The 57,671-nt window shown below is 74.6% G+C and carries 51 protein-coding genes and 1 riboswitch (2 of these 52 only partly in view); of the genes, 39 read left to right on the top strand and 12 right to left on the bottom strand.

Going from position 1 to position 57,671, the window contains the following annotated elements:
* From ACQPYD_RS24400 to ACQPYD_RS24390, 3 genes are all read left to right on the top strand, one after another.
* Positions 1-279, top strand: the final stretch of a protein-coding gene (locus ACQPYD_RS24400) for an FtsX-like permease family protein (protein ID WP_433697856.1). 2,313 nt of this gene lie to the left of the window's left edge; only the last 279 of its 2,592 coding nucleotides appear in the window; its start codon lies off the left edge, out of view; it ends in the stop codon at positions 277-279.
* 300 nt (positions 280-579) lie between these two features.
* Positions 580-1,287: an SAM-dependent methyltransferase gene (locus ACQPYD_RS24395; RefSeq protein WP_433697855.1), complete on the top strand. Its 708-nt coding sequence runs from the start codon at positions 580-582 to the stop codon at positions 1,285-1,287.
* Positions 1,278-1,820 (top strand): DinB family protein, encoded by a 543-nt coding sequence (locus ACQPYD_RS24390; RefSeq protein WP_433697854.1) that lies wholly within the window; start codon positions 1,278-1,280, stop codon positions 1,818-1,820. Before ACQPYD_RS24395 ends, ACQPYD_RS24390 begins: the two co-directional genes overlap by 10 nt.
* Before the next feature lie 38 nt (positions 1,821-1,858).
* On the opposite strand, the gene ACQPYD_RS24385 is transcribed toward ACQPYD_RS24390, so the two are convergent.
* A complete protein-coding gene (locus ACQPYD_RS24385; protein ID WP_433697853.1) occupies positions 1,859-4,063 on the bottom strand; it encodes a primosomal protein N' in 2,205 nt (734 codons plus the stop codon).
* Between the two features lie 109 nt (positions 4,064-4,172).
* Between ACQPYD_RS24385 and fmt the strand changes: the two genes are divergently transcribed.
* Together fmt and ACQPYD_RS24375 are read left to right on the top strand one after the other, a co-directional pair.
* A complete protein-coding gene (gene fmt, locus ACQPYD_RS24380; protein WP_433697852.1) occupies positions 4,173-5,108 on the top strand; it encodes a methionyl-tRNA formyltransferase in 936 nt (311 codons plus the stop codon).
* 75 nt (positions 5,109-5,183) lie between these two features.
* Complete coding sequence (locus ACQPYD_RS24375; protein ID WP_433697851.1) at positions 5,184-6,653, top strand: RsmB/NOP family class I SAM-dependent RNA methyltransferase; 1,470 nt, start codon at positions 5,184-5,186, stop codon at positions 6,651-6,653.
* Positions 6,654-6,786: 133 nt separating this feature from the next.
* On the opposite strand, the gene ACQPYD_RS24370 is transcribed toward ACQPYD_RS24375, so the two are convergent.
* Positions 6,787-7,785 (bottom strand): hypothetical protein, encoded by a 999-nt coding sequence (locus ACQPYD_RS24370; protein WP_433697850.1) that lies wholly within the window; start codon positions 7,783-7,785, stop codon positions 6,787-6,789.
* A gap of 3 nt (positions 7,786-7,788) precedes the next feature.
* Positions 7,789-8,184, bottom strand: coding sequence for a hypothetical protein (locus tag ACQPYD_RS24365; protein ID WP_433697849.1), 396 nt, complete (start codon positions 8,182-8,184; stop codon positions 7,789-7,791).
* Between the two features lie 273 nt (positions 8,185-8,457).
* On the opposite strand from ACQPYD_RS24365, the gene rpe reads away from it, so the two are divergent.
* From rpe to ACQPYD_RS24325, 8 genes are all read left to right on the top strand, one after another.
* On the top strand, positions 8,458-9,129 hold the full coding sequence (rpe, locus tag ACQPYD_RS24360) for a ribulose-phosphate 3-epimerase (protein ID WP_433697848.1): 672 nt from the start codon (positions 8,458-8,460) through the stop codon (positions 9,127-9,129).
* 239 nt (positions 9,130-9,368) lie between these two features.
* The gene (locus ACQPYD_RS24355) at positions 9,369-10,448 is read left to right on the top strand and encodes a phosphatase PAP2 family protein (protein WP_433697847.1); all 1,080 of its coding nucleotides are present in this window, start codon (positions 9,369-9,371) and stop codon (positions 10,446-10,448) included.
* A gap of 70 nt (positions 10,449-10,518) precedes the next feature.
* Positions 10,519-10,647, top strand: a riboswitch (FMN riboswitch).
* Between the two features lie 118 nt (positions 10,648-10,765).
* Positions 10,766-11,398 (top strand): riboflavin synthase, encoded by a 633-nt coding sequence (locus ACQPYD_RS24350; protein ID WP_267945851.1) that lies wholly within the window; start codon positions 10,766-10,768, stop codon positions 11,396-11,398.
* 91 nt (positions 11,399-11,489) lie between these two features.
* Positions 11,490-12,779 (top strand): bifunctional 3,4-dihydroxy-2-butanone-4-phosphate synthase/GTP cyclohydrolase II, encoded by a 1,290-nt coding sequence (locus ACQPYD_RS24345; protein ID WP_433697846.1) that lies wholly within the window; start codon positions 11,490-11,492, stop codon positions 12,777-12,779.
* Positions 12,780-12,881: 102 nt separating this feature from the next.
* Complete coding sequence (ribH, locus tag ACQPYD_RS24340; RefSeq protein ID WP_330162413.1) at positions 12,882-13,355, top strand: 6,7-dimethyl-8-ribityllumazine synthase; 474 nt, start codon at positions 12,882-12,884, stop codon at positions 13,353-13,355.
* 84 nt (positions 13,356-13,439) lie between these two features.
* Positions 13,440-13,901 (top strand): PH domain-containing protein, encoded by a 462-nt coding sequence (locus ACQPYD_RS24335; protein ID WP_433702119.1) that lies wholly within the window; start codon positions 13,440-13,442, stop codon positions 13,899-13,901.
* Between the two features lie 111 nt (positions 13,902-14,012).
* Positions 14,013-15,179: an XdhC family protein gene (locus tag ACQPYD_RS24330; protein WP_433697845.1), complete on the top strand. Its 1,167-nt coding sequence runs from the start codon at positions 14,013-14,015 to the stop codon at positions 15,177-15,179.
* 125 nt (positions 15,180-15,304) lie between these two features.
* The gene (locus tag ACQPYD_RS24325; protein WP_330159646.1) at positions 15,305-15,940 is read left to right on the top strand and encodes a nucleotidyltransferase family protein; all 636 of its coding nucleotides are present in this window, start codon (positions 15,305-15,307) and stop codon (positions 15,938-15,940) included.
* Between the two features lie 78 nt (positions 15,941-16,018).
* Here the strand turns inward: ACQPYD_RS24325 and ACQPYD_RS24320 are convergent, their stop codons facing one another.
* On the bottom strand, positions 16,019-16,945 hold the full coding sequence (locus ACQPYD_RS24320) for an aldose 1-epimerase family protein (RefSeq protein WP_433697844.1): 927 nt from the start codon (positions 16,943-16,945) through the stop codon (positions 16,019-16,021).
* 318 nt (positions 16,946-17,263) lie between these two features.
* Positions 17,264-17,932: a DUF998 domain-containing protein gene (locus tag ACQPYD_RS24315; RefSeq protein ID WP_433697843.1), complete on the bottom strand. Its 669-nt coding sequence runs from the start codon at positions 17,930-17,932 to the stop codon at positions 17,264-17,266.
* Between the two features lie 144 nt (positions 17,933-18,076).
* On the opposite strand from ACQPYD_RS24315, the gene ACQPYD_RS24310 reads away from it, so the two are divergent.
* Both ACQPYD_RS24310 and ACQPYD_RS24305 read left to right on the top strand, forming a co-directional pair.
* Complete coding sequence (locus tag ACQPYD_RS24310) at positions 18,077-18,397, top strand: YciI family protein (RefSeq protein ID WP_433697842.1); 321 nt, start codon at positions 18,077-18,079, stop codon at positions 18,395-18,397.
* A 97-nt stretch (positions 18,398-18,494) separates the two neighbouring features.
* Positions 18,495-20,453, top strand: a complete 1,959-nt coding sequence (locus tag ACQPYD_RS24305; protein WP_433697841.1) for a DUF6596 domain-containing protein — start codon at positions 18,495-18,497, stop codon at positions 20,451-20,453.
* A 174-nt stretch (positions 20,454-20,627) separates the two neighbouring features.
* Here ACQPYD_RS24305 and ACQPYD_RS24300 read toward each other — a convergent pair whose 3' ends face one another.
* The 3 genes from ACQPYD_RS24300 to ACQPYD_RS24290 all read right to left on the bottom strand — a co-directional run bounded on the left by ACQPYD_RS24300 (position 20,628) and on the right by ACQPYD_RS24290 (position 24,608).
* Positions 20,628-23,333: a protein kinase domain-containing protein gene (locus ACQPYD_RS24300; RefSeq protein ID WP_433702118.1), complete on the bottom strand. Its 2,706-nt coding sequence runs from the start codon at positions 23,331-23,333 to the stop codon at positions 20,628-20,630.
* Between the two features lie 156 nt (positions 23,334-23,489).
* Positions 23,490-23,849, bottom strand: coding sequence for a DUF2470 domain-containing protein (locus tag ACQPYD_RS24295; protein WP_433697840.1), 360 nt, complete (start codon positions 23,847-23,849; stop codon positions 23,490-23,492).
* 216 nt (positions 23,850-24,065) lie between these two features.
* Positions 24,066-24,608, bottom strand: coding sequence for a YceI family protein (locus tag ACQPYD_RS24290; protein ID WP_433697839.1), 543 nt, complete (start codon positions 24,606-24,608; stop codon positions 24,066-24,068).
* Positions 24,609-24,766: 158 nt separating this feature from the next.
* On the opposite strand from ACQPYD_RS24290, the gene ACQPYD_RS24285 reads away from it, so the two are divergent.
* From ACQPYD_RS24285 to ACQPYD_RS24235, 11 genes are all read left to right on the top strand, one after another.
* Complete coding sequence (locus tag ACQPYD_RS24285) at positions 24,767-25,243, top strand: MarR family winged helix-turn-helix transcriptional regulator (protein WP_433697838.1); 477 nt, start codon at positions 24,767-24,769, stop codon at positions 25,241-25,243.
* 42 nt (positions 25,244-25,285) lie between these two features.
* A complete protein-coding gene (locus ACQPYD_RS24280; protein WP_267945839.1) occupies positions 25,286-25,987 on the top strand; it encodes an SseB family protein in 702 nt (233 codons plus the stop codon).
* A 150-nt stretch (positions 25,988-26,137) separates the two neighbouring features.
* Positions 26,138-27,100, top strand: coding sequence for a prepilin peptidase (locus ACQPYD_RS24275; protein ID WP_433697837.1), 963 nt, complete (start codon positions 26,138-26,140; stop codon positions 27,098-27,100).
* A gap of 110 nt (positions 27,101-27,210) precedes the next feature.
* Positions 27,211-28,392: a chorismate synthase gene (aroC, locus tag ACQPYD_RS24270; RefSeq protein ID WP_267945837.1), complete on the top strand. Its 1,182-nt coding sequence runs from the start codon at positions 27,211-27,213 to the stop codon at positions 28,390-28,392.
* 342 nt (positions 28,393-28,734) lie between these two features.
* Positions 28,735-29,247 carry a shikimate kinase gene (locus ACQPYD_RS24265; RefSeq protein ID WP_330159653.1) on the top strand — a complete coding sequence of 171 codons (513 nt, stop codon included), beginning with the start codon at positions 28,735-28,737 and terminating at the stop codon, positions 29,245-29,247.
* Positions 29,244-30,344 carry a 3-dehydroquinate synthase gene (gene aroB / locus ACQPYD_RS24260; protein ID WP_433697836.1) on the top strand — a complete coding sequence of 367 codons (1,101 nt, stop codon included), beginning with the start codon at positions 29,244-29,246 and terminating at the stop codon, positions 30,342-30,344. The genes ACQPYD_RS24265 and aroB overlap by 4 nt, the downstream gene beginning before the upstream one ends.
* A 130-nt stretch (positions 30,345-30,474) precedes the next feature.
* Positions 30,475-31,038 (top strand): elongation factor P, encoded by a 564-nt coding sequence (gene efp / locus ACQPYD_RS24255; RefSeq protein ID WP_267945833.1) that lies wholly within the window; start codon positions 30,475-30,477, stop codon positions 31,036-31,038.
* Positions 31,038-31,451 carry a transcription antitermination factor NusB gene (gene nusB, locus ACQPYD_RS24250; RefSeq protein WP_433697835.1) on the top strand — a complete coding sequence of 138 codons (414 nt, stop codon included), beginning with the start codon at positions 31,038-31,040 and terminating at the stop codon, positions 31,449-31,451. The genes efp and nusB overlap by 1 nt, the downstream gene beginning before the upstream one ends.
* A gap of 50 nt (positions 31,452-31,501) precedes the next feature.
* On the top strand, positions 31,502-32,299 hold the full coding sequence (locus tag ACQPYD_RS24245) for a methyltransferase domain-containing protein (RefSeq protein WP_433697834.1): 798 nt from the start codon (positions 31,502-31,504) through the stop codon (positions 32,297-32,299).
* Positions 32,300-32,511: 212 nt separating this feature from the next.
* Entirely contained in the window at positions 32,512-33,798 is a 1,287-nt protein-coding gene (dinB, locus tag ACQPYD_RS24240; RefSeq protein WP_433697833.1) for a DNA polymerase IV, read from the top strand.
* Between the two features lie 242 nt (positions 33,799-34,040).
* Positions 34,041-34,448: a DUF3040 domain-containing protein gene (locus tag ACQPYD_RS24235; protein WP_267945829.1), complete on the top strand. Its 408-nt coding sequence runs from the start codon at positions 34,041-34,043 to the stop codon at positions 34,446-34,448.
* A 498-nt stretch (positions 34,449-34,946) separates the two neighbouring features.
* Here ACQPYD_RS24235 and ACQPYD_RS24230 read toward each other — a convergent pair whose 3' ends face one another.
* The 3 genes from ACQPYD_RS24230 to ACQPYD_RS24220 all read right to left on the bottom strand — a co-directional run bounded on the left by ACQPYD_RS24230 (position 34,947) and on the right by ACQPYD_RS24220 (position 39,783).
* Positions 34,947-37,322 (bottom strand): transglutaminaseTgpA domain-containing protein, encoded by a 2,376-nt coding sequence (locus tag ACQPYD_RS24230; protein WP_433702117.1) that lies wholly within the window; start codon positions 37,320-37,322, stop codon positions 34,947-34,949.
* 8 nt (positions 37,323-37,330) lie between these two features.
* Positions 37,331-38,551: a DUF58 domain-containing protein gene (locus ACQPYD_RS24225; protein WP_433702116.1), complete on the bottom strand. Its 1,221-nt coding sequence runs from the start codon at positions 38,549-38,551 to the stop codon at positions 37,331-37,333.
* A 239-nt stretch (positions 38,552-38,790) separates the two neighbouring features.
* Entirely contained in the window at positions 38,791-39,783 is a 993-nt protein-coding gene (locus tag ACQPYD_RS24220; protein ID WP_330159630.1) for an AAA family ATPase, read from the bottom strand.
* Positions 39,784-40,217: 434 nt separating this feature from the next.
* Between ACQPYD_RS24220 and mraZ the strand changes: the two genes are divergently transcribed.
* The 4 genes from mraZ (at position 40,218) to ACQPYD_RS24200 (ending at position 44,421) form a co-directional block, all read left to right on the top strand.
* The gene (gene mraZ / locus ACQPYD_RS24215; RefSeq protein WP_267945827.1) at positions 40,218-40,649 is read left to right on the top strand and encodes a division/cell wall cluster transcriptional repressor MraZ; all 432 of its coding nucleotides are present in this window, start codon (positions 40,218-40,220) and stop codon (positions 40,647-40,649) included.
* A 281-nt stretch (positions 40,650-40,930) separates the two neighbouring features.
* On the top strand, positions 40,931-42,010 hold the full coding sequence (rsmH, locus tag ACQPYD_RS24210) for a 16S rRNA (cytosine(1402)-N(4))-methyltransferase RsmH (protein WP_433702115.1): 1,080 nt from the start codon (positions 40,931-40,933) through the stop codon (positions 42,008-42,010).
* 9 nt (positions 42,011-42,019) lie between these two features.
* Positions 42,020-42,445 (top strand): hypothetical protein, encoded by a 426-nt coding sequence (locus ACQPYD_RS24205; RefSeq protein ID WP_433697832.1) that lies wholly within the window; start codon positions 42,020-42,022, stop codon positions 42,443-42,445.
* The gene (locus ACQPYD_RS24200; protein WP_433697831.1) at positions 42,442-44,421 is read left to right on the top strand and encodes a peptidoglycan D,D-transpeptidase FtsI family protein; all 1,980 of its coding nucleotides are present in this window, start codon (positions 42,442-42,444) and stop codon (positions 44,419-44,421) included. The genes ACQPYD_RS24205 and ACQPYD_RS24200 overlap by 4 nt, the downstream gene beginning before the upstream one ends.
* A gap of 90 nt (positions 44,422-44,511) precedes the next feature.
* Here the strand turns inward: ACQPYD_RS24200 and mmuM are convergent, their stop codons facing one another.
* Positions 44,512-45,453 carry a homocysteine S-methyltransferase gene (gene mmuM, locus ACQPYD_RS24195; RefSeq protein WP_433697830.1) on the bottom strand — a complete coding sequence of 314 codons (942 nt, stop codon included), beginning with the start codon at positions 45,451-45,453 and terminating at the stop codon, positions 44,512-44,514.
* A 231-nt stretch (positions 45,454-45,684) separates the two neighbouring features.
* On the opposite strand from mmuM, the gene ACQPYD_RS24190 reads away from it, so the two are divergent.
* The 9 genes from ACQPYD_RS24190 to ftsZ form a co-directional block, all read left to right on the top strand.
* Positions 45,685-47,352, top strand: a complete 1,668-nt coding sequence (locus ACQPYD_RS24190) for a UDP-N-acetylmuramoyl-L-alanyl-D-glutamate--2,6-diaminopimelate ligase (RefSeq protein WP_267945823.1) — start codon at positions 45,685-45,687, stop codon at positions 47,350-47,352.
* A gap of 372 nt (positions 47,353-47,724) precedes the next feature.
* On the top strand, positions 47,725-49,173 hold the full coding sequence (locus ACQPYD_RS24185; RefSeq protein ID WP_433697829.1) for a UDP-N-acetylmuramoyl-tripeptide--D-alanyl-D-alanine ligase: 1,449 nt from the start codon (positions 47,725-47,727) through the stop codon (positions 49,171-49,173).
* Complete coding sequence (gene mraY, locus ACQPYD_RS24180; RefSeq protein WP_267945821.1) at positions 49,170-50,243, top strand: phospho-N-acetylmuramoyl-pentapeptide-transferase; 1,074 nt, start codon at positions 49,170-49,172, stop codon at positions 50,241-50,243. Before ACQPYD_RS24185 ends, mraY begins: the two co-directional genes overlap by 4 nt.
* A gap of 5 nt (positions 50,244-50,248) precedes the next feature.
* Positions 50,249-51,721, top strand: coding sequence for a UDP-N-acetylmuramoyl-L-alanine--D-glutamate ligase (gene murD, locus ACQPYD_RS24175; protein WP_330159623.1), 1,473 nt, complete (start codon positions 50,249-50,251; stop codon positions 51,719-51,721).
* Between the two features lie 164 nt (positions 51,722-51,885).
* A complete protein-coding gene (gene ftsW, locus ACQPYD_RS24170; RefSeq protein ID WP_433697828.1) occupies positions 51,886-53,310 on the top strand; it encodes a putative lipid II flippase FtsW in 1,425 nt (474 codons plus the stop codon).
* Entirely contained in the window at positions 53,307-54,467 is a 1,161-nt protein-coding gene (gene murG, locus ACQPYD_RS24165; RefSeq protein ID WP_433697827.1) for an undecaprenyldiphospho-muramoylpentapeptide beta-N-acetylglucosaminyltransferase, read from the top strand. Before ftsW ends, murG begins: the two co-directional genes overlap by 4 nt.
* A complete protein-coding gene (murC, locus tag ACQPYD_RS24160; RefSeq protein WP_433697826.1) occupies positions 54,464-55,930 on the top strand; it encodes a UDP-N-acetylmuramate--L-alanine ligase in 1,467 nt (488 codons plus the stop codon). The genes murG and murC overlap by 4 nt, the downstream gene beginning before the upstream one ends.
* A gap of 26 nt (positions 55,931-55,956) precedes the next feature.
* Positions 55,957-56,685 (top strand): cell division protein FtsQ/DivIB, encoded by a 729-nt coding sequence (locus ACQPYD_RS24155; RefSeq protein ID WP_433697825.1) that lies wholly within the window; start codon positions 55,957-55,959, stop codon positions 56,683-56,685.
* 505 nt (positions 56,686-57,190) lie between these two features.
* A protein-coding gene (gene ftsZ / locus ACQPYD_RS24150; RefSeq protein ID WP_433702114.1) for a cell division protein FtsZ crosses the window boundary here: on the top strand, positions 57,191-57,671 show its beginning. The gene runs 995 nt beyond the window's last position; the window shows 481 of its 1,476 coding nt (coding positions 1-481); the start codon lies at positions 57,191-57,193; its stop codon lies beyond the right edge, outside the window.

The following is a 57,671-nucleotide window of genomic DNA, read 5'->3' as shown; positions in this document are numbered from 1 at the left end:
GGCGAGGTGGACGCCCTGCGGGCGATCGGGACCACACCGGGGCAGACCCGGTCGGTACTGCGCAGGGAGGCCGCGATGATCGCCCTCGGCGCCAACGCAGCCGGGCTCCTGGCCGTGCTGTTCCCGCTCCTCTGCGTGGGCGTGGCCCTGCTCGGGAGGCCCTTCCCCGCAGGTCCGCTCTGGCCGGTGCCCGTGGCGGTCCTGGGCGTGTCGGCCGTGGCCTGGCTGTGCGTGGCGGTGCCCGCCAGGAGGCTGACCACCTCCCCGACGCGTCGTTGAGCGGAGGCGGACGGGCGGGGGAGGGGGCGCGGCGGTGCCGGAAGAGCCGTCGCGCCCCCGGCGTCCGGGGCCTCCGGCGGCGTCCGTCAGGGCTTCCGGCACGGATGTTCCGGAACCTTGCGTCGCACGAGGCAACAAACAGTACAACAGGGCATATTTCACTCCAGGGTGTGCCGGGGATCACTTTCCCAACCTGTAGCATCGGGCCCTGACGGCATGGCGCGACGCCGACGGGCCCGACCGGTCCGCTCCTCGGCGCGTCCTGCCTCCCACGAGCGAACCGGCTGGGGGAGCGTGACCGTGACGGACGTCCGAGGACCCGAGGCAGGCCCGCTCGCGGCCGCGTCCAGGCAGCGGCCACCCGCCCAGGTCCCCGGACGGCGGTCGCGCGTGGTCAGCCTCGACCCGCGCGGGGCCGAACCCCCCGCCTCCCGCCAGGGCGAGGCCACCCGCCTGCACCAGGCCTTCCTCGGCAGGGTCATCGACTACCTGCGCGTCGACGCCGGCGTCCGCCAGTTCGTCGACTGGGGGTGCCCCGTGCCCGGCACGGCCGAGCGCGTGCACGCCGGCGACCCCGGGGCCACCGTCGTCCACCTGGTCCCGCACGGGGCGGCCGGCATGCTCCCCACCGCGGGTGCGGCCGTGCTCTCCGGGGACGGTTCCGGACCCGACGGACTCCTGCGCCGCCTGGGCGCCTCCGGGCTCGTCGACTTCGACGAGCCCGTCGCCGTCCTGATGACCCGCCCCTTCACCGCCGACGACCCGCCCGGCGGCGTCGCGGACCTCCACGCCCTCATGCGCGGCGGCGGCTACCTCGCCCTCGCGTCCCCCGCGCCCCGGGCCGTGGTCGAACGCGCCTTCACCCCCTTCCGCCCTGTTGAACCCGGGGTGGCCGACCTGCGATGGTGGCCCTATCCGGACGAGGACGTCTCCGACAGGGGGACCGGAACCCTGGCGGGGCTCGGCCGCGCGCCGGGGAGCGGAAGGGGGGACCGCCGATGGCGGTGAACTGGACGGGCGAGGTCCTGGCACAGCTCCAGTTCTACTGGGAGTACTCGCTGTGGCCGCGGCTGGAGGGGCTGACCGACGCCGAGTACCACTGGCTCCCGGCGCCCGGGGCCTGGACCGTGCGGGAGGGGGAGGACGGGCGGTACCGGCCGGACTCCGCGGTCCCCGAGCCCGAGCCCCCGCCCGTGACCACCATCGCCTGGCGGCTCGGACACCTCGTCGTGGACGTCCTGGAGACCCGCGTCAACTGGCACTTCGGCGACCGCACCTACACCCGGGAGAGCGTCAACTGGCCCGGCGACGCGGCCGAGGCCAAGCAGCGTCTGCGCCACGCCTACGAGACCTGGTCCGAGAACATCCAGGGCCTCGACGAGGACGGCCTCGCCGCGCAGGTGGGGGGCACCGAGGCGCGGCAGTGGGAGGACTTCCCGATGGTCGCCCTCGTGCTGCACGTCAACCGGGAGATCATCCACCACGGGGCGGAGATCGCGCTGCTGCGCGACCTCTACCGCGCCGATCCCGCCCGGGGCTGAGCCGCGGGCGTGCGCCTCCCGGCTGCCCGTCGACGGGGTCAGAGCACCTGCAGCGGGTCCACCCGTACCTGGGCGAGGTGCTCGTCCCCGCGGGCGCTGCGCGCCGACGCCGCGGCCTTCAGCGAGCGGGCCAGCGCGCCCACCCCCTCGCGGGGCACCCGGAGCAGTGCGCGCTCCGTGGGCGGCGCGCCCTCGGCGACGGGGCCGCGCTCCGAGGCCACCGGCACGGGCCCGAGCACCTCGGCGCCCTCGGGCAGCTCCACCTGGGCGAGCAGTTCGCGCACGTGGTCCACGGCGCCGGTGATCGACGCCATCGTCACGGCGGGGGGGAACCCCAGCTCCCTGCGCTCGGCCAGTTCCCGTTCGGCGAAACCGCCCGGGTCCCAGCGCACCAGGGCCTGCACCACCGGCAGCGACGCCTCCGCGGACACCACCACGGTGCCGCCCGGCCGCACCAGCGCGGCGGCGTTGAACCAGCGGCGCAGCGTCTCCTCCGATGCGCGGAGGTCGGCCCTGTTCAGCAGGGCCCAGCCGTCCAGGAGCACCGCCGCCGCGTACCCGCCGCCCCTGACCACCGGTTCGGCCCCGGGGGTGGCCACCACCAGGGACGGCTTGTCCGGCACCTCCGGCAGCACCTCGTCGCGCCCGGACGTGCGCACGGTCAGGGAGGGGAAGGCCCGGCCCAGCTCCTCGGCGGTGCGGCGGGCCCCCACCACCACCGCGCGCATCCGGGAGGCCCCGCAGTCGGGGCACGTCCACTGCCCGGCCACCCGTCCGCACCAGCCGCAGGAGGGCAGGGCGTTCGCCTCGCGGATCGCGAGCGGCCCGCGGCAGCCGTCGCAGCGCGCGGGTTCGCGGCAGCCCGCGCAGGCCAGGGTGTTGAGGTAGCCCCGGCGCGGAACCTGGAACAGCACCGGCCCGGTCCTGGCCGCGTCCCGCGCCGACTTGAGGGCCAGGCTCGGCATGCGGGCGGTGCGGGCGGCCTCGTCCCGGGCGAGTTCGCGGTCGTCTCCCGCGGGCTTGACGAGCGGGGCCCGGCGGCGCAGCGTCGCGCGGTCCGCGACCAGCGGGTGCGCCCAGCCGGACTCGACCAGGAGCTGGGCGTCCGTGGTGCGGGTGTGCCCGCCGAACAGCGCCCCCGACCCCGTCTGGTGCGCCCGCATGGCCAGCACGGTGCGGGCGTGCGGATAGGGGGTGTGCGGGTCGGCGTGGACGTCGTCGCCGTCGTCCCAGAGCACGACCAGCCCGAGGTCGCGGACGGGGGCGAAGATCGCGGTGCGGGTCCCCACGACCACCCGGACCCCTCCGCGCAGGACCGACAGCCAGCGCCGGTAGCGCGGGGTCGGGCCGAGGTCGGCGGGCAGGGCGACGTGTCGCCCCTCGCCCAGGCGCCGGACCATCGCGGCGTCCACCGCCTCGACGTCGCGGCTGTTGGGGAGCACCACCACCGTGCCGCGCCCCGCGGCGAGGGCGGCCCCGGCGGCCACCGCGATCGCGTCCGGCCAGTCGTTCCCGGGGAGGGCGTTCCACACCGCGCGGGCCGCGCGCCCCTCGCGCAGCGCCGCGACGAAGGCGGGCCCCTCGGGGTAGTCCGCCCAGGGGCCGGTGTCGGCCCCCGGCGCCTCGGCGGAGGGCTCCGCGCCCCCGGGACCGGCCCCGGGCTCCGGCGCCCCGGTCCCGCCCGGGGCCTCGGCGGAGGGCTCCGCGGTCGGTTCCGCGGGGCCCGGCCCCCCGTCCTCAGCGTCCTCCTCCGCGTCCTCCGCCTCAGGGACGGCCTCGCGCTCGACCCGCGCCCGGCGCGGCGGCACGGCCAGCCTGACCACGTCGTGCAGGTTGCCCGCGTACCGTCCGGCCACGGCCCGGGCCAGTTCCAGGATCTCCGGCGTGAGGACCGGCTCCGGGGAGACCACCTCGGACAGGTAGGCGAGCCGGCCGTTGAACTCCGAGCGCTCCACCCGCTCCGCGATGAACCCGCCGAGCAGCCGGTGGCGGAAGGCGACCTTCACCCTGCAGCCGGGAACGGCGGCCTCGTCCAGGTCGGCGGGGACCCGGTAGTCGAAGAGCCGGTCCAGGTGGGGCAGGGGGGTGTCCACGATGACGCGCGCGACGGACAGCCGCCCGGCGGGTTTCCTCGGCGCCGGACGGGACGCCTCCTCGGCCCTGGCCCTGGCCGCGGCTCTGGGGTCCACCAGCTCCGACACGTCGAAGAGGGCGTCGCCGGGTGGATCGGACTGCGCTGTCATCACCACTGGTCTACCAGAACGGTCCGACACCGCCGCTCCTCTGCGGCGGGAGCCCCCTCCGTGACTGGTAGAACAGTGTCCCGTACGCGCAGCGGAGGGGGATCCGAACATGAAGCTCGTCTTTGCCGGAACACCGGAGGTGGCAGTGCCCTCGCTCCGGGCGCTGCTCGGGTCCGGGCACGAGGTCGCGGCCGTGGTCACCCGGCCCGACGCCCGCTCCGGCCGGGGCCGCCGGATCTCCGCGAGCCCGGTGGGCGAGGTGGCCGAGGCCGAGGGCATCGAGGTCCTCAAACCCGCCAAGGCCGGTGATCCCGAGTTCCTCGCGCGCCTGGAGGAGATCGCCCCCGACTGCTGCCCCGTGGTCGCCTACGGCGCGCTGCTGCCGCAGCCGGCCCTGGACATCCCCCGCCACGGCTGGGTCAACCTGCACTTCTCCCTGCTGCCCGCCTGGCGCGGCGCCGCCCCCGTCCAGCACGCGGTGCTGCACGGCGACGACATCACCGGGGCGTCCACCTTCCGGATCGTCAAGGAGCTCGACGCCGGGCCCGTCTACGGGACCCTGACCGAGGCCGTGCGCCCCACCGACACCAGCGGGGAGCTCCTCGGACGGCTGTCCGTCTCCGGGGCCGAACTCCTGAAGCGCACCGTCGACGGCATCGCGTCCGGACAGCTCGAACCGGTCGAGCAGCCCGCCGACGGGCTGTCCTACGCCGCCAAGCTCACCCCCTCGGACGCCGAACTCGACTTCACGCTCCCGGCGCTGCGCGTCGACAGGGTGGCCCGCGCCTGCACCCCCGCCCCCGGCGCATGGACGACCTTCCGAGGGACCCGCCTCAAGCTCGGCCCCGTCACCCCCGTGACCGACGCGGACACCCCCTACCTCGCCCCCGGCCGGATCCACGCCGGCAAGAAGCACGTCCTGGTCGGCACCAGCACCCACCCCGTCGCCCTCGGCGAGGTGCAGCCGCAGGGCAAGCGGTCCATGGCCGCCGTGGACTGGGCGCGTGGCGTGCGTCCCACCGAAGATGACCGCCTGGGCGCGTGAGCTGCCGTAGTCTCGACCTGGCGGACCGAACGGACGTCCGCCAGGCCCCGTCCCCGGTTTGTTGAGGCAGCACAGTTGAGCGAGCAGTCCCGATCCCCGTACCGCCGGCCCCGCAGGGGCTCGAAGCCCGTACAGGGCGGTGGACAGGGCGCGTCGGGGCCGCCCGCGCCCCGTGACCCCGCCCGCCGGGTCGCCTACGACGTGCTGTGCGCCGTCGAGCAGCGCGACGCCTACGCCAACCTCCTCCTGCCCGCGCTGCTCACCGAGCGCGGCATCAGCGGGCGCGACGCGGCCCTGGCCACGGAGCTGACCTACGGCACGCTGCGGCTCCAGGGCACCTACGACGCGATCCTGGAGGCGTGCGTGGACCGCACGCTCGCCTCCGTGGACGCCGACGCGCTGCCGGTCCTGCGGCTGGGGGCCCACCAGCTGCTGTCCACGAAGATCCCGCCGCACGCCGCCGTCAGCGCCACCGTGGACCTGGCCCGCCGTGTGGTGGGCCACCACCGGGGCCGTTTCGTCAACGCCGTCCTGCGCAAGGTGTCGGCCCGCGACCTGGACGCGTGGACCGCCGTGGTCGCCCCCGACCGGGACCGCGACCCCAGCGGGTACCTGGCGGTCGTACGGAGCCACCCGCGCTGGGTGGTCAAGGAGCTCGCCCGCGCACTGGGGGAGCACTCCTCCACCGGCCTGGTCCGCACCGAGCGCCTGCTGGCCGCCCACAACGAGCGGCCCAGGGTGACGCTCGTGGCCAAGCCCGGCCGCTCGACCGTCGAGGACCTGGTGGCCGCGGGCGCGGAGGAGGGGCGCTACTCGCCCTTCGCCGCCTACCTGCCCCAGGGGGACCCTGCGGGGATCCGCGAGGTCCGCCAGAACCGGGCCGCCGTGCAGGACGAGGCCAGCCAGCTGGTCGCCCTCGCCCTGAGCCGGGTCGACGCGCACGGCGACGACGCCCTGTGGCTGGACATGTGCGCGGGCCCCGGCGGCAAGGCCGGCCTGCTGGCCTCCCTCGCCGGGCAGCGCGGGGCCCGCCTGTTGGCGTCCGAGGTCCAGCCGGCCCGCGCGGGGCTGGTCGCCACGGCGGTGCGCCGGGCCCCCCGCGACGCCGGGCGCGTGATCGCGGCCGACGGCACCAGGCCCGCCTGGCGCCCGGGCGTGTTCGACCGGGTGCTGGTGGACGCGCCGTGCACGGGCCTGGGCGCGCTGAGGCGCCGCCCGGAGTCGCGCTGGCGCCGCACCGAGACCTCCGCTGCCGACCTGGCGCCCCTCCAGCACGGCCTCCTGGCCCGTGCCGCGGACGCCGTGCGCCCCGGCGGCGTGGTGGCGTACGTGACGTGCTCCCCGCACCTTGACGAGACCGACGGCATCGTCCGGCGGATCCTCGCGGAGCGGGACGACCTGGCGCTGCTGCGCGCGGCCGACTACCTGGACGAGGTGCCGGACCTGGCCGCGGGCCCGGACGGGGACTACGTCCAGTTCTGGCCGCACGTCCACGGCACGGACGCGATGTTCCTGGCCCTGTTCCGCAAGGCCGAACGGGACTGACCCCGGCCGGCCCGTGCCCCACGAGGGCGGCCCCGGCCCGCCGACGGGGGCGGGCCGGGGCGGCCTCCGGGCGGCAGGGCCGCGCCGTGCCGGGGAGCGCGCGGCCGCGCGGCCCGGCGGCACGCCGCGCGGGTCAGCGCGCCGGTCCCTCCGGCGCCGCGGCCGAGGAGCCGGGGGGTGCGGCGGGGGCCGCCGGTGCGGGGACGGGCGGCAGCGGGGGCATGCTGGCCCTGAGCCGCAGGGTGAGCCTTTCGCCCAGGTCGCGGTCGAAACGCCCCCCGTGCCCGACCCCCGCCCGGTCGGCCAGGTCGGTCGCGTACAGCCGGACGGAGCCCTCGACCAGTGCGGCGTAGGCCTCCGCCGCTGCCCTGGTCCGCACCCACGCGATCGCGGCCAGCACCGCGCAGACGAGCGCGGCGGGATACCACCATACGGCCATCGGCAGGTACAGCAGCGCCCACGCGGCCAGGCCCGTGGAGCGCGACAGCGCGTCCCGCGCCTCGGCGACCTCCGTGCGGGCCTCCTCGGGCAGGACCAGCCACAGGTGCGGCCACAGCACGGCGAGGTCGGCGTCGTGGTCGCGGTCCAGGCGCGTCCGCGCCGCCCCGATGCGGTCCCCGGCCCAGGTGGGGCGCTCGGGCCTCTCGGGGGAGAGCCGCGCCATGCGGTCGTAGGCGGCGGCGAAGGCGGCCTCCGCGCCCTGCCCGTCGCCCGAGCCGTCCCCGGCCGCACGGACCCGCTCCACCTCGCCGCGCAGGACGTCCCACCTGCGTCGGCGCGACTCCACCCACCGGCGGGTCCAGCCCCGGAGCGGGGGCGGCCACCGGTGCCAGTCGGCGGCCGTCCACAGGCGCTCGACGATGCGCCCGGTCCCCCGGGCGAGCAGCCCCGCGGCGGAGCTCCCGGCCAGGATCGCGGCGAACACCAGCGCCTGCCCGCCGAAGGTGTCCACCCGCGGGTCCTCGGCCAGGCGCGTGATCTCCGAGACCAGGTGGCCCACGTCCCAGGCCCGCCCCCAGCCCAGCGCGTAGGCGGCGGTGGCGACCGCCAGGTACAGGGCTCCGGGCAGGGCGAGCGCGGTCACCCACCGCTCGGCGAGCCTGGTGCCCAGTTCCGACAGGAAGGCGCCCACGGCCTATGCCCTCCTGGGGGAGCGGAGCGGGAGGCCGGCGACCAGGCAGGTCGGGGGGTCCTCGGCCGGGTTCGGCTCCCAGGCCCGGTCGCACAGGCCCCGCGGGCAGCGGTACACGGCGGACGCGGGCCTGGGCAGGCCGAGGCCCGAGGGCGCCGGGTCGCGGGCGCCCACGCGGTGGGCCGCGGCGGAGTAGCCGTGCAGCCCCGCCCCGTCGCCGAGGGCGACCAGGGCGCCGTGCAGCTCGTCCAGGGCGGCCGGCGTGCCGCGCCCCTCGGCCGCGGCCCGGAGCACGGCGTCCACGAGGGAGGGGCCTCCCTCCACCGCGGCGAGGCGGCCGCGGATCTCGGCTGCGTGCTCGCAGACGCTTCCCAGACGGGTCTCGGCGCCGTCGCCCATGGGGGTACCTCCGGTCGCTGGGGGGCCGACTGCGGTGAGCGTACCCCCGCGGGGCCCGGTGACGCCGGGCTTTCGCCGCTTCCCTCCCGGGCGTCCGCCACCGGCGATGGCGAGACGGTGAATCTACGTCGTAAAGCCAGGAGGGGTGAGGCGCGGCTCCCGCGTGAGGAGAGGACACGGGAGAGGGGGCCGGCCCGGCGGGGACCGCATCCGCCCAGCTCGTCCTCCCTCTCCGGGGGCGAAGCCGGCGGCCCTCCTGGCTACACTGCTGGCGTGGCAATCCAGATCTCACCCAGCATCCTGAGCGCCGACTTCGCGCATCTCGCCGACGAGGCCGCCGCGGTCTCCCCGTCCGCCGACTGGCTCCACGTGGACGTGATGGACGGGCACTTCGTCCCGAACCTCACGCTCGGCCTGCCGGTGGTCGAGTCGCTGCTCAAGGCGACCGACACCCCGCTGGACTGCCATCTGATGATCGAGGAGCCCGACCGGTGGGCCCCGGCCTACGCGGAGGCGGGCGCCGGCAGCGTCACGATCCACGCCAGGGCCGCGGGCGCCCCCGTACGCACCCTGCGCGAGATCCGCCGCCTCGGCGCGCGGGCGGGCCTGGCCCTCAACCCGGCCGAGGCCGTCGAGCCCTACGCCGACATCGTCGGTGAGATGGACATGCTCCTGCTCATGACGGTCGAGCCCGGTTTCGGCGGCCAGAGCTTCCTCGACGTGGTCCTGCCCAAGATCCGCAGGGCCCGCGAGATCCTCGACACGCGGGAGGCCTCCGTCTGGCTCCAGGTCGACGGCGGCGTCAGCGCCGAGACCATCGAGCGCGCGGCCGAGGCCGGGGCCGACGTCTTCGTGGCGGGATCGGCCGTCTACGGAGCCCAGGACCCCGCGCAGGCCGTCGACCGCCTGCGCGCCCTCGCCGCAGGGGCGGCCGGGACCGGGTGAGCCGGAGCGGGGCCCGGTCCCGGCCGGACCAGGGGCCGCCGCGCACAGCGATCCCGGTCCGGCCCCGCGCACTCCTGGCCACGCGGGGCCACGGCCCCTATGCTTCCGGTCCGTAGTCGTCAGTCGAAGAAGTCGAGGATTCCGCTTGGTCGCGGCTCCGTCTTCCCCTCCGCGTACGCGCGCCCGGGGGAGCGGCGCGGCGTGAGCGCGTTGCCAGGCGCCGACACGTGGAGTGCGCGTTGAACGCTCGGACGGCCGGTCACCTGGCCATGGACGTGCTGTGGGAGCCCGAGTCCACCGCCATCGGGTGGCTCCAGGGGCTGGGGGACTGGCTCGCCTATCCGCTGGTGGCGGTCACCCAGCTCGGCTCGCAGTTCGTCCTGATCCCCCTCACCGCCCTCGTCTTCTGGTGCGTGAACCCCGGCTTCGGGGCGCGGCTCTTCGTCGCCCTGGCCGCGTCCGGGGTGCTCAACTACCTGGGCAAGGCCGTGTTCTACGGGGCGCGCCCCTACTGGTACAGCGCCCACGTCACCGCGTACGCGAGCGGATCGAGCTTCGGCATCCCCTCGGGGCACGCCCAGGCCTCCACCGTCTTCTGGGGGTACCTGGGGTTCAGGTCGGGACGCCGCACCCGGCTCTGGGCGGCCCTCGCGCTCATCGCCGCGATCTGCGTGTCCCGGATCTACCTGGGCGTGCACTTCTTCAGCGACGTCCTGGCGGGGCTGCTGGTGGGCGGAGCCGTCCTGTGGGCGGCCCTGCGCTGGGAGGACCGGCTCGTGGCCTGGTGGCTGGGCCTGGACACGGTCCGCTGGGTCGGCTGCGCCCTGGCCGTCTCCGTCGTGCCCTGTCTGGCGGCGGCACTGTGGCAGACGCTGGCCATGGGGGACTGGTCGGTCCCCGCGGACTGGATCGGCTCCACGCCCACCGATCCGGCCGGGCACACCCTCGCCAGTCTGTTCACCGTGGCCGGCGGTCTGCTCGGCGCGCTCGTCGGCTTCACGCTGCTCGCCCGACGCGGCTGGTACAGCGCGGAGGGGAGCCTGTCCGCCAGGGCCGCCCGCTTCGTCCTCGGCCTCTCGGGGATCGTGGTGGTCCAGGTGGTGGTCCACCTCCTGGCCGGAGGCCTCACGGGCCTCGCGGAGGCGGTCGTGATGTTCGCCGCCTACGCCGGGATCGCCCTCTGGGCGGCCTTCGGCGCGCCCGAGATGTTCATCCGCAGCGGTCTGGCCCACCGGCCCGGGGAGGGCGGCGGCGCCCCGCGCGCGGGCGGTCCCGGGGGCCCTCCCGGCGACGGCCACGCCTGTGACGACGGGAAATGATTCCGGTCACACCAACTATGCGGCCGTGCTACCGACGCGTTAAGATCCGAACCGTTGAGACAACAGTCAAACGCGTGCTCCGGGGTCGGTGTAATTCCGAACCGGCGGTGACAGTCCGCGACCCGGCCGAATCCATCGGCCGGTTGAACCGGTGAGATTCCGGTACCGACGGTGAAAGTCCGGATGGGAGGCAGCGCGTGTTGGGCCGGTCTGTCCGCCGTGGCTCCCCGTGACCCGCGGCGTCCAGCCCCGGCCTTGTCGTGGACCCGTTCCACACCCCTGCCCCGGAGCCTGTCAGGCGAAGGGAATGCACAGGCGTGTTCACCGGAATCGTGGAAGAACTCGGCAAGGTCGTCTCCATCGAGCCAGCGGGCACCACGGGCGAGTCCCTGCTGCTGACGCTGCGCGGCCCCCTGGTCAGCTCCGACGCGGGGCACGGCGACTCCATCTCCGTCAACGGCGTGTGTCTGACCGTCGTCGGCCGGGGTGAGGACACCTTCACCGCCGACGTGATGAAGGAGTCGCTGGACCGCTCCTCCCTGGGCGGCCTCTCGGTCGGCTCCGAGGTCAACCTCGAACGCGCCGCCCGCGTGGACGGCCGCCTCGGCGGGCACATCGTCCAGGGCCACGTCGACGGCACCTCCCGCCTGCTCTCCCGGAATCCCGGTGACAACTGGGACGTTCTACGCTTCAGCCTGCCCGCGGAGCTCTCCCCGTACGTGGTCGAGAAGGGGTCGATCACGGTCGACGGGACCAGCCTCACCGTCTCCGCGGTCAGCGCGCCCGGGGCGGACGAGGAGTTCTTCGAGGTCAGCCTGATCCCCGAGACCCTGAGGGCCACCACCCTGGGGGGCCTCCCCGCCGGCGCCACCGTGAACATCGAGGTGGACGTCGTCGCCAAGTACGTCGAGCGCATCGCCTCCGTGGCCGCGAGCCGGCCACGGGCCTGACCGCCGGCGCGCGGCGCCACGGGACGGACCCGCACACGCGGGCCGTCACCACCACACCACCCACACGCACGATCCACCTCAGGGAGCGGTAATGACCGTCACCGACGCCACCCCGTCCACCTCCGACACCGGGAAGGCCGTGGTCCTCGACCGTATCGAGGACGCCATCGCCGAGTTCGCCGCGGGGCGGGCCATCGTGGTGGTGGACGACGAGGACCGCGAGAACGAGGGCGACATCATCTTCGCCGCCGAACTCGCGACGCCCGAACTGCTGGCGTTCATGATCCGCCACACCTCCGGCGTGGTGTGCGTGCCCCTGGAGGGGGAGGACCTCGACCGCCTGGACCTGCCGCTGATGACCGCGCGCAACGAGGAGAGCCTGCGCACGGCGTACACGGTCACCGTCGACGCGCGCGAGGGCGTGAGCACCGGCATCTCCGCGGCCGACCGCGCCCGTACCGTGCGCCTGCTGGCCTCCGCCGGCAGCCGGCCCGTCGACTTCGTGCGTCCCGGCCACGTCCTCCCGCTGCGCGCCCGTCCGGGCGGCGTCCTCGCCAGACGCGGGCACACCGAGGCGTCGGTGGACTTCGCCCGCCTGGCCGGCCTGCGCCCCGCCGGGGTGCTCGCCGAGGTGGTCAACGACGACGGCACGATGGCCCGCCTGCCCCGGCTGCGCGAGTTCGCCGACGAGCACGGCCTCAAGCTGGTGTCGGTGGAGCAGCTGGCGGCCCACCGCGCGGCCCTCGGCGAGACCCTCACCGAGGAGGAGGCGCACCCGCCCCTGGTCACACGCATGGTCGAGACCCGGATGCCCAACCGGCACGGCGAGTGGCGCGCGATCGGCTTCAAGGGGACCGCCGACGGCGCCGAGCACGTCGCGCTGGTCCTCGGCGACCTGGCGGACGGGGCCGGTGTCCTGGCCCGCCTGCACTCGGAGTGCCTCACCGGGGACGCTTTCGGCTCGCACCGCTGCGACTGCGGGGCCCAGCTGGACGCGGCCATGGCCGACATCGCCGCGGAGGGCCGCGGGGTGGTCGTCTACCTGGGCGGCCACGAGGGCCGCGGGATCGGGCTGCTGCACAAGCTGCGCGCCTACAGCCTCCAGGACCGCGGCGCGGACACGGTCGACGCCAACCTGAGCCTGGGGATGCCCGCCGACGCCCGCGAGTTCGGGGCCGGAGCCCGGATCCTCGCCGACCTGGGCGTGTCCTCGGTGCGGCTGCTGTCGAACAACCCCGACAAGGCGGAGAGCCTGGAGCGCCACGGCATCCGGGTCGAGGAGCGCGTCGGCATGCCGTCCTTCGTCACGGAGGACAACATCGACTACCTGCGCACCAAGCGGGACCGCATGGGCCACGACCTGGCGGGCGTGACCGACTGAGCGCCCCTGCCGGGGCCGTCCCGGCGGGAACAAGCCCTGCCCCTCCCCGTCCGGCGCACGCCGGTCCGCGGGAGCCGCACATCTCACACACAGGAGACCCTCATGAGTGGTGAAGGACGTCCCGACCAGCACAGCGTGGACGCCTCCGGGCTCTCGGTGGGCATCGTCGCGACCCGGTGGAACGGGGCCGTGGTGGGCCCGATGCTCGCCCGGGCGCTGGAGGTCGTGAAGGCCTCCGGGGCGGCCGACCCGGAGGTGGTCGAGGTCGCGGGCGCCGTCGAGATCCCCGTGGTCGCCCAGGAGCTGGCCCGCAAGCACGACGCGGTGATCGCGCTGGGCGCGGTCATCCGCGGCGGCACCCCGCACTTCGACTACGTGTGCCAGTCGGTCACGCACGGCCTCACGGAGGTGGCCCTGCGCGAGTCCACCCCCGTGGGCAACGGTGTGCTCACCTGTGACACCCTGGAACAGGCGCGCGACCGCGCCGGCCTGCCCGGCAGCATCGAGGACAAGGGTGCCGAGGCGGCGCTGGCCGCACTGGACACGGCTGTGGCCCTGAGGGGGCTGCGCCGCTGACCGGACCCCGTCGCGCGCACGGGTGTCATCCCGGCCAGGTCTGGTGGAACGGTGGAGCAGTCGGTGCGGACGAAGGAACAGCCGGTGGACGAGGCGTCGAAGCAGCCGGTCCTGCCGAGGACGTGGCGGCCCCGGGCGGTGCGGATGGTCGCCTACGGCCTGGGCGTGCTGATCGTGGCCACCATGGCGGTGCTCGCCGCGATCCTGCCCGGGGACTGGCGGATCATGGACAGGTTCCTGCTCGTGGGCCTGGGCGTGGCGATCGCCGCGGGCCTGCACCTGATCGCCCGGCCCAGGCTCGTCGCCGCGGACGGGGGCGTGACCGTGGTCAACGGCATCCGCACCCACGTGCTGTCGTGGGCCGAGGTCGTCGACATCCGTATGCCGGTCGGCGAGCCCTGGCCCTCGGTGGACCTGTCGGACGGCACCACCCTGGCGGTGATGGGCATCCAGAGCGCCGACGGCGAGCTGGCCCTGCGCAACCTGGAGGAGTTCCGGTCCCTGCTGCACGACCGCGGTGAGGCGCAGGAGCCCGGCCGGTCGTAGGTACCTCCAACGGGAGTCCTCGTTTCTTGACGGAACGGGGACTCCCGTCTGTTGCGTGGGGCACATAGTTTGGTACCGAGAGCCACTCGACCGAGCAGGAAGAGGTGCCGCGTGCGCGACATCCGAACGGCGGTGTCCGACCTCTACGCCTCAGGAGAGGTGTTCGCCCTGGCCACGGTGATCGACACCGACAAGAGCGCGCCCCGGGACCCGGGTGCGGCGATGCTGGTCAGAGCCTCCGGCGAGGTCGTCGGCAGCGTGTCCGGCGGTTGCGTGGAGGGCGCCGTCTACGAGGAGGCCCTGGAGGTCATCCGCACGGGCGTCCCCGTGCGCCGCACCTACGGGGTGAGCGACGAGGAGGCCTTCAGCGTCGGCCTGACGTGCGGGGGGACCCTGCACATGTTCGTCGAACCGGTCAGCCGGGCCTCCTACGGGCAGCTCGGCGCGGTGCTCGGGGCCATCGACGGGCACCGGCCGGTCGCCGTCGCGACCGTGGTGTCCGACCCGTCGGGGGCCGGGCGGACGGGGCGGCGCCGCGTGGTCTGGCCGGATCACGCGGAGGGGGACCTGGGTCCCGGCGGCACCCGGCTGTCCGACGCGCTGGACGACGACGTGCGGGGGATGCTCGCCCAGGGCAGCACGGGGGTGCTGCGCTACGGCTCGGACGGGCAGCGGCGCGGCGACGAGCTGGAGGTGTTCGTCCAGTCGTTCGCGCCGGCCCCGCGCATGCTGGTGTTCGGCGCGATCGACTTCGCCGCGGCCGTGGCCGACCTGGGCTCCTACCTCGGCTACCGGGTGACGGTCTGCGACGCCCGGCCGGTGTTCGCGACGGCCAAGCGGTTCCCCACCGCGGACGAGGTGGTGGTGAAGTGGCCGCACGTGTTCCTCGACGAGATCGCCCACGAGATCGACGAGCGGACGGCGGTGTGCGTCCTCACCCACGATCCCAAGTTCGACGTGCCCGTGCTCAAGGCGGCCCTGGGCACCCGCGCCGGGTACATCGGGGCGATGGGCTCGCGGCGCACCCACGAGGACCGGCTGGAGCGGTTGCGCGAGGCCGGTGTGGGGGAGGAGGCGCTGGGGCGCCTGCACTCGCCGATCGGTCTGGACCTGGGCGCGCGCACCCCCGAGGAGACGGCGGTGTCGATCGCCGCCGAGCTGGTGCGGTCCCGCTGGGGCGGGACCGGGCGCGCGCTGAGCGAGACCAGTGGGCGAATTCACCGGGATGTCCCCGGTACACCCCTGGTTCCGGCCGGATTCGGTCACGCGGCGACGTGAACCGAAATGGTGCTCGTGCTGATGTGCCTGGTCACGGCCGGTGCTGTGCGGACGGAGTGAGAGGTCACCCGACCGTCTGCTCCAGGTGACCTGCCCCGTGCCCGCCCGCGTGGCATCATCGCGTCATGGAAACTGGGGACGCGCAGGACAGGGAGCGGGAGCGAGCGGGCCGGGTCGCCGGCCTCCTTCTGGCTGCGGGCTCCGGCAGCAGACTGGGGCGCCCCAAGGCACTGGTGGAGGTGGGCGGCGAGCGCCTGGTGGACCGGGGCGTGCGGACCCTGGGAGACGGCGGGTGCGCGCCGGTCATGGTGGTGCTGGGCGCGGCCGACACGGTCGTCCGCGACGCCCACACGGTGTACAACCCCGACTGGGAGAGCGGGATGGGCTCCTCCGTGCGCGCGGGGATCGACGCCCTGCCCGACTCGGTGGACGCCGTCCTGATCGCCCTGGCCGACCAGCCCCTGGTGACCCCGGAGGCGGTGCACCGGCTGGTGGAGGCGCACGACGAGGGCGTGCGCGCGGCCGTGGCGACGTACAACGGCAACCAGCGCAACCCGGTGATGCTGGGTCGGGAGTACTGGTCGACGGTCTACGGCCTGGCGGTGCACGACGTGGGCGCGCGCCCGTTCCTGCGGGCCTACTCGCACCTGGTGACCGCTGTGGCCTGTGACGACATCGCCAGCCCGGAGGACATCGACACGGCCGAGGACCTGGAGCGGCTCACCGGGCTGCTGGGCGGGGAGGCCCCCGGCCCGGTCTGAGCGCCGGCGCCGCGGTGGGACGCGGGCCGGCCCGGGTGGCCCCGGGGCCGCGGCGGCGCGGTCCCGGGGCGGCGGGGGTCAGGGGCGGGGGCGGGCTTCGGCGGTGATGCCGAAGGTGTGCCGGGTGGCGCCGCCCGGGGGCAGCACGATCAGGTCGGTGCCGGAGGCGAGCGCGTTCGCGGGGCAGGTCATCGGCTCCGCCGCGAGGTAGGCCCGGCGGTCGGACCCGCCGAGGGTGTCGGAGCTGAACACCTGCAACCAGTCGAAGCCGCGGTCGCACCACACCGACACCCGGTGCTCCGGGCCGCCGACCCGTACCCACGCGCGTCCGTCGCCGTCGCGCTCCAGGGACGTGAAGGCGGTGTCCAGCACCGTGTCGCCCAACTGCCTGCCCGGAGCGCGGAAGTCGAGGAGGCCGTCCTCCACCGGGACCGGGTCGCCGGCGGGCAGCAGGCGGTCGTCCACGGGCAGCCTGGCGCCGGCGGTGACCTCCAGCGTGAGGTCGCCGCGCTCCGCGAGCACCGACAGGGGCTCGCCCAGGGTGAGGTAGGGGTGGAAGCCCAGGCCGAAGGGGGCGGGGGTGTCACCGGTGTTGCGGGCCTCGGCGGTGAGCGTCAGGCCGTCGCCGCCCAGCCGGTAGGCGAGGACCAGTTCCAGGGGGAACGGGAAGCCCGGGGCGCCCCCGAAGTCCAGCCGCAGTGTGGCCGCGTCGCCGGAGACCTCCTCGACCGACCACTCGCGGTCGTGGACCAGGCCGTGTATCGCGGTGCCCGTCGCCGCGTCGTTGACCTCCAGCCGGTACTCGGTCCCGGCGAAGCGGTAGACGCCCTCGTCCACACGGTTCGGCCACGGGGCCAGGACCTGGCCCTGGAAGGCCCGGGGGCCCTCGTCGCCGTAGGGCCACACGATGTCGCGGTCGCGCCAGGCGAGCGCCCGCAGGCCCGCCCCGGTGCGGTCGACGCGGGCCAGGAACTCCCCGGCGCGCAGCTCGATCACCTCGCCCACGTGTACCCCTGCTTTCCCGTCACGGTCCGGCCGTGCGCCGAACCGGCCGATCATAGCCCACCGGACGCCCGCCGACCGTGCCCCCCGGCCCCTCGGCTCCCGGCGCGCGGGGACGGCGGGGCCGGGGGCGGCCCCACCGCTCCGGGGGGCGGGCCCGGGAGGGCCCCGCCGCCGCCATGAGCGCCCCGGGCTGCCGCTCCTCCGGGGCGCGGGCCCGGGGGGCCGGTCGCGAACCGGGCGGCGTCGACGGTCGTGTGCGCCGCCATGGTGGTCCCTCGTCCGTTCGTGCCGGTGGCGGAGGAGGGGCGCTGCGGACGGTCAGACGCTGCGCAGGAACCGGGCGGCGACCAGGGAGATCCACAGCATCGCGGTGACGGCGCCCACGGCCAGGGTCAGGGACCCGCCCTGTCCCCCCGCCATCGCCCAGCCGTTGCCGAGGAGCAGGGCGGTGCCGGCGACACGGGAGGCCGCGGCCGTCCCCCGGCGCCCCTCCCGGGAGAAGCGGTGGCCCAGGACGTAGCAGGCGGCGATCAGGGCGGAGAAGGAGACCGTTCCCGCGGCCATGTGTCCGAGGGCGTGCCCGCTGAGCGCCTCCGGAGCGCCCAGGGGCGTGCCGGAGGGGAAACCCGCGCCCGGGTCCATGACGAACGCGCCGGCGGCGATCATCCCGGCGCCGTGGACCAGGATCAGCCCCGGGATCCAGGAGCCCCCGGGGGCGCCGCGCAGGACGCGCCGCAGGCCGAACGCCCCGGCGACGGCCAGCGCCCCGGCCAGGGTGAAGTTGGCGATCTGGAGCCAGCCCAGGGAGCCGTTGCTCAGCATGCTCAGGGGGTGCCTGGTCAGGTCGAAGCCCTCACGGGTGGCGGCCTGGGCGAGGGAGACCACCGTCCAGAGGGGGGCCGAGGCGATCGCCGCGCCCAACAGGAGGCGGGTGCTCGCCGCGGTGCGTCCGACGGGGGCGGGGGCGGTTTCCAGGGCGACGGCCATGGTGGTTCCTCTCTCGGTGTGCTGCTCTGTTCTCACCGACACGTCGAAGCGCCGATGTGACAGGGAACGGGCCCGTTCCCTGTCACACCGGCCTGATCGACGTCCCACCGGAAGTACCGGAGACCCACGAGGGAGAACGACCGCATGCGCTTTCTGATGACCACCACGCCCGGCGGCGCCGCCGACGACAGCCTCTACACCGAGATGGCCGCGTTCGTGGAGGAGCTGACCGCCTCCGGCGTCCTGCTGGCCACGGGCGGGCTGGAGCCCGGCGGCCTGCGGGTGACGTCGGCCGGGGACGAGATCACGGTGACGGACGGCCCGTTCACCGAGGCCAGAGAGGTGGCGGCCGGGTTCGCCCTGGTCGAGGTCCGCTCCAGGGAGGAGGCCCTGGAGGTCACCCGCCGCTTCCGCCGCATCGTCGGCGACGGCGAGAGCGTGGTCCAGCAGGTCTTCGGACCCTGACCGGCCGGCGCCGGACCCGGTCCCCGCGCGGGGACGCCCTTCCGCACCGCACCGCCCCGGTTTGCGTTCGCCCCGGGGCGGTGCTGTCATCGTGCCCGTGACCGATGCCCACCGCACCGTCGACGCGGTCTGGAAACTGGAGTCGGCGAGGATCGTCGCCGGGCTCACCCGGATGGTGCACGACGTGGGCGCCGCCGAGGAGCTGGCCCAGGACGCCCTCGTGGCCGCGCTCGAGCAGTGGCCCGAGAAGGGCGTGCCCGACAACCCCGGCGCCTGGCTGATGGCGATCGCCAAGCGCCGGGCGGTCGACCGCATCCGCCGCTCCCGGAACCTGGAGCGCAAGCACGAGCTGATCGCCCACGGGATGGAGCGCGCGTCCGGCCCCGGGCCGGAGCCGGACGGCGACGACGTCCTGCGCCTGCTGTTCGTCACCTGCCACCCCGTACTGGCCACCGCGGAGCGGGTCGCGCTGACCCTGCGCCTGGTCGCGGGGCTGACCACGGAGGAGATCGCCCGCGCCTTCCTCACGGGCGAGGCCCGCATCGCCCAGCGCGTGGCGGCCGCCAAGCGCACGCTCGCCGAGCAGGGGGTGGGCTTCGAGCTGCCCTCGGGCGCCGAGCTCTCCGAGCGGCTCTCGTCCGTGCTCGGCGTCGTCTACCTCGTCTTCAACGAGGGCTACACGGCGACCTCGGGGGAGGGGCTGACGCGTCCCGGGCTGTGCCTGGAGGCGCTGCGCCTGGGTCGGACCCTGGCCGAACTGGTGCCTGACGAGGCCGAGGCGCACGGCCTGGTGGCGCTGATGGAGCTCCAGCAGGCCCGTGCCGGAGCCCGGACCGGGCCCTCCGGCGCACTCCTGCGGCTGGACGAGCAGAATCGCGGCCGCTGGGACCCGCTGCTCATCCGGCGGGGGTTCGCCGCGATGCTCCGGGCCCGCGACGCGGGCGGCCCTCCCGGTCCCTACACGCTCCAGGCGGCCATCGCGGTCTGCCACGCCGGGGCGGCCACGGCCGAGGACACCGACTGGGAGCGGATCGCCGCCCTGTACGACCTGCTGGCCGAGCGGCTGCCGACGCCGGTCGTCCTCCTCAACCGGGCGGTGGCGGTGGGGCGGGCGCGCGGCCCCGCCGAGGGGCTGGCGCTGGTCGACGCGCTGGCCGACGATCCGGCGCTGCGCGACTACCACCTCCTCCCCGGCGTGCGGGGCGATCTGCTGGTCCTGCTGGCGCGGGAGGACGAGGCGGGGAGGGAGTTCCTGCGCGCCGCCGCCCTGGCCGGCAACGCCGTCGAACGGGCGTTCCTGCTCGGCCGCGCCGAGGCCGTCGCCGGGTCCCGGCCCGAGGGCCCGACCCTGGGGAGCCTCTCCCGGGACTTCCTCGGCCGCGACGACCTGGACGCCGCGACCGTCCGCTCCTACGGGCAGACCCTGGGGCGCCTGTGCCGGTCGCTGGGAGAGGACCTGCCGACCGCCGACCTCGACGCCGGGGCCGTGGCGCGGGTGTTCGCCGCCGCGTGGGGGGAGGCGGCCCCGCGGACCTGGAACCGCCACCGGTCGGCGGTCCGCTCGTTCGGGGCCTGGGCCGGACTGGACGGCCTCGACACGGCACTCGGGCGGCGAGCCGAGGCGCGGACCGGGGCGCCGCCGCTCGATCCCGCGCACCTCGCCCCGCTGTGGGACGGGGAGGACAGGGCCCTGCGGGAGCGGGTCCTGTGGCGGCTCCTGCACGAGTCCGGCGCGGGGGTGGGGGCGGTGCTGGCGCTCAACGTGGAGGACCTGGACCTGGAGGACCGCCGCGCCCGCTCGGGCGGCTCCTGGGTGCACTGGCGTTCGGGGGCGGCCCGGCTGCTGCCCCGGCTCGTGGCGGGGCGGGAGAGGGGGCCGCTCTTCCTCGCGGACCGGCGCCCGGGCCCCGCCCGCAGGCCCGCCGAGGCGGACCTGTGCCCGGTGACGGGGCGCGGGCGCCTGTCGTACCCGCGTGCCGAATACCTGTTCAAGCAGGCCAGCAGGGAGCTGGACCCGGCGGGGGAGGGGTACACCCTGCGCCGGCTCAAGGGGTGAGGCCGCGTGCGGGGGCCGGTGCCCGCGGACGTGGTGGGGCCGCGCACGTGCCGTGGGGACCGCCCGTGTGCCGGAGCCGGCTGTGCGCGCGGCCCGGCGGGGAGCGCGGGGGACGCGGCGGCGGGGTCCCGACGCCGGGGGCGGGCACGAGCCCGCCCCCGGCAGCCGGGGGCGTCAGCCGAGCAGGCCGTCGAGCGGGATCAGCACGCCCGAGCCCAGGGCGACCAGCCCCGTGGACAGCAGGACCACCAGCATGAACAGGGACCCCGCCACGGCCAGGCGGAACGCCGCCAGGCGGCGGCGGGCGCGCGCGCTGGGCTTCTTGCTGGCGGCGGACCGGCCCAGCGCCACCAGCACGACCGCCAGCAGCACGGGGAACCACCACGCGTCACCCGCGCCGCCGGGCAGCAGGCCGGTCACCGACCCGGTCACCTCGGACAGCCACCCCAGGAGGCCGCCGCCGCCCGCCTCCAGCAGCCCCGTGTACGCACCGGTCACGAACTCGCTCTCGGGGTAGAAGCCCTCCTCCGGACGCATCACGCGGCCCAGGCCGTCGACCAGGCCCAGCAGCGCGGCAGGATAGGCGAAGCGGCGGCAGCGGCCCGCGGACATCGCCCGCTGGATCTGGCTCATGGTCCGCTCGACCCGGCGGGTGGCCCTCTCCTGGTCGCGGCGGTCGCGCGCCGGCTCCCCGGCGCCCGAGGGGTCGTAGGGGTTGGGGACGGCCTGGTTGTCCGGCCGGGTGGGAGCTGTGGCGGCCTCCGCCCGGCGCTGCCGGGCCGTCGACACCTTCCCGCGGGCCTCGGTCCAGCGGGCCCGGGCCGATCCGGCCAGCGCCGCCCACCGGTCCTGGCGGCGCGCCCTGCCGTCGGCCCGCTCGCGGGCGGCGACGGCTCCGCCGACCCGGGCGGCCTCGGGCAGCAGCAGGAGCGCCGTGAGCACGGCGCCCCTGGTGGCGACGGCGTCGCCACCGGCGCCGTCGCGCAGCGCCTGGCGGCGCAGCTCCGCCCACCACGGGGCGTGCGGGGCGTCGCTGCGCTGTTTGGGGTGCCAGGACTGGCGGCGCAGCAGCGAGCGGTGGCGTGAGGCGGTGTCGGGGACGAGCACCAGTTCGACGGCCCGCGCCCACGCGGTGTCCGTCTCGTGGGCGTCGGGGCGGCGCGGGGCGTCGGACCCGGCGCCGACCAGGCGGTCCACGTTCTCGGCGACCCGTCGCATGAGCAGCGGCACCTCGTGCTGGACGCGCTCCAGCAGGGCGCACCGGCCCGAACCGCCCGACCGGCAGGAGGGGTGAGGGCACCAGTGCTGGGATCCCAGGCCCACCGCGCCCGACTCCACGGCCTCGCGCACCACCGCGTGGCGGCTCGCGTCGCCGGTGGCCAGTGCCAGGAGGCCGTCGGCGCTGATCTCGTGGCCCCGGAAGCGCGGCGGCATACCGGGCACGTACCGGGCGGCCAGGGCGCTGATCGCCACGTGGGCGAGCTCGGGCCGGGCGTCCAGCCCGGTCAGGTAGGCGCGGTCGAAGGTGTAGTCGTTGACCTCGCGGTCGAGCCAGGTGCGCAGTTCCGGCCAGTGGCTGCGCAGCCACATGGCCCCGGTCTCGGAGCGGTCCAGCAGGTCGAAGGCCAGGCTCGGGGGGTCCTCGTGGCTGGCCCCGGCGAAGTCGACGGGCCGCAGGCGGCGGGCGGTGCGGATCTGCGGGCGCTCGCCGGCCAGCCACTGGGCGACCTCGTCGTAGCCCCACCGGGCGGACGGGGCGGGTGCGAGCAGGCCGCGGACGAGCAGGCGCCAGCGCTCGTCGGTGATCGCGGAGATGTCCACCTCGGTGTTGCGGGCGGTCAGCCAGTTGCCGCCGCGCTCGGGGCGGCGACCGGTCACGAGCTCGTGCACCATCACGCCCAGGGACCACCAGGAGGCGGGGGCCTCCCTGCGGCCCTCGACGACCTCGGGGGCGGCGTAGTCCTCGGTGATGGCGAGTCCGCCGTAGACGCGGCTCATGGTGGCCCGCACGGCCCCGCCGAAATCGGTCAGGGCCACGACCGGCGGGTCCAGGGAGCGCACCAGCAGGTTCTCGGGCTTGACGTCGGTGTGGTTGTGCTGGAGCTCGTCCTGCCAGTGGCGCAGGCACTCGGCCACGGCGGAGAGCACGGCGCGCGCCCGGTCGTCGTCCAGGGGCGCCTGGTCGATGACGGCGCGCAGCGTCCCCAGGGAGAAGTACTCCTGGGCCTCCCAGGCCAGGTCCTCCCCCCAGGAGCTGGCCGCGGTGCCGTACCCGTGGATGGCCGGGGTGTGCGGCGAGGCGGTGCCGCGGGCCCGGAGCCGGTCCAGGAGTTCGCGGTTGATGTCGTGGCCGGGCCGGTACACCTTGAGGGCGAGGCGGCGCCCGGGGGAGTCGGTGGGCTCCGCCAGGTAGACGACGGCCTCGCCGCCCGCGCCGACGTGGTCGAGCACCTGGTACCGGCGCCGCAGCTCGGCGGGCACGGCGTAGTCGAGGTCGCCGGCCGGGCCGACCACCACGCGGGAGACCAGGCGGGCCATCCAGTCCAGGAGCGGGCCGAACAGCGTCCTCCACCACGGGGTGCGGCCGTCGTCGCGGCCGTCCCCGGGGATGGTCCGCGCCGGGCGCCGTCCGCCGGGGCCGGCGGGCGCGGTCGGCGCGGCGGGCGGACCGCCGCCGGGCAGGACGCCGGTGCGGTCCGGTGACGGAGGGGCGACGCGGGTGGGAGCCGGCCCGCCGTCGCGGTCGTCGGAGCCGGGGCGGAGGACACGCGTGACCCAGCGCGTGGCTCCCGCGCGGTCCGGGCCGCTCCGTGCGGTGGTCGCGGTGGGGTCGATCCGTTGGGTCGGCGCGTTCTCGTCACCGGGGTCGGGCGTGACCATGGAGGTCGGGGCCATCCTTCGGATAGGCGGTGGTGTCGTCGGTGTCCGGGGGGATCGACGGACCCTTCCAGAGTAGGTCCCGTGCGGCACCGTCGCCGGTGCCGCGGGACCGTCCGCGAGCGGGGCCGCCGTCTCCCTCCTACCCCGTTTGACTCCTCACGCCTCCGTGGAGTTCCGCCCGCTTCCCGCCGCTCCGGCGCCGCCCGGGTGCTGCTCCCTCGGGACGAGGCCGAGCGCGGAGCAGGCCTCCCGGTACAGGCGCACGACCTCGGCGCGGATCTGCGGACGCTCGGTCAGCGGCCGCCCCCAGGGGACGCGGACGGCCCGCTCGGCGCCGTCCTCCGTCACCGCGTAGTCGCCCCCGTCACCGTCCAGCCCGGTCATCCGGGCGGCGGTGGCGCCGGGCGCGCCCCCGAAGGCCCGGCAGATGAGGAGGGTGTCCTCCGGGTGGTCGCCGTTCATGTGCGCGGTGACCGCGGCGACGACGTCGGGGGAGAAGGGGTTGGGCGGGGACAATGTGCCTCCTGGAGGTGGGCGGTGTCACGGAAGGACGAAACGGGGGAGGGCTGTGCGCCCTCCCCCGCCGACGATATCCGAGATCCCCAGGATGATGACAGGGTGTCGTCACCTTGGCCGGGCGGTGTCCGTGTCCCACCGGGGGGCCTGTCCGGCGCCCCCGGGTCCCGGCCGTCCCGGTGCGGCCGCCCGCCGCCGCACCGGGTCCCGCGGGTCTCAGGCCTGGCGGATGAACTCGGCGTCGATCTCGATGGTGATCTTGTCGCCGACGACCACGCCGCCGCCGTCCATGGGCATCTCGATGTCCACGCCGAACTCCTTGCGGCTGATCTGCGTGCTGGCGGCGAAGCCGGCGCGGTCCAGGCCGTACGGGTCCAGGGTGGAGCCGTTGAACTCCAGGGTCAGCTCGACCGGGTTGGTCCTGCCCTTGATGCCCAGCTCGCCCTTGAGGACGAAGTCCTCGCCCTTGGCCTCGATGCCGGTGGAGCGGAAGGTGAACTGCGGGTTCTGGTCGACGTCGAAGAAGTCGGCGGACCGGATGTGGTTGTCGCGGTCGCCGTTGTCGGTGTTGATGGAGCCGGCGTCGATCGTGGCCTCGACGGAGGACCGGGCGGGGTCCTCGGGGACCGTCAGCGTCGCCTCGAACTTCTCGAAGCGGCCGCGCACCTTGCTGACCATCATGTGGCGCACCGAGAAGCCGATGACGGAGTGGGTCGGGTCGATCGTCCAGGTGCCGGGCTTCAGTTCCTGAGCTGCCATGGTGTGTCTCCCTGCCGGGTTCGGCGGACCCGCGGGTCGGGTCCGGTGGTCTCTACTGAGGAACAAAGTACCTTAGAAGATTCTTCCTGGGAAGGATTCTAGGGTCTCCGCCGGAACCGTGCAAGGGGCGCCCGCCCGCCACGGCCTAGGCTTGGCGCATGGAGAACGCTGCGTGGCTCGACGGAGGCGAACAGCGCGTCTGGCGCGGGTTCCTGCGGATGAACGCCTGGATCTACGACGAGCTGGAGAAGGACCTGCGGGACCGCACCGGGCTCTCGCTCGTGGAGTACGGCATCCTCGTCCACCTCTCCGAGGCCCCCGGCCGCCGCATGCGCATGCGGGTGCTCGCCGACAGCGTCATCGTGTCCAAGAGCAGGCTCTCCCACCAGGTCGCGCGGCTCGAACGCGACGGCTACGTGCGCCGCGAGCACTGCGACGACGACCGGCGCGGGCTCTGGGCGGTGCTGGAGGACGAGGGGGCGGCGGTCCTGGGCCGGGCCGCGCCCGGACACGCCGCGCGGGTCCGCTCCCTGGTCTTCGACAAGCTCTCCGGGGAGCAGGTGCGGCAGTTCGCCGCCGTCGTCGACGCGCTCGAAGGTGACGAAGCCGTTTCCCGGGGACAGGACTCCGTGTGACCGGAGTACGGTCCGCCCGGGCCCCGGGTAGAGTCGGAGCCCGTGAGCAGACCATCGATCATCGGCGCCCAGAACTTCCGTGACGACGACGGCGGAGCCGACCCGGAGGTCGAGTCCTGCCTGCGCCGGCACGCGGCGGGCGAGATCGGCGACCGCCAGGTCCTCGCCGCCCTCAGCCGGTCCCGCCTGCTCATCCCGGTCGTGGCCGTGGCCACCGGGACCGAGGAGGGGGTCGGCGGACTGACCAAGGACAAGAGCAGCGAGGTCGCCGTCCCCATCATGACGGGCAGGGACGGGCGCCGCGGAGTGCTCGCCTTCACCTCGGTCGACGCGGTGCGGCGCTGGCGGCCGGACGCGCGCCCCGTGCCCTTCACCACCAAGGACGCCTGCCAGGCCGCCGTGGAGGAGGGCGCCGACGCCCTGGTCGTCGACGTCTCCGGCCCCGTGCCCCACACCGTCCAGGGCCGCTTCCTCACCATGCTCGCCGAGACCGGCGCCGTCCCCGAACCCAAGGACGACCCACAGGTCCTCGCCCTCGTCTACCGGGTGACCCACGGCGAGTTCGGCATCGAGCGCGTGCGCATCCACCCCTCCGAGCGGGGCGAGATCGGCATCCGCCTCGAACTCGAGGAGCGCGACGACGAGGCGCTGCGCCGCGTGGCCGAGAGGCTCGCCTCCGAGCTGGGGCACGTGCTGCCCGGGGGCATCGAGCTCAGCGCCGTCGTACGGGCCAGGCGCGACTAGGGCGCGGCCCGTGGGGCTCGCGCCCGAGCCGGTCGCCGCGAGCCCGGAACGACCCGCGGAACACCGCCGAGGGGCCCCGCCGCGGGCGGCGTCGTCCACAGGGGGGACCGGGTTGTGTCGCGGCGGGCGGCGGAAGGGTAACTTCCCACCATGCCCACCCCCGCGGTGCTCGCGTCCTCCCCGTACCTGTGGACGGTCCTCGTCGCCGTCCCCCTCGTCCTGCTCGGCCTGGCGGTCGGCCGGCTCAACGGCCGGGTCGTCCCGCTGTTCGGGCCCGCCGGCCCTCCCCGGCCGAGGGGAGGCCCCGGCGCCGTCCCGGCGCCCGCGGAGGGCCCGCCCGGGGCGGGCAGCGACGACGCCGAGGCGGAGCCCGGGGCCGCCGGGGGCGGTCCCCGCCCCGGGACCGTCGAGGAGGAGGACGAGGGACCCCCGCCGCCGCGGTGCCCCCACTGCCTGGCCGAGATCCGTTTCCTTCCCGGGCTCCCCGCCGTGGAGGCCCGGGCCTTCCGAAGACGCGGGGCCTGTCCCCACTGCGAACGGGCCATCCGCTCCGACCCCGCCGTGATCGCCGCCACCGCCGTGCTCTTCGGGCTCGTGGGGGCCGTGTGCGCCCTCGGCCCCGACCTGTCGCCCTTCGGCCTGCTCGCCGTCCTGTGGCTGGTCTCGGTGGGCGTGCCGCTGTCCGTCATCGACCTGCGGGTGATGCGCCTGCCCGACGCCGTCGTCGCCCCCGCCTACCCGGTCGCCGCCGCGCTGCTGGGGGCCTCCGTCCTCCTCCCGCCGAGCGGACCCGACCCGGGGCGGGCCGCCGAGGCGCTCCTCAGTATGGTCTTCGTCACGGTGGTCTACTGGCTGCTGTGGAGGGTCCACCGCGGCGGGATCGGGTTCGGCGACGTCAAGCTCTCCGGCCTCACCGGCCTGTACGCGGGGTGGGCGGCGGGCCCGCTCGGAGCGCTCGCCGCGGTCTTCTGGGCCTTCGCCGCGTTCTCCCTCGTGGGACTCGCGCTCATGGCGCTGCGCCGCCTCACGCGCAGGGACCCCTACCCGCTCGGCCCGTTCATGCTCGCCGCCACCCTGGCGACCGTCCTCGCCGGGCAGCCCCTGCTGCCGTAGGCCGCGCCGGCCCGCGTGCGCCCCGAGCGGGGCGGACGCCCCCGGGCGGGGCGGCCCCCGGACCGCCCCGGATGCCACCCCGGCCCGCGATCCGTGGGAGGATCGTGCACATGTTGCGTTGGCTGACCGCGGGGGAGTCCCACGGACCCGCACTCGTCGCGATTCTGGAGGGCCTCCCGGCCGGTGTGTCCGTCACCTCTGACGACATCGCCGCCGCGCTGCTCCGCCGCCGCGCCGGGTACGGCCGTGGCGCCCGGATGAAGTTCGAGAAGGACCAGGTCTCCGTCATCGGAGGCATTCGCCACGGCCGCACCCAGGGGGGTCCCGTCGCGATCGAGGTCGGGAACACCGAGTGGCCCAAGTGGGAGAAGGTGATGTCGCCCGACCCGGTGCCCGCCGAGGAGCTGGAGGGCCTGGCGCGCAACGCGCCCCTCACCCGCCCCCGCCCCGGCCACGCCGACCTGGTCGGCATGCAGAAGTACGGGCACGTGGAGTCGCGCCCCGTCCTGGAGCGCGCCAGCGCCCGTGAGACGGCGGCCCGCGTCGCGATCGGCGAGGTGGCCCGGCAGTTCTGCCGCCAGGCCCTCGGCGTCGAGATCGTCAGCCACGTGGTGTCCATGGGACCGGTCGAGGTGCCCGAGGGCTCCCCGGAACCGCGCCCCGAGGACCTGGCCGCCGTCGACGCCGACCCGCTGCGCTGCTTCGACGCCGAGACCAGCGCCCGCATGGTGGCGGAGGTCGACGACACCAAGAAGGCCGGCGACACCCTCGGCGGCGTGGTGGAGGTCCTCGCCTACGGACTGCCGCCCGGCCTGGGCAGCCACGTCCACTGGGACCGGCGCCTGGACTCCCGGCTCGCCGGGGCCCTCATGGGCATCCAGGCGATCAAGGGCGTCGAGGTCGGCGACGGGTTCCGCACCGCCGCCCGGCGCGGGTCGGTCGCGCACGACGAGATCGAGCCCGGACCGGACGGCGTGCGCCGCCGCACCAACCGCGCGGGCGGGGTCGAGGGCGGCATGACCACCGGCGACCCCCTGCGCGTGCGCGCGGCGATGAAGCCCATCGCCACCGTCCCCAACGCGCTGGACACCATCGACATCGGGACCGGCGAGCCCGCCCGGGCCGACCACCAGCGCAGCGACGTCACCGCGGTCCCGGCCGCCGGCGTGGTCGCCGAGGCGATGGTCGCCCTGGTGCTCGCCGAGGCCGCCGTCGAGAAGTTCGGCGGCGACTCGGTCGCCGAGACCGCGCGCAACCTCCGCGGCTACATGGAGTCGCTCGACATCCGCTGATCCGGCGGCCCGCGCCCCGCCCCTTCCCGGGGCGGGGCGCGGGCCCCGAACGGCACGCCCCCGGCCCCCGGCGCCACGGGGCGGGAGCCTCCCGCGGGCCCGGCGGGGTCCGCCTCCCGGGCGGCGCGCCCCGCGCCGGCGGGACCGCCGTGACGCGGCCCCCGCCCCCGGCACGCCGGGTTTCTGCTAGACAAGAGGGCAGACGCACCCGCCGGCGGCCCCACGGGCACGCGACGGCCGGGTGCGCTGACAGCACTCGCAGGGCCCACCGGTACAACCCGCGCACGCGGGCGGTGGCCCGGATCCCACCTAGGCAGGCAGAGCGTGGCAAGAGCGATCGCGGTGCTCATCGGTTCGCCCGGATCGGGCAAGTCCACCGTCGGCGAGGCGCTGGCCCGACGGCTCGGGGCGGACCTGCTGTGCACCGACACCGAGATCGAGCGGCGTGCGGGCAAACCCGTCGGCGACATCTTCATCGAGGACGGCGAGGAGCGCTTCCGCGCCCTGGAGCGCGAGGTCGTCGCCGAGGGCCTGCGCGCCTGGGAGGGCGTGATCGCCGTCGGCGGCGGCGCCGTCCTCGACCAGGACACCCGGACCGACCTGGCGGACCACCACGTGGTCTACCTCCACGTCGAGTTCGGGGAGGCCGCCAAGCGCGTGGGCATGGACGCGGCCCGACCGCTGCTCTCGGGCAACCCCCGGACGCAGCTGCGCAAGCTGCTCAACGAGCGCCTGCCCGTCTACGAGGGGCTGGCCACCGTCACCGTCCCCACGACCGGCTTCCACCCCGAAGAGATCGTCGACTCCATCCTGCCCACGCTGACCGGGCAGAGCACCGGAAGGGCCCAGCAGTGACCGTGACCCGCATCGGCGTCGGCGACCCCTCCGGCCGCTACGACGTGGTCGTCGGCAGCGGCGTCCTCTCCGAGCTCCCCTCGCTGGTCGGCGACGCCGCCCAGGTCGCCGTCATCCACCCCGGCGGCCTGGACGGGATCGCCCGCCCCGTGGTCGGCGCCCTGGAGGCCGCCGGATACCGCGCCCACTCCCTGCCGGTCCCCGACGGCGAGGCCGCCAAGACCGCGGCCGTCGCCGCCGACCTGTGGTCCCGGCTGGGACGGCTCAACTTCACCCGCAGCGACGCGGTGGTGGGCGTCGGAGGGGGCGCCGCCACCGACCTGGCCGGGTTCGTCGCCGCCACCTGGCTGCGCGGGGTGCGCTCCGTGCTGGTGCCCACGACCCTGCTCGGCATGGTCGACGCGGCCGTCGGCGGCAAGACGGGCATCAACACCCCCGAGGGCAAGAACCTCGTCGGCGCCTTCCACCCCCCGGCCGGCGTCCTGTGCGACCTCGCCACCCTGCCGAGCCTGCCCAGGGCCGACTACGTGGGCGGCCTCGCCGAGGTCATCAAGGCGGGGTTCATCGACGACCCCGTCATCTGCGACCTGGTGGAGGAGGACCCGGAGGGCGCCGCGAGCCCCGAGGGCGTCCACACGCGCGAACTCATCGAGCGCGCCATCCGGGTCAAGGCCGACGTCGTCTCCGGGGACCTCAGGGAGAGCGGCCGCCGCGAGATCCTCAACTACGGCCACACCCTCGGGCACGCGATCGAGCGGGCCGAGAACTACACCTTCCGGCACGGCTACGCGGTCGCCATCGGCATGGTGTTCGCCGCGGAGCTGGCCCGCCTGGACGGGCGCATCGGCGCCGGCCTCGTCGAGCGTCACCGCTCCCTGCTCTCGTCGGTGGGCCTGCCCACCTCCTACGCGCGGGAGTCGTGGCCGGAGCTGCGCGCCGCCATGAGCGTGGACAAGAAGGCCCGGGGGGCGACCCTGCGCTTCGTCGTCCTCGACGGCCCGGCCTCCCCCTCCATCCTCAGCGGCCCCGCCCCCGAACTGCTCGACGAGGCGTACCGCGCGGTCACCGGCGACGCCCGGGTCCCGCACAGCCACTAGACTGCACACAGGTGATGTGCGCACTGGTGCACTCGGGGAGCTCCCCGAGGTGCCCGCGCACCGCCCCACCGACCACCGACCGGGCCCCGCCCGGTCCCCGACGTGTCACACCCCTGGAGAGACGACCGAAGTGGCCTCGACGAACGACATCAAAAACGGCACGACCCTGCGACTCGACGGCGGCGTCCTCTGGAGCGTCCTCGAGTTCCAGCACGTCAAGCCGGGCAAGGGCGGCGCGTTCGTCCGCACCAAGCTGAAGAACGTGCTCACCGGCAAGATCGTCGACAAGACCTTCAACGCGGGCGCCCGGGTCGAGTTCGCCAGCGTGGACCGCCGCGACATGGAGTACCTGTACCACGACGGCGAGTCCTTCATCTTCATGGACACCCAGACCTACGACCAGATCCCCGTCTCCGCGACGGTCGTCGGCGACAACAGCGACTTCCTGCTGGAGAACACCAAGGTCACCGTCGCCACCAACGAGGGCAACCCGCTCTACGTCGAGCTCCCCGCCGCCGTCGAGCTGGAGATCACCCAGACCGACCCCGGCGTCCAGGGCGACCGCTCCACCGGCGGCACCAAGCCCGCGACCGTCCAGACCGGCGCCGTCATCCAGGTGCCCCTGTTCATCACCGAGGGCGAGCGCGTCAAGGTCGACACCCGCACGGGCGACTACCTCGGGCGAGTCAACTGATGAGCGGAGCACGGCGCAAGGCGCGGCGGCGCGCGGTCGAGGTCCTCTACGAGGCCGAGGTGCGCGGCACCTCCGTGGAGGACGTCATCGGGCGCCGTCGGGCCCAGCCCGAACCTCCGATCAACGAGTTCACGGAGAACCTGGCCCGCTCGGTCGACGGGCGGCGCGAGCGCATCGACGAGCTCCTGGACGCCTACGCCATCGGCTGGACGCTGGAGCGCATGCCGGTCGTCGACCGCAACATCCTCCGGATGGGCGCCTACGAGCTGCTCTGGGCCGAGGACATCCCCGACGGCGTCGCGATCGCCGAGGCCGTCGGTGTGGCCAAGGAGCTCTCCACCGACGAGTCGCCCAACTTCATCAGCGGACTTCTGTCACGCTTGATGGAGAACAAGGCGACGCTCTCGCTCTGACACCGCCGAACGGGCGGGACGGTCGGGGCAACGTGCTTGAGGGGACGCAAGTGACTGACAGGACCGGCGTGAGCGCGACCACCGGCAGCGGCTCCGGCGCGGGCTGGGCGACCGGCCCGGCGCGGGCCGCCGGCGCGGCCCGGACGGCGGTCGTGTGGGACGCCCTCTCCCAGCTGCTGGAGGGCCTCGCGGACGACGGTCCCCTGGAGATCGTCGACGCGGGCGGGGGCACCGGCGGAGCCGCGGTCCCGCTCGCCGAGCTGGGCCACCGCGTGACGGTGGTCGAACCCAGTCCCGACTCCCTCGCGGCCCTCGAGCGCCGTGCTGCCGAGCAGGGCGTCACCGTGCGCGGCGTGCAGGGGGAGACCCGCGACCTGGCGTCCCTGTTCGCGCCCGGCAGCGCCGACCTCGTGCTGGTGCACAACGTGCTGGAGTACGTGGAGGACCCCGTCGCGGCGCTGCGCGACGTGGTCGGCATCACCCGTGCGGGCGGCGCCGTGAGCCTCCTCGTCACCAACGCGGCGGCAGGGGCGCTGCACCGCGCCCTGGCCGGGCACATCGCCGAGGCACGGCGCCTGCTCGGCGACCCGGACGGTCGCTGGGGAGAGGCCGACCCGATGCCGCGCCGGTTCACCCGGCAGCGGCTCCTCGAACTCGTCGACGGGGCCGGCCTGACCGGGGGGAGCGTCCGCGGCGTCAGGGTCTTCGCCGACCTGGTGCCCGGGCACGCCTGGGAGGGCGACGCCCAGGCCGGACAGCACCTGGTGGAGCTGGAGCGCTCCGCCGCCGAGCACCCCGAGCTGACCGGGATCGCCACGCAGCTGCACGCCATCGCCCACCGCCCCTGAGGGGACCGTCCCGGACCCCCGCAGACGCCCTCCCGGGCGCCGCTCGCGGGGGCGGGGTCCCGCCCCGCCCGCCGGTCCGGGGCCCGGGGACGGGGTTGCCGGACCAGGTGCTGTGCGACACCCGCATCCTGCACGACCGGGGCCCGGCGTGCGGGGTTCCGGAGCCGGGAGCCCGGGGGCGCATACGCTCGGGCAGGGCATAACCTGGTCCTATGAGCCGACGTCAGCTGGAACGCGGTGCCGCGCTACGGGGCATGGTCTCCCCCGACGGCATCGTGCCGTTGGGCGCCGACTTCCCCGCGGACGGGTCCGGTCCCGACTCCGACTGCCACATCCTGCACCTGGACATGGACGCCTTCTTCGCGAGCGTCGAGCAGCTGCGCCACCCCGAGGCGCGCGACCGGCCCGTCATCGTGGGAGGCACGGGTCCGCGCAGCGTCGTCTCCTCCGCCGACTACCTCGCCCGCGCGTGCGGCGTGCACTCGGCCATGCCGATGGCCCGGGCGCTGCGCCTGTGTCCCGACGCGGCCGTCTTCCCTCCCGACGGCGCCGCCTACCGGCAGGCGTCGGAGGCCGTGATGGACATCCTGCGCTCGGTGACCCCGCTGGTGCAGCCGCTCTCCCTGGACGAGGCCTTCCTGGACGTGTCCGGGGCCCGCCGCCGCCTGGGCGGACCGGTGCGGATCGCCGCGATGATCCGTGAGCGCGTGCGCTCCGAGCAGCGGCTGACCTGCTCCGTCGGGGTGGCCGCCAACCGCTTCACGGCCAAGCTCGGCTCCACCCACTGCAAACCCGACGGGCTGCTGCTGGTGCCCACCGCCCACGTGCGGGGGTTCCTGGACCCGCTGCCCGTGGGCGCGCTGCCCGGGGTGGGGGACAAGACCGAGCAGACCCTGGCCAGGCTGGGCCTGCGCACGGTCGGCCAGCTGGCCCGGTACGAGCCGGACCTGCTGCGCATGGAGCTGGGGAACAAGGCCGGCACCCGCCTGGCGGCGCTGGCGCGGGGCGAGGACGACAGCACCGTGGTCGCCGAGACCGCCGACAAGAGCGTCGGCGCCGAGGAGACCTTCGACGACGACGTCGCGGACCCGGACGTGGTGGACAGGGAGCTGTTGAGGCTCGCGGAGAAGGTGGGACGACGGCTGAGGGCGTCGGGCCAGGTGGGGCGCACGGTGAGCGTGAAGCTGCGCCGGGCGGATTTCTCCACGATCACCCGCTCCAGGACCCTGGCCGAGAGCACCGACGTGGCCCGTGAGATCAGCGCCGTCGCCCGCGAGCTGTACGCGGCCTCCGGGCTGCGGCGTACGCCGTTGCGCCTGATCGGCGTGCGCGTCGAGGGGGTCGCTCCTGCGGACCGGGCCCATCGTCAATTGGCGTTGGGAGAGGAGGACTCCGGTTGGCGGGACGTTGAACGGGTTATGGACCAGGTGACAGCTCGTTTCGGTCCAGGCGCGATACAGTCGGCTGTGTTGGCCAAGCGTGACGAAAACGACGTATGATGCGGCAACTTCCGGGGCCCTCGGAGCGTTCCAAGGGTACGACCGGAGTCAGGGTAGAAGAGAGGCATGGAAGCCGGTGTTTCCGATACAGGGCGAGGGTATCGTGGCCGTTGTGGGCCAGGTGCGCGCGCAGCTTTTCTTTCCACCAGGCGCTAGTGCAACGTATTCTGGGCATACCACTGACCAAGAGACTGTTCATCAGTACCCGTCACCCCAATCGGGGACTGTCGTAGGGAGGCGCCGTGCCGCTCTCTGAACACGAGCAGCGCATGCTCGACCAGATCGAGCGGGCGCTGTATGCCGAGGACCCGAAGTTCGCGAACACAGTTCGGCAGACGAACCCCGCGGTCCATTACAAGCGCTGGATCATCAAGGCCGGGCTCGGTTTCGTCGTCGGCGTGGTGCTGCTGATGACGGGGCTGATGCTCCAGTCCACCGCTGTCCAGGTCACCATCAGCGTCCTCGGTTTCCTCGTCATGCTCTCGTGCTTCCTGTGGGGGGCCAACGCATGGCGGAAGGCGTCCGGCGGGGGTGCCGAGGCCGCGGCCGCCGCGGCGGAGCCCAAGCAGAAGCGCAGGGGCGGCAGCCGCCCCGGCATGATGAACCGCTTCGAGGAGCGCTGGCGCCGTCGCCAGGAGGGCGAGGAGTGACACCGCTCCTCCCCGGCCGCCACCGGCGACCGGGCGGAGCGCGTTAGCAGCCGGTGCGCGCCGGTCCCCGGACCGAGGGCGCACCGTCACGTGGTGGGGTCCCGCAGGGTATCGCGGGGCCCCACCACGGTGTTGTGGGGCACGTACGAATCGCCCGTCGTGGAATAGTTCAGACTTCTCTTTGGTCTGCGCTTGTTACGCGCCTTCGAGGCTGGCCGAAACCCCGCCCCCGGGGTCCTGCCATGGGCCCGGCGGGGGCCGGGACGGGCCCGTGGACGGTGCGCTGCCGCGGCTCCCGGCCGTCCCGTGCCCTCACCCGCGCCGGGAGGTCCGGGCCCGCTCCGCCCGTCGGCGGGGGAGGGCCCTGCGCCCGCGCCGACCGGTGCGGGGCCGAGGAGCGGGAGGCGTGCACCGGAAGGCCGCACCGCTGCGATCACCACCGGTTCCACACCGCCGTCGGCGGCCCTCCCGCGTCACCGAGCCCTCAGGTCGGTACCCCTAGGGCGTCGCGGCCGAGAGGTCCCGCGCGGGCCGGGGCCTGTGCCAGGGCGCCAGGGACCGGGGCAGCAGGGCCGCGCGGACCCGGGCCCCCCTCCCCGCCGCGGCGGCCAGGCCGGCACAGGCCGCCGCCAGGTCTGCGCGCAGCCCCCCGGCTCCGGTCGGCGCGGGCGCATAGCGGGCCGACTCCTCGGCCAGGGCCAGCCGCCACAGCGCAGCCACGGCCTCCGCGGGCACGGGAGCCGGAACGCCGTCGGTACGGGGGCCGTCCGTCTCCGCCCCGAAGCGGGACAGCCGTTCGGCCGTGGCACGCGGGCTCTCGGTCGGCGCCCACGGGCCGCCCAGGTCCAGGCAGGTGTCCCGGAGTTCCCGCCAGGCGGTGTGCGCGGACGCGGCCGGGTCGCCGTCCGACAGCGAAGCCGTCCGGGACCAGCGCAGGAGGGCCCGCGCCAGGGCGGGCAGGGCCAGGAGCAGCAGTGCGCCGACCGCACCCCCCGCCGCCGGGAGCCAGGACAGGTCCGGTCCGGCGGCGGAGCCGCCGCCGGAGGCCGCGGCGGGCTCGGTCTCCTGGTCCTCGGGCGCCTCGTCCGCCCCGGGGGAGGCGTCGGGCTCCTCGGTGTCCTCGCTCGGCTCCGTGCTCGGGGAGGGCTCCGTGTCGGGGCCGCCGGGCTCCTCGGCGGGCCGCTCACCGGCACCGCCGTCGCCGGACGCGTAGTCGGGCACCGTCGCCGAGCCCTGCCCCTCGCCGCCGCTCGCGGCCGGGGTCGGCTCGAACCGCACCCAGCCCGCGCCCTCGAAGTACAGCTCCGGCCACGCGTGCGCGTCGCCCACCGTGACCGCCCACCGGCCGTCGCCCATGCGCTCACCGGCCGTGTAGCCCACGGCCACTCGCGCGGGGATGTCGGCCTGCCGGGCCATGACCGCCATGGCCCCGGCGAACTGCTCGCAGTAGCCCACCCGGTCCTCCAGCAGGAAGTGGGAGAGCGGGTCGGCGCCCTCGGGCACCCCCGGCGGGGACAGGTCGTAGGTGAACAGGCCCCCGGTGAAGTACTCCTGGATCGCGAGGGCGCGCTCGTACGGCGACTCCGCGCCCTCGACGAGGCCGTCCGTCAGCGCCTGCACCGAGGGGTCCAGGCCGCTCGGCAGGTTCCGGTGGTCGCCGGGGAGGGAGACGGGGGACCCGGAGCCGGCCAGTTCGTCGCCCGTGGGGACACGGTCCACCGTCTCCACGGAGAAGTTCAGGCCCGTGGGAGGGCTGTCGGTGGTGAACACCATGAGGCTGTCGGGGTCGGCGTACCACTCCCCGGGGGCGTCCACCGCGCGCGCCCAGTACGGCAGCGGCAGGAAGTCCATCCGGGGCGAGTCGGAGTCCAGGGAGATCCGCGTCGTCACCGGGCTGCCGTCGGGCTCCCCGTCCCAGCCGGCGGGCAGCGGGAGCTCCCCGCTGACCAGGGTGTCGCCCGAGGCGCTGACCGGCGTCATCGTCCAGTTCTCGCCGTCGAACTCGTTCAGCACGTACGTGCGCAGGTAGTCGGGCTGCTCGGCGTCGGTCCGGTAGGTCAGCACGGTGCGGTCGGAGGAGGCACCCAGCTCCCGGCGGAGCGAGACCAGCGGGTGCGTCGTGGTGAGGACGTCCCCGCCGATGGAGGCCCCGTCGGCCATGGCGTAGAACGCGTCGCTGCGCAGTGAGGGCACCGCCAGCGGCACCGTCAGGGCCAGCAGCACGGCCGCGGCCGAGGCCGCCGACACCGTCGCCACCCGGAGCACACGGCCGAGCAGACGGGCCGAGGGGTCGCGGTCGTCGGGGACGCGCGTGCCCCACTCGCGTCCGCGCACCCACATGTCCACCGCGAGGAGGAACAGGAAGCCGAGGGCGCAGGAGGCCGCGGCCACCGCTCCGACGCCGGCGTCGTCCACCACCAGCGGGACGGCCACCAGCGCCAGCAGCAGGCCGCCGACCATGCCGGGGCAGCGCGCGGTCACCGCGAGGAAGTCCGAGGCCATCGCGAACACCGCGAACACCAGCGCGATGATCATCCTCACCCCGTAGGAGGCCGCCACCGGCGGCGCGTTGCCGTCGATGCTGGCGACGCCCTCCCCGAACACCTGTGCCAGGTACTCCAGGGAGTCCCGGGTCGGGAGGAGCCCCAGGAGGGCCTCGTGGGGGGCGAAGAGGGGCGTGCTGAGGAAGGCGACCGCGAACAGCTGGAGGAACGGCACGGGCAGGGCGTTCCACCCGCTCAGCCGGTACAGCGCGGAGATCCCGCAGACAGCGGCCGTCACGAGGGCCGCGGGGACCCACCAGGTCTCACCGCGCACGACCGTGCCCAGCAGGGGCAGTGCCGACAGCAGGCAGACCAGGGACGCCAGGGGCATCAGTGCTCTCAACGCGGGCCCTTTCCGGGGGTGCGGGGCGCGGCGGCCCGGACGGGGCCGTGCGTTCCGGTGCGGACGGCCGCGAGGGCCCACAGCCGGGGCAGGTCCGCGAGGGCGGAGAGGACGAGGACGCGCCATCCGGCGGACGCGAGGATGTCGCGGACGCCGACCGCGGCGTCCGGCCCCTCCCACGCGGCGCGGGCGCACAGCACGGCCACGCGCGCCCCCCGTCCTCCGGCCCGGGCGAGGGCGGCGGCCTCGTCGGGGGACAGCGCCCCCAGGACCGCCACGACCAGGCTGGACGTGCCGCGGGATGTGCCGAGCAGGTCGATGCCGCCGAGCAGCCCGGGGGTGTCGGAGGGTTCCACGACGGCCAGGCCGTCCAGGACGCCCGCGGCGTTCATGGTCGGCACCCGCCCGCGCTCGGTGTGGAAGCGCAGGTCGTGGCCGCCGTCGAGCAGGCTCAGCGCCACGGAGGCGGCGACGCTGACCGCCGTCTCCAGGGACCCGGCGGGGCCGTGCCCCGCGTGGGCGGACCACCGGGTGTCCAGCAGGATCGTGCTGTTCTCACGCCAGTGCTGCTCGTCCCGGCGCACCATCAGCTCACCGTGCTTGGCGGTGGAGCGCCAGTGGACCCTGCGCAGTTCGTCCCCGTACCGGTACTCGCGCGGCACCGGGTCCTGCTCCCCGGCCCCGGTCACCGAGCGGCGGGGGCTCTCCTCGCCCTGCGAGCCGTCGGCGGACCCCGGCGACGCCAGGGGAACGGTCACGGGGGTCACGAGCAGGTGGGCCGGCGCCCCGACCCGGCGTCCGACGCGCACGCACCCCAGCGGGTCGGTCACCGCCAGGCGGAGCGGGCCCACCGGGTAGTTGCCGCGTGTCGCCGGCCTGACCAGGTAGGAGACGTCGCGGACCGAGCGGGGGCCGAGGTGGCCCACGGTGTACCGGGGCTCGGTGCCCAGCGGGACCGGCAGGGTGTCCTCGACCGACAGCGAGGCGACCGGCCAGACGGGGGAGGAGTTGCCGATCCTGACCAGGATCCGGGCGTCGTGGCCGGCCGGCACGCGGACGGGCGCCACGGTCCGGCTGTGCACGACCCGGGAGGCGGCCCCCAGGACCGTGAGGGCGGAGAGCGGCGGCACCGCGGCCAGGAGCACGCCCACGGCGACCAGCTCACGCTGTCCGACGAGGAGGCCGGCCACGAGGGCGGTCGCGCCGAAGACGAGCATGAACACCCCGCGAGGGGTGAGGGCCCGGCGGGGGCGCTCCTGCGGGTGGAGGGCGTCGGGCGGCGGCGCGGAGGGGGTCCCGCGGCTGACGCCCGGTGCGGGGGTGTGCGCGGGAGGCGCCTGGTGTCGGACGTCGGGCGGACGCATGGACCCTCTCTCGGGGGCGGCCCGTACCCGGCGGGCGGGACAGGCGGGGAGGCGGGAGGAGCGGGACGCCGCGGCCCCCGCGGGGGCCGCGGCTACTGCGGTCCGGGCACGGGCAGGCGCGCGACCAGCTTGGCGACGATCTGCTCGGGGGAGAGGCGCTCCATCTGCGCCTCGGGCGCGGGCAGCAGGCGGTGCGCGAGCACCGGGACGGCGAGCGCCTGCACGTCGTCGGGGACGACGTAGTGCCGCCCGTCCAGTGCGGCGTACGCGCGTGCCGCCCGCACCAGGTGCAGGGTCGCGCGCGGTGAGGCCCCCAGGCGCAGGTCGGGGCTGGTCCGGGTGGAGTTGACCAGGTCGACGACGTAGCGGCGCATACCGGGGGCGACGTGGACCGCGCGCACGCGGTCGGTGAGGTCGCGGATCTGCGCGGCGTCGGTCACCGGGACGAGGGTGTCCAGGGGGGAGCGGGAGCTGTGCGAGTCGATCATGTCGAGTTCGGCCTGAGGGGCCGGGTAGCCGACGGACACGCGGGCCATGAACCGGTCCCGCTGCGCCTCGGGGAGCGCGTAGGTGCCCTCCATGTCGGAGGGGTTCTGCGTGGCCACCACCATGAACGGGCGCTCCAGCACGCGGGTCTGCCCGTCCACGCTCACCTGGCGCTCGGCCATGCACTCCAGGAGGGCCGCCTGGGTCTTGGGGGAGGCGCGGTTGATCTCGTCGCCCAGCACGATGTTGGCGAAGACCGGCCCGGGGTTGAACTCGAACTCGCGCCGGTCCTGGTGGTAGACGCTGACGCCGGTGATGTCGCTGGGGAGCAGGTCCGGGGTGAACTGGACGCGCTGCACGGAGCAGTCCACGGCCCGTCCCAGGGCCTTGGCCAGCATGGTCTTGCCGACGCCCGGGACGTCCTCGATGAGCAGGTGCCCCTCGGCGAGCAGGACCGTCAGGGCGATGCGCAGCACCTCCGGCTTGCCCTCGATGACCGTCTCGATGGCGCCGCGGACGCGGTCCGCCACGGCGACGATCTCGCCGACGTCCTCCTGGACGCCGCCCCCGCGACCGCCGTGGTGTGTGCCGAGTGACACGAGACCCCTCCCGCTCCGTATGGCTTCGTGTGTCGGTGTTCGGAACCGAGGCTAGGCCCAATCGGAGCGATTGCAAACCAAAGTGCCGGAATCGACGGCCGATTGATTCCACGGGCAACCAAAGAGGTCAAAGGGCCCGAATCGCTCTTCCGGGCATTGGCGGTGCCCACGCGGCGCACCCTGACCCCTCCGCGCGCCCGCGCGCGCGAAGGGGTCGTTTTCGCAGGTCGGCGGGTATGTGGGGGGAGAGTGCCGGACGACACCCGGCGGCATCCGCGCGGGCTCCGCCCGCCCCACCCTCCTGACCTGCGCATTTGTGGATTCTTCGGGGTGTGAATCCCGATTGGAGCTGTTGACGGTGGGGAAGAGTGGAGTAAGGTGGAGCATCGTGGAGAGGGTGAATTCTCCACTTCGGGGAGTGAGGGGGTGGGAGTGTGTTCCTCGGCACCCACACGCCTCGCCTCGACCAGAAGGGACGGCTGTTCCTTCCCGCGAAGTACCGCGACGAGCTGTCGGGGGGTCTGGTGGTCACCAAGGGCCAGGAGCGCTGCCTCTACGTCTTCCCGACGGAGGAGTTCCGGCGCATCACCGACGCGCTCGCCAGCACCCCGGTCACGGCCAAGTCCGTTCGCGACTACAGCCGGGTCCTCTTCGCCAGCGCCTCCGACGAGACCTGCGACAAGCAGGGCAGGGTGACCATCCCGTCGAAGCTGCGCGAGTACGCGGGTCTCGAGCGCGAGTGCGTCGTCATCGGCGCCAACACCCGCCTGGAGATCTGGGACGCCGACGCGTGGTCCGAGTACGAGGCCGAGCAGGAGCAGGCCTTCGCGCAGCTCTCCGAGGAGGTGCTGCCCGGGGTGCTGTGAACCCGGCGGAGCCACCGCCGGAACGAGCGGCACGACAGTCCACACCCTTGCAGGCCGGGTGGTCGGCAACGGCCTCCGGACACGGCGCACACGAGCTGGCGCGACTTCCCCGGTGCCAGGTCGTGAACACTGGTCCGCCGAACGGTGGACAATAGCGGCCGTGTCCGGAAGGCCTTGCCGAAACCCGGCCGGGCCACGCGAAGGACACCGCGGAGCGCACCATCGTGGCGCTACCGCGGCGACCAGGGGGAGACGGCGAAAGCGTGGAGGAACAGCACCGCATGGGGGACACCCGGCAGCACGAGCAGCCCGAAGGGGACGGCCCGGCCCGCGAACACCGGGACACCGGGGACGGAGCCGGGCGGGGGAACGGCATCGGGGACCGCATCGCCGCGGCCCGCGCCGGGACGGACCCGCTGCACGTACCGGTCATGCTCGACCGGATCATCGAACTCCTGGCCCCCGCGCTCACCGAGCCCGGGGCCGTGCTCGTGGACGGCACCCTGGGGCTGGGCGGCCACTCCGAGGCCCTGCTCAAGGCCTGTCCCACCATGCGCCTGGTCGGGGTCGACCGCGACACCACGGCCCTGGAGCGCAGCGCCGAGCGACTCGCCCCCTACGCCGACCGCACCCACTTCGTGCACGCGCTCTACTCCGACATCCCGCGCGCGCTGGACGAGGCGGGCGTCTCCGGCGCCGACGCCGTCCTGCTCGACCTGGGGGTGTCCTCGCCGCAGCTGGACGAGACCGACCGCGGTTTCGCCTACGCCCACGACGCGCCGCTGGACATGCGCATGGACCGCACCCAGTCCCTGACCGCGGCCGAGGTCGTCAACACCTACCCGGTCGGCGAACTCACGCGGGTCCTGCGCGCCTACGGCGAGGAGCGCTTCGCCTCCCGCGTCGCCAGGGCCATCGAGAGGCGGCGCGCACAGGGCCCGATCGACTCCACGCGCGAACTCGCCGAACTGGTCCGCGAGGCCATCCCCGCGGCCACCCGCCGCACCGGCGGGCACCCCGCCAAGCGCGCCTTCCAGGGCCTGCGCATCGAGGTCAACGCCGAACTCTCCATCCTGGAGCGCACCCTGCCCGCGGCGGTCTCACGCCTGGGCGTGGGCGGGCGCATCGCCGTGCTGTCCTACCACTCGCTGGAGGACCGGATGACCAAGAGGGCCCTCGCCGCCCTGGCCACCGACACCACGCCCGCGGACCTGCCGGTCCCCCTCCCGGACAGGCAGCCCGAGCTCCGGCTCCTCACCCGGGGGGCCGAGCTCCCCACGGACGAAGAGAACGAACGCAACCCGCGCGCCCAGTCGGCCCGCCTCCGGGCGGCCGAACGGGTCCGGCCGCCGCGGCAGTAGGGAGACCAGATGAGCACGAGGACGGACACGCGCCGGACACCGGCCCGCAAGGGCGGGAGCGGGAAGGGAGGGGGAGCCGCCCCCGCCTCGCCCGCGCGCGCCTCCGGGCGGAAGGCCGGGGCGGCGCGCGCCCGCCCGGCGCCGCGCATCCCCTTCGTCCTCCTCGTCCTGTGCCTGCTGGGCGGAGCGCTGGTCGCCCTGCTGGTGCTGCGCAGCGTCGTCGCCCAGGAGGCCTTCACCATCTCCAGCCTCCAGGCGGAGAACCGGGAGCTGGCCTACGAGGAGCAGCAGCGCCGCAACGAAGTCGCGCAGCTTGAGGCCTCGGAGCGGATCTCGGAGGAGGCCGAGGCCATGGGCATGCGGCAGGGCGAGGCCCCGCGCTTCCTCGACCCCGAGAACGGTGAGATCACCGGGAGCGCCGGGAGCGGTGAGTGAGCGCGCCGAGGGACCGGCGTCCCCGGGACCCCCGCAGGCCCGGAGCGGCGGGCCGTTCCGGGGCCGGGCCCAGCAAGCGCCCCCAGCGTGAACCGCGCCGCCCCGACGGCGGCGCCCGCGCACGCTCCTCGGCACGGTCCGAGGGGCGTTCCGCGCGCGGTGGCCGAGGCGGGGAGCGGGGCCCCGCACGCCGCAGGTCGGGGCCGCCCCCGCCCCCGCCCCTGCTGCGCCGTACCTTCCGGCGGGGGGAGCCGCGCAGCCGGATCAAGTTCGGCGGCGTGCTGATCGTCGTCATCATGCTCCTCTTCGCCGGCCGCCTGGTGCAGATCCAGGGCCTGGAGGCGGAGCAGTACGCCGAGGCGGCCTCGCAGACGCGTCTCCAGACCATCGACATCCCCACCCTGCGCGGCGAGATCACCGACGCCCAGGGCAACCCGTTCGCCCTGTCGGTGGAGGTGCGGAACGTCTTCGTCGACCCCGAGGAGGTCGAGGAGGACGAGCGGGACCAGCTCATCGACGAGCTCGTCACCCGGTTCGGCCTGGACGAGGCCGAGGTCACCGAGAAGGTCGACGCCCGGCCCTCCCGCTACCAGGTGGTGGCCACGAAGGTCCTGCCGCGCGACTGGGAGGGGCTGCGCGACCTGGGCCTGTCCGGCGTGGGCGCGGAGGTGGCCTACGACCGCGTCTACCCCGAGGAGACGGGGGCCGCCGACCTGGTCGGGTTCGTCGGCTCGGAGGGACACGGCCTGGAGGGCCTGGAGGGCTACCTCGACAGCACCCTGGCGGGCGAGTCGGGGCGGCGGCAGGTCGAGGTCGGCATCGACGGCACCCAGATCCCCATGGCCGGGGGCCTGGTCAGCGAGCCCGTGCCCGGACAGGACGTCCGGCTGACCCTGGACCAGGACATCCAGTGGTACGCCGCGCAGACCCTCGCGAACAGGGTGGAGGAGCTGGACGCCGTCGCCGGCAGCGTCGTCGTGGAGCGCGTCGGCACCGGCGAGATCCTCGCGATGGCCGACTTCCCGACGTACTCCCAGGCCGACATCGACTCCACCGGACCCGAGCAGTGGTCCAACGGGGCGGTCGCGGAGACCTTCGAACCGGGCAGCACCAACAAGGTCATCACCGTCGGCGCGGCGCTGGAGGAGGGGCTCACCGAGCCGGAGACGGTGTACACCGTGCCCTACTCCCTCCAGTACTACGACCAGACCTTCCGCAACTCCAGCAACAACGGCACGCAGCGCCTCACGGTCAACGGCATCATGGCCCAGTCCAGCAACGTCGGCACGATCAAGATCGCCGACCAGGTGGGGGCCGGGGTCCTGCACTCCTACATCGAGGACTTCGGGATCGGCCAGCCGACCGGGCTGAACCTGCCGGGGGAGGAGGCCGGCGTGCTGACGGCGCCCGACGACTGGTGGGGCACGCAGCTCCCGTCGGTCTCCATCGGCCACGGCCTGACGGTCAACGCCGCCCAGATGGCCTCGGTGTACGCCACCGTCGCCAACGGGGGCGTGCGGGTGGCCCCGACGGTGGTCGCGGGCACGGTCGACACGAACGGGGAGTTCACCCCAGCGGAGGAGCCCGAGCAGCGCCGCGTGCTCAGCGAGGAGACCGCCGAACAGCTCGCGCTCATGCTGGAGGCGGTCACCGGGGACGAGGGCACGGCGCCGCAGGCCCGCATCGACGGGTACCGGGTCGCGGGCAAGACGGGCACCGCCAACCGCATCAATCCGGAGACGGGCACCTACGAGGACGGCGGGTACACGGCGTCCTTCTCCGGCTTCGCGCCCGCCGACGACCCGGAGATCGTCGTCCAGGTGGTCCTGCACAACCCGCAGGGCACCTACTACGGCGGCGAGGCGGCCGGCCCGGTGTTCAACGACATCATGTCCTTCGCGCTGAAGTCCCTGAAGGTCCCGCCGACGGACACCGACCCGCCCGCCATCCGGCTGTTCGAGGAGGACGCGGGCTAGCGCGCCGGCCCGCCGGGGGCGTCCGCGCGACGCGCCCCGGCCCGGCACACGGACCGCCGCGCCCGGCCCCGGGCCGCGGAACCCGCGGGGTCAGGGGCGCCGGCCGGTCCCGCGGCCCAGGTGCGCGTCCAGGCGGGCGCGCACGGAGCGGACGTGCTCGGGGCCGGTGCGGCAGCACCCGCCCACGAGCACCGCTCCGGCCTCGTACCAGGACACCGCGGCCCCGCCGAACCCCTCCGGATCGCCGGCGCCCGTCCACCGGCCGAGGGACGCGTCCCACGTCTCCCCCGAGTTGGGGTAGGCGACCGCGGGCAGGCCCGCCGCGGCCACCGTGCGGACCAGGGAGGGGACGTGGCGGGGCGCGGTGCAGTTGACGCCCGCGGCGACGAGCCTCCCGGCCGCGTACAGCGGCGCGAGTTCGGCGACCGCCCCGCTCAGGGGGGTGCCGTCGTTGAGGTGCTCGCCGTCGCGGCAGGAGAAGCTGATCCACGCGCGCGGCCCGGGAACCTCGGCGAGGAGCCGGCCCAGGGCACGGGCCTCCGGCAGGGAGGGGATCGTCTCGCAGGCCATGAGGTCCGCCCCGGCGCCGGCGAGCACGCGCCACCGCTCGCGGTGCCAGGCGTACAGGCCGTCTTCGTCCAGGTCGTAGTCGCCGGTGTACTCGGACCCGTCCGCCAGGGCCGCGCCGTAGGGCCCCACCCCGGCGGCGACCAGGCCCGAGCCGAACGCGTCGCGCTCGGCCCGCGCCAGCTCCACCGACCTGGCGAGGAGCCCGGCGGCCTCGCGCCGCGAGTGCCCCCGCGCCTCCAGGGCCGGGATGCTCGCCTGGTACCCGGCGGAGATCGCCACGTCGGCGCCCGCCTCGAAGTAGTCCCGGTGCGCGCGGCGGACCAGTTCGGGCCCGTCGGCCAGCAGCCGCGCCGACCACAGGCCGCCGCGCAGGTCGGCGCCGTAGGACTCCAGGCGGGTCGCCAGCCCGCCGTCGAGCACCAGCGGGCGGACGCCGGACGCGCCCGGCACCGTTCGGACCACTTCACCCTCCCCCGTGAGACCTCCAGGGTAGGCGCGGCGGGGCGCGGCCGCCGGTCCCCGGGAGCCGCGGCTCCCGGGCACGGCCCGCGGCCCCGGGGCGCGCCCCGCGCGGACCCGGCGCCGACCGGGGGCGGGGCGGCCGGGGAGCCGCCGGAGAATCCCCGCCGCACGCAGCGTGGAAATTACCGACCGGTCGTCCGCAGCGGTTAACCTCCACACGTGCCACCGGTAATGCGACCTGAACACACGCCACTTCGTCCCCTGTCCGCCCTCGCAGCGCTGCTCGGGCCGGACGCCACACTCCTGCGCCCGGACCTCGGCGCGGACCACACGGCCGAGGTGCCCGGCAGGGAGGTGCACGTACGCGGCATCACCCACGACTCACGGAAGGCGGGCCCCGGAGACCTGTACGCGGCGCTGCCGGGAACACGCGCCCACGGCGCCGACTTCGCCGGGCAGGTGGCCGAGGCGGGAGCCGCCGCCGTCCTCACCGACCCAGCCGGGGCCGAGCGCGCCGCCGCGACCGGCCTGCCCGTGATCGTCGTCCCCGACGCGCGGGCCGCGCTCGGAACGGCGGCCTCCTGGGTCTTCAAGGAGCCCGCGCAGGACCTGCTGCTGATCGGCACCACGGGCACCAGCGGCAAGACCACGGTCACGTACCTGGTCGAGTCCGGGCTCCGCCGGGCCGGCATGACCACCGGCCTCGTCGGCACGGTGGAGATGCGCGTCCGGGACGAGCGGGTCGCCTCCTCCCTCACCACCCCCGAGGCCACCGACCTGCACGGCCTGTTCGCGCTCATGCGCGAGGAGGGCGTCACCGCCGCCGCCATGGAGGTCTCCAGCCACGCCCTCGCCCTGGGCCGGGTCGGCGGAACCCGCTACGACGTGGCGATCTTCACGAACCTGTCCCAGGACCACCTGGACTTCCACTCGGACCTGCGCGACTACTTCGACACGAAGGCGCGGCTGTTCACCCCCGAGTACTGCGACATCGCGGTCGTCAACGCCGACGACCGGTTCGGCCGCGCCCTGGTGGACATGGTGCAGGCCGACGGGACGATCCCCGTCACCACCTTCGCCGTGGACGGCTGCACCGACGCAGACCCGGCCACGGCCATGGAGGCCGACTGGCGGGCCGTGGACGTCGACCTGGGGGCCACGGGCAGCAGGTTCCGGATCGTCGGTCCGGGCGGCATGGAGGCGGAGGCCTCCGTCGGCCTGCCCGGACCGTTCAACGTCTCCAACGCGATGGCCGCCATCGTCGGCCTGGTCGAGGCGGGCCTGCCGCTGGAGACCGCGATCGCCGGCGTCGCCGCCGCCCCGGGGGTGCCCGGGCGCATGGAGCCCGTGGTCGTCGACGACGTGCCCCGCGCCTTCCAGGACTTCACCGCGCTCGTGGACTACTCCCACAAGCCCGGTGCCATCGAGGCGGTCCTCACCGCGCTCCGCTCCACCACCGACGGCTACGTGACCATGGTGCTCGGCTGCGGGGGCGACCGCGACCGCGCCAAGCGCCCCCTCATGGGCGAGGCCGCCGCGCGACTGGCGGACCAGCTGGTCATCACCAACGACAACCCCCGCACCGAGGACCCCGTCTCCATCGCCGCGGCGATGCTCGAAGGCGTGGCCAAGGTCCCCGAGGACCAGCGCGCCCACGTCACGGTCGAACTCGACCGGGCCGAGGCCATCCGCATCGCGGTGGACCGCGTCCGCCCGGGCGACGTGATCGTCGTCGCGGGGAAGGGCCACGAGACCGGCCAGTACGTCAAGGGCGAAGTGCTGCCCTTCGACGACCGGGAGGTGCTGCGCCGGGCCATCGGCGACCACCTCGCCGTGAGCTCCCGCGAACGGCTGGGCGTCGCCCTCCAGGACATCCACAGGGTTCCTGACGAGGGATGACCCGGCAACACTCCCGGGCGGCCTCCGTTCGGGAGGAGGGGCGCGGACACCGTCCGCGCCCCTCGTGCGTCCCCGCCGCCCGGGGCGCGCGGATCACTGGTCACACGGACACTGCCGGTCACGAAGTGGACCATATTGCTCCACACGGGGCCCGGCGGGACCCCGGACACCGCAATGTGTTCTAAGGTAGGTCCGGCAATCGCAGCCCGACCGCCCACGGTGGCGCCCATGGCGTAGCCCGCCGACGCGGCCCCGGTGAGCCGGCGCGGCACCGCGCGCACGGCATCCGCGGTGCCATCCCCTGACCTGACTCCGGCCGGTGGCCAACAGCCCCTGTGGTGCCGTGGGCCGGGCCTGACATGAGGAGTGGATTTGATCGCGCTCACGCTCGATCGGATCGCTGAGATCACCCAAACCGCCATCGGCGGATCAGCGCGCCCCGACGCCGTCGTCGACGGTCCCGTAGTCATCGACTCGCGGCAGGCAGCGCCAGGCGCGCTCTTCGTCGCCCTGACCGGGGAACACGTCGACGGACACGATTTCGCCGGGCCCGCGGTCGCGGCCGGGGCGACGGCCGTCCTGGCCTCCCGCCCCGTCGCGGTCCCGCACCTGCTGGCGGAGGGGGGCGACGACGGGGTCGTCGCCGCCCTGGCCCGGCTCGCACGGTACGTGGCGCGGGAGCTCGGCGACGTCCGGCGCGGAGCCGACGCGGCCGAGGTCGTCGCGGTCACCGGGTCCTCCGGCAAGACCACCACGAAGGACCTCATCGCCCAGGTCGTCGGCGGGCTGGGCCCGACCGTCGCCCCGGCCGGCTCCTTCAACAACGAGATCGGCCACCCGCTCACCGTGCTGCGCGCCGACACCGGTACCCGCAACCTGGTCCTGGAGGTCTCCGCGCGCGGCGTCGGGCACATCGCCCACCTGTGCGAGGTCGCCCCGCCCAGGATCGGCGTGGTCCTCAACGTCGGCAGCGCCCACATGGGCGAGTTCGGCGACCGCGACACCATCGCCAAGGCCAAGGGCGAGCTGGTCGAGGCACTGCCGCCCGGCTCGGCGGACCGCGGTTCCGGCGGTGTCGCGATCCTCAACGCCGACGACCCCCGGGTGAGCGCGATGGCGTCGCGCACCCGGGCCAGGGTCGTCACCTACGGACAGGGCGAGGACGCGCACGTGCGCGCCACCGACGTGGTCCTCCGGGACTCCGGCGCCCCCTCCTTCACACTCCACCTGGGCGGTCGCACCGCCCAGGTGAGGTTGGCGCTCGTCGGCGCGCACCAGGTGCACAACGCCCTGGCCGCCGCCGCCGTCGCCGACGAACTCGGTATGGACATCGACGCCGTCGCCGCCGCCCTCGGCGCCGCGACCCCGGTCAGCCGGTGGCGGATGGAGGTCACCGAACACGACGGTGCCACGCTCGTCAACGACGCCTACAACGCCAACCCCGAGTCCATGCGGGCCGCGCTGACCACACTCGAAGCGCTCGCCCGCAACCGCCGTTCCATCGCGGTGCTCGCCCACATGGCGGAGCTCGGCGAGGACGGAGGAGCCGAACACGAGCAGATCGGTGAGCTGGCCGCCCGCACGGGCGTGGCCCACCTGATCGTGGTCGGAGAGGCGGCCGAGGGCATCGCCGTCGGCGCCGAACGCGCTGCCCGGCAGGGGCAGTGGCGGGGTGAGTGCATCCGGGTCGCGGACGCAGGGGCGGCCGCGGCGGCGCTGCGCGAACGCATGCGCACAGGAGACGTCGTCATTGTGAAGGGATCGCGGGTGGCAGCGCTCGAAAGGGTTATCGACCTCATCACCAAGGGTGATGTCCAGTGATCGGCATCTCCATCGCGGCGGCGCTGTCGCTCATCGTCTCCATGGCGTTGATGCCGCCGCTCATCAAACTGCTGTACCGGTTCAAGTTCGGCCAGGAGGTCCGCGACGACGGACCCGAGGGCCACAAGACCAAGCAGGGTACGCCCACCATGGGCGGCATCGTCGTCATCCTCGGCGCGGTGGTGGGCTACTTCGGGTCCCACCTGGTGCTGTGGCTGGTGCAGCCCTCCTCGACGGGACCGACCGCCTCGGGCCTGCTCGTGATGTTCCTGTTCGTCGGCATGGGCTGCGTCGGCTTCCTCGACGACTTCATCAAGATCTACAAGCGCCGCAGCCTCGGCCTGCGCAGCGGCGCGAAGATGGTCGGCCAGGCCGTCATCGGCATCGGCTTCGCCTACGGGGTCACCCAGTTCCCCAACGGGTACGGCTACACCCCCGCGGCGCCCAGCCTGTCCTTCCTGCGCGACTTCGGACCGCCGCTGATGCTGGGCCTGTTCATCCTGTGGGCGCTCTTCCTCATCGTCGGCTTCTCCAACGCGGTGAACCTGACGGACGGCCTGGACGGCCTCGCGACCGGCGCGACCATCCTGTCCCTGGTGGCCTACGTCATCATCGGCAACTGGCAGCTGCGCCAGTCGTGCGTGTCCTACCTCTCGGACAGCTGCTACACGGTCCGCGACCCCCTGGACCTGGCCGTGGTGGCCGCCGCGGCGCTCGGCGCGTGCATCGGCTTCCTGTGGTTCAACGCACCGCCCGCCAAGATCTTCATGGGCGACACCGGCTCCCTGGCGCTGGGCGGCCTCATCGTGGGCCTGGCCATCACCACCCGCACCCAGCTCCTGCTGCTGCTCATCGGCGGCCTCTTCGTCATCATCACCATGTCGGTGATGATCCAGATCACGTCGTTCCGCCTCACCGGCAAACGCGTGTTCCGCATGGCGCCGCTCCAGCACCACTTCGAGCTCAAGGGGTGGGCCGAACCCACCATCGTGATCCGCTTCTGGATCATCCAGGGCCTGTTCGTGGCGATCGCCATCGGACTCTTCTATCTCGAATGGATGCCAAGGTAGAAGGCATGCCGCACCACTCTTCCGACACACAGCCCGGTCCCGCCGCCGACCCCGCGCCGAGCGGGGCCGACCTGGAGGGACGGCTGGTCTGCGTCGCCGGTCTGGGAGTGTCCGGGCCCCCGGTCGCCAGGGCGCTCCTGGCCCGCGGGGCCCGCGTGGTCGTCGTGGACGGCCGCGACGACGACACCGTCCGTCCGGTCGCCGCCGAACTCGCCGACGCCGGGGCCGAGGTGGTCCTCGGCGGGACCCCGCTGCCCGAGGGCTGCGACCTGGTCGTCACCTCGCCCGGCTGGCGCCCCGACTCCCCGCTCCTGGTCCGGGCCGCCGAAGCCGGGACCGAGGTGATCGGCGACGTCGAGCTGGCCTGGCGCCTCAAACCCGCTGACCAGGTGTGGCTCGCCATCACCGGGACCAACGGCAAGACCACCACCGTGCGGATGCTGGAGGCGATGCTCCGCGCGGACGGCCGGGACGCGCTCGCCGTCGGCAACGTCGGCACGCCGATCGTCGACGCGGTCCTGCCCGACGCCGACGGCCACGTGCACGACGTGCTGGCCGTGGAGCTGTCCAGCTTCCAGCTCCACTGGTCCAGCAGCGTGCGCCCGCACGCCGCCACCGTCCTCAACGTGGCCCCCGACCACCTGGACTGGCACGGCGGCCTCGACCCCTACGCCCGGGCCAAGGGCAGGGTGTTCGCGCCCGGGACGATCCGGGTCGCCAACACGGCCGACGCCTGGTCGGTCCGCCTGGCGGAGGAGGACGGCGACCCGTACGCCCCGCTCGTCGGCTTCCGGCTGGACACCCCGAGGGCCGGCGAACTGGGAGTGGTCGAGGACCTGCTCGTCGACCGCGCCTTCTCCGCCGACCCCGGCAGCAGCGCCGAGGAGCTGGCCACCCTCGCCGACGTCCGCCCGGCCGCGCCGCACAACGTCGCCAACGCCCTGGCCGCGGCGGCGCTGGCCCGCTCGATCGGCGTCGCGCCGGCGTCGGTGCGGGCCGGCCTGGCCGCGTTCCGGCCCGAGCCCCACCGCATCGCGCACGTGGCCTCCGTCGGAGGCGTCGACTACGTGGACGACTCCAAGGCGACCAACCCGCACGCCGCGGCGGCCTCGCTCGGGGCCTACGCGTCCGTGGTGTGGATCGCCGGCGGCCTGCTCAAGGGCGCCGCGGTCGACGACCTGGTCGCCGCGGCGGCCGGCCGGCTGCGGGGCGCGGTGCTGATCGGCGCGGACCGGGCCCGGCTGCGCGAGGCCCTGGCCGAGCACGCCCCCGCGGTCCCCGTGGTCGAGGTCGAGGGCCCGGCCCCGGACGCGCCCGAGGGCCACACGGTGATGGACGCCGTGGTCGCCGAGGCCGCGGCCATGGCCCGCGAGGGCGACACGGTGCTGCTGGCCCCGGCCGCCGCGTCCATGGACATGTTCACCAACTACCCCGAACGCGGACGCCTGTTCTCCGAGGCCGTCAACCGCCTGCCCTGAGTGACCGGACGCCGCCCGTACGTGACGAAGTCCGCGCGGGCGGCGTCCGCTGTGCCCACCGCCACCCCGCCGGTCGCCAAAGATGGCCAACACGCGGGAAATGTCCACGGTTCCCGACCCGGGCGTGCGCCAGTATTGAGGCGCGAATCGTGCGGAGGGTGTGGATGGCGACGACAGCGGTTCCAGGAATGGCCCGGGCCAAGGCGAGGACGGACGCCGGCGGGCGCGGGCACGCCCTGTGGCGTGAGTGGGCCAGGTCCCTCGACCGCCCCCTCACCTCCTACTACCTCATCCTGGGCACGGCGGTCCTCCTGATCGCCCTCGGCCTCGTCATGGTGCTGTCCTCCACCATGGTCAAGTCCATCACCGAGACCGGCTCCTCCTTCTCGCTCTTCCAGAAGCAGCTGGTGTCGGCCGTCGTGGGCCTGCCCCTCATGATCCTGGCCTCCCACATGCCCCAGGCGCTGTTCCGCCTGGTCGGCTACCCCACCATGATCCTCTCGGTGGCCCTGCTGCTGCTCACCGTCTTCCAGGGCGTGGAGGTCAACGGCGCCACCCGCTGGCTGGACGTCGGCGGCCTGGTCGTGCAGCCCTCCGAACCCGCCAAGCTCTCCTTCGCCCTGTGGGGCGCCAACATCCTCGCCCGCAAGGACGAGCTGCGCGAGCTCACCGAGTGGCGGCACCTCCTCATCCCGCTGCTGCCCGGGTGCGGGCTCCTGGTTCTCCTGGTCCTCCTCGGGTCCAACCTCTCCACCGCCCTGGTGTTCCTCATTACGTTCCTGGGCCTGCTGTGGGTGGTGGGGGCGCCGGGCAAGCTCTTCGTCACCATGTTCGGCCTCGTCCTGGCCCTCGCCGTGATCGTCATCGCGATCGAGCCCTACCGGATGGCGCGCGTCACCTCCTTCCTCGACCCCGGGGCCGACCCGCTGGGCTCGGGCAACCAGTCACTGCACGGCCTCTACGCGCTGGGCACCGGGGGGATCTTCGGCGTCGGCATCGGGGCCAGCCGGGAGAAGTGGGGGTTCCTCCCCTTCGCCGAGTCCGACTTCGTCTTCGCGATCATCGGGGAGGAGTTCGGCCTGATCGGGACCCTCCTCGTGCTCGCCCTGTTCGGCGTGCTCGGCTACGCGGGCCTGAGGGTGGCCACCCGTGTCAAGGAGCCGTTCCCCCGCCTGGCCTCCTTCGCGATCGTCACCTGGCTCATGGGACAGGTCATGATCAACGTGGGCGCGGTCATCGGGCTCCTGCCCGTCACCGGCGTCCCCCTGCCCCTGGTCTCCTACGGAGGTTCGTCGCTGATCACCACCATGGTCGCCCTCGGCGTGCTCCTCGCGCTCGCCAAGGCCGAGCCCCAGGCCGCCAGGGCGCTGGAGGCCCGGGGTCCGAGTCAGGTACAAAGGGCTCTAAGCTGGCTGGGCCTGGAGAACTTCGTGGCCTCGATGAACAACCGGGGCGGAACGGCCTCCAGGCGCGTCGCCGCAGGACGGGGCCCGCGTACGCCGGGCCCCCGTGGCGGCAGGACAACGGCCAAGCACAGGAACGGACCGGTCCCGGCGGGTGACCGGCCAAGGAGGAATCGGCAACGATGAGGGTAGCCCTCGCCGGAGGCGGCACGGCCGGGCATATCGAGCCCGCGCTCTCCCTAGCGGACGCGCTTCGACGCATCGACCCCAGCACGGAGATCCTCTGCCTGGGAACCGAGCGGGGTCTGGAGACCCGGCTGGTGCCCATGCGCGGCTACGAGCTGGGCCTGATCCCGGCGGTCCCGCTGCCCCGCAAGATCACCCCGCAGCTCCTCAGCGTCCCGGGCAAGCTCGCCGGCGCGCTGAGCGCGGCGGGCGAACACCTGGACCGGTTGCAGGCGGACGTCATCGTCGGCTTCGGCGGCTACGTGGCCACCCCCGGCTACCTGGCGGCGCGCCGGCGCCGGATCCCCATCGTCGTGCACGAGGCCAACCCCCTCCCGGGCCTGGCCAACCGGCTCGGCGCGCGCATGACACCGCACGTGTTCACCGGACACCCCCACACCCAGATCCGCAACGGCCGCTTCGTCGGCATCCCCCTGCGCCAGCAGATCACCACCCTCGACCGGCTCGCCATGGGCGACAAGGCGCGCACCTACTTCGGCCTGCGCCCCGACCTCCCCACCCTGCTGATCTTCGGCGGCTCCCAGGGCGCGCAGCGCCTCAACGAGACCGCGTTCGCCTCCCGCGACGCCTTCCGCGACCGGGGCGTGCAGGTCCTGCACGTCGTCGGCCCCAAGAACGCGGAGGAGCCCCAGGACCTCACCCAGGCGGGCGTGCCCTACGTGGCCGTCCCCTACGTGGACCGCATGGACATGGCCTACGCCGCCGCCGACGTCGCCATGTGCCGCTCCGGTGCGATGACCTGCGCCGAGCTGACCGCCGTCGGCCTGCCCGGCGCCTTCGTCCCGCTGGCCATCGGCAACGGCGAGCAGGCCCTCAACGCCGAGCCGATCGTCCAGGCGGGCGGGGGCCTGATGATCGACAACGCGGACATCTCCGTGGAGTGGATCGTCGACCAGCTCATCCCGCTGCTCACCGACACCGACCGGGTCGTGGCCATGTCAGAGGCCGCCGCCCGGATGGGCCGCCGCGACGCCGACATGGCACTCGCCCGCGAGGTCATGGCCGTCGCACGCGGCGACCGCCCCACCCCCGAGATCCCCCTGTCCGACGACGACGGCGAGGACGCGTTCTACGACGACGGGAAGGACGCCCGATGAGCCTGGTCCGCCCGACCGAGCCGGTTCCCGTCGACAAGCTCGGCCGCACCCACTTCATCGGCCTGGGCGGGGCCGGCATGTCCGGCATCGCCCGCGTCCTGCTCCAGTCCGGGGTGGAGGTGTCCGGCAGCGACGCCCGCGACAGCGACACCCTGCGCGAGCTGGAGCAGATGGGCGCCGACGTCCACGTCGGCCACGCCGCGGGGAACCTCGGCACCGCCGAGACCCTCGTGGTCTCCTCCGCGATCCGCGAGGACAACCCCGAACTCGTCGAGGCCCGCCGCCGCGGCCTGCGCGTCCTGCCCCGGGCGGCGGCCCTGGGGGCGCTCCTGCTGGGCCGCGAGGGCATCGCGGTCTCCGGCACCCACGGCAAGACCACCACGACCTCCATGGTCACCGTGGTGCTCCAGCACCTGGGGGTCGACCCCGGCTACGTGATCGGCGGAAAGCTGGTCACCACCGGCCTGGGCGCCGACGCCGGCCTGGGCGAGGTCATCGCCGTGGAGGCCGACGAGAGCGACGGCTCCTTCCTCATGCTCTCCCCGAAGGTCGCCGTGGTCACCAACGTGGAGGCCGACCACCTCGACAACTACAGCGGCATCGAGGAGATCCACGCCAACTTCGCGGCGTTCGTCGACCGTGTCGGACGCACCCTGATCGTCGGGATCGACGACCCGGGCGCCCGACAGGTCGCGGAGCTGGCCCGCGAGCGCGGCAAGAAGGTCCTGACGTACGGCGAGGCCGAGGACGCCGACTACCGGATCACCCGGGTGCGCGCCCGCGGTTTCACCACCGAGTTCACGATCCGCACCGCCGAGGGCGAGCCCATCGACGGCACGCTCGCCGTCCCCGGTCGGCACAACGTGCTCAACGCCGCCGCGGCCGTCGCCGTGGCGGACGAGCTCGGCCACGACCTGGAGGTCGCGGTGGAGGGCATCGCGGACTTCGCGGGAGCCGCGCGCCGCTTCGAGATCAAGGGCGAGGCCGGGGGCGTCGCCGTCTACGACAGCTACGCCCACCACCCCACGGAGATCGAGGCCGACCTGAGGGCCACGCGTGCCGCGCTGGACTCGTTCGCCGAGGACGCGGGCGAGGCGGGGGTGCCGGCGCCCGGGGGCAGGGTCGTCGCCCTGTTCCAGCCGCACCTGTACAGCCGTACCCGCATCTTCGCCGAGGAGTTCGCGACCGCGCTGGGCCTCGCGGACGAGGTCGTGGTGATGGAGGTCTACGCGGCCAGGGAGGACCCCGAGCCCGGGGTCACCGGCGAGCTGATCACCTCCCGCGTCCCCCACGACCGGGTGCGGTACGTGCCGGGTCGGGAGGAGGCCGTGCGGACGGCGGCCGGGCTGGCCCGGCCCGGCGACATCGTGCTCACCATGGGCGCGGGGGACGTGACCGAGCTGGGGCCGCTGATCGTGGACGCGATCGCCGAGGCGGCCGACGAAGCGCCCGGAAGCCGGTAGGCGCGGGAGAGAAGAAGAGGACACGGGTGAGCGCGGACGAGGGCGGGTCGGCGGACGGGGCCGCACCACGGGGAGGTTCCGATCCGTGGAAGGTCGCCTTCGTGGCGCTGCTCGTGGTGGCGCTGGTCTGCGTGGTCACCTGGGTGCTGCTCGGCTCCCGCCTGCTGGTGGTCCGCGACGTCGCGGTCACCGGGCTGGACCGGATGTCGCCGCAGGAGGTGGTGTCCGCCGTGGACGTGGCCACCGGGACCCCCCTGGTCAGGGTCGACCTCGACCGGAGCCGCGCCCGCGCCGAGTCCCTCCCGCTCGTGGAGGAGGCCACGGTGCGACGCGGCTGGCCCGCGACCCTGGAGGTCGAGGTGGTGGAGCGCCAGCCCGTGCTGGCCGTCCCCGTGGGGGAGGAGTACCGGCTCGTGGACGGCGACGGCGTGCGCATCGAGGACTCCAGGACCCGTCCCGGCACCCACCCGGTGGTCAGGGTCACGGGGGAGGTCGAGGGCAACGACGCGGTCCGCGCCGCCGCCGACATCGTGGAGGCGGCGCCCGACTCGCTGATCGCCCAGATCCAGCTCATCGACGCCACCGACCCCGGGGCGATCACCATCGCACTCGGCAACGGCTCCACGGTGGAGTGGGGGACGCCCGAGGGGACCGCGGACAAGAGCGACGTCCTGCGCGTGCTGCTGCGCGAGCACCCGCCCGAGGAGGGGCGCGTCTACGACGTCGGAACCCCCGATCTCGCCATCGTACGGTGAAGAAGTACCCAGCTCCAGGAAAAGGAAGAGGCGTGCCACGGAAAGTCGAACCGCCGTCCGGCGGGCCGCGAAGCGCGCCCGCGAGGGGGTCCCGGACGGACTCCCGGGCATCCGGCGGGGACATTCCAGACGCGACGCGCCGAGTGCGCACATCGCTTCCTTGCGTTATACGCCGTTAGGCTGACCTCGTCATCGGTTGCCCGTGGTCGGCGGTCCGCTTACTGTCGGGAAGCACAGCCAACGTCAACAAAGCAGCAAAACACGCTTTTCGGGGTACGCAGGAACCGTTTTGCTCCGCTCCTACAGCGGATCGCGCCAGCCCTCCCCGGGCAGGATCGCAACGGCTCCGGTGGCCCCGGGTCCCCGGACAAACGCGTCGAGAACGCCGTCGCGGGGACCCGAAACGCACACTGTAGAACCGGATGCCGGTCCGGAGGCGTACCCGGTGGCGAGAGCCACCGGAGCGTTCACGGAACGGCGTATGCGAGCGGAAAGGCCCCTCGTCGTGGCAGCACCGCAGAACTACCTCGCGGTCATCAAAGTCGTCGGCATCGGCGGCGGCGGTGTCAACGCCGTCAACCGAATGATCGAAGAGGGGCTCAAAGGCGTCGAGTTCATCGCCATCAATACCGACGCCCAGGCGCTGCTGATGAGTGACGCCGACGTCAAGCTCGACGTCGGCCGAGAGCTCACACGCGGCCTGGGAGCCGGAGCCAACCCCGATGTCGGCCGCCAGGCGGCCGAGGACCACCGGGAGGAGATCGAGGAGGTCCTCAAGGGGGCCGACATGGTCTTCGTCACCGCAGGTGAGGGCGGCGGCACCGGCACCGGGGGCGCTCCCGTCGTCGCCAACATCGCCCGCTCCCTGGGAGCCCTCACCATCGGAGTGGTCACCCGCCCCTTCGGCTTCGAGGGCAAGCGGCGCGCGACCCAGGCCGAGTCGGGGATAGCGATGCTCCGCGAGGAGGTCGACACGCTCATCGTGA

It is taken from the genome of Nocardiopsis sp. CA-288880, assembly GCF_050955985.1.
Lineage (GTDB): Bacteria > Actinomycetota > Actinomycetes > Streptosporangiales > Streptosporangiaceae > Nocardiopsis > Nocardiopsis tropica.
This window is presented reverse-complemented; position numbering and strand designations above follow the sequence as displayed.

Bases quoted from the DNA above. Each gene is read 5' to 3' on its own strand.
- ACQPYD_RS24390 (WP_433697854.1), top strand. From the start codon at position 1,278: ATGGCGGTGAACTGGACGGGCGAGGTCCTGGCACAGCTCCAGTTCTAC.
- ACQPYD_RS24385 (WP_433697853.1), bottom strand. From the start codon at position 4,063: ATGACAGCGCAGTCCGATCCACCCGGCGACGCCCTCTTCGACGTGTCG.
- fmt (WP_433697852.1), top strand. From the start codon at position 4,173: ATGAAGCTCGTCTTTGCCGGAACACCGGAGGTGGCAGTGCCCTCGCTC.
- ACQPYD_RS24365 (WP_433697849.1), bottom strand. From the start codon at position 8,184: ATGGGCGACGGCGCCGAGACCCGTCTGGGAAGCGTCTGCGAGCACGCA.
- ACQPYD_RS24345 (WP_433697846.1), top strand. From the start codon at position 11,490: ATGACCGTCACCGACGCCACCCCGTCCACCTCCGACACCGGGAAGGCC.
- ribH (WP_330162413.1), top strand. From the start codon at position 12,882: ATGAGTGGTGAAGGACGTCCCGACCAGCACAGCGTGGACGCCTCCGGG.
- ACQPYD_RS24325 (WP_330159646.1), top strand. From the start codon at position 15,305: ATGGAAACTGGGGACGCGCAGGACAGGGAGCGGGAGCGAGCGGGCCGG.
- ACQPYD_RS24315 (WP_433697843.1), bottom strand. From the start codon at position 17,932: ATGGCCGTCGCCCTGGAAACCGCCCCCGCCCCCGTCGGACGCACCGCG.
- ACQPYD_RS24310 (WP_433697842.1), top strand. From the start codon at position 18,077: ATGCGCTTTCTGATGACCACCACGCCCGGCGGCGCCGCCGACGACAGC.
- ACQPYD_RS24300 (WP_433702118.1), bottom strand. From the start codon at position 23,333: ATGGTCACGCCCGACCCCGGTGACGAGAACGCGCCGACCCAACGGATC.
- ACQPYD_RS24290 (WP_433697839.1), bottom strand. From the start codon at position 24,608: ATGGCAGCTCAGGAACTGAAGCCCGGCACCTGGACGATCGACCCGACC.
- ACQPYD_RS24285 (WP_433697838.1), top strand. From the start codon at position 24,767: ATGGAGAACGCTGCGTGGCTCGACGGAGGCGAACAGCGCGTCTGGCGC.
- ACQPYD_RS24275 (WP_433697837.1), top strand. From the start codon at position 26,138: ATGCCCACCCCCGCGGTGCTCGCGTCCTCCCCGTACCTGTGGACGGTC.
- aroC (WP_267945837.1), top strand. From the start codon at position 27,211: ATGTTGCGTTGGCTGACCGCGGGGGAGTCCCACGGACCCGCACTCGTC.
- nusB (WP_433697835.1), top strand. From the start codon at position 31,038: ATGAGCGGAGCACGGCGCAAGGCGCGGCGGCGCGCGGTCGAGGTCCTC.
- dinB (WP_433697833.1), top strand. From the start codon at position 32,512: ATGAGCCGACGTCAGCTGGAACGCGGTGCCGCGCTACGGGGCATGGTC.
- ACQPYD_RS24230 (WP_433702117.1), bottom strand. From the start codon at position 37,322: ATGCCCCTGGCGTCCCTGGTCTGCCTGCTGTCGGCACTGCCCCTGCTG.
- ACQPYD_RS24225 (WP_433702116.1), bottom strand. From the start codon at position 38,551: ATGCTCGTCTTCGGCGCGACCGCCCTCGTGGCCGGCCTCCTCGTCGGA.
- rsmH (WP_433702115.1), top strand. From the start codon at position 40,931: ATGGGGGACACCCGGCAGCACGAGCAGCCCGAAGGGGACGGCCCGGCC.
- ACQPYD_RS24205 (WP_433697832.1), top strand. From the start codon at position 42,020: ATGAGCACGAGGACGGACACGCGCCGGACACCGGCCCGCAAGGGCGGG.
- ACQPYD_RS24190 (WP_267945823.1), top strand. From the start codon at position 45,685: ATGCGACCTGAACACACGCCACTTCGTCCCCTGTCCGCCCTCGCAGCG.
- murD (WP_330159623.1), top strand. From the start codon at position 50,249: ATGCCGCACCACTCTTCCGACACACAGCCCGGTCCCGCCGCCGACCCC.
- ftsW (WP_433697828.1), top strand. From the start codon at position 51,886: ATGGCGACGACAGCGGTTCCAGGAATGGCCCGGGCCAAGGCGAGGACG.
- murG (WP_433697827.1), top strand. From the start codon at position 53,307: ATGAGGGTAGCCCTCGCCGGAGGCGGCACGGCCGGGCATATCGAGCCC.
- murC (WP_433697826.1), top strand. From the start codon at position 54,464: ATGAGCCTGGTCCGCCCGACCGAGCCGGTTCCCGTCGACAAGCTCGGC.